This window comes from Mucilaginibacter sp., from assembly GCF_035492695.1.
GTDB lineage: Bacteria > Bacteroidota > Bacteroidia > Sphingobacteriales > Sphingobacteriaceae > Mucilaginibacter.
The window spans coordinates 458,622-516,292 of sequence record NZ_DATJJC010000033.1 but is presented as its reverse complement, the minus strand read 5'-3'; the positions used below and the strand labels follow the sequence as shown (position 1 = coordinate 516,292).

The following is a 57,671-nucleotide window of genomic DNA, read 5'->3' as shown; positions in this document are numbered from 1 at the left end:
CAATACCATAAAAACGGGGCTGGACTACTTTGTTAGTCCGAAAACTACGGTGGGTATAGTGTTGGGCGCAACGGCTATTCAACGTTCGGGAAACAACAAAGGCATCGCAACCTGGCTGGATGCAGCCGGTGCTGCCGACTCCGCTATTGCGACTACTAATAAGAACAACAGCCGGTTCCGGAATGGTTCGATCAATCTGAATGCAAGGCATAATATATCGGATAAACAAGATATTGCGGCGGATTTTGACTGGCTGCATTACGGCATACGGACAACCGAAGATTTTGACAACCAATTTTTGGCAGACGGTGGTTACGATGAAAGATCGCGGGGAAATATACCGACCACTATCAATATAACTTCGGGGAAAGTGGACTATACCCTGAATACGGGCAAAAATGGCACATTTTCGGCAGGCGCAAAAACATCGCACAGCGCTACAGATAACAGCGCCTTTTATCAAAACTACGACGGCAGCCAATGGGTAGATGATAATACCAAGAACAATCATTTTATTTATAGCGAGAATATTCATGCGCTATACAGCAGTTTCGACGGGCGTTTCGGCGCAGTGAGTGTGGAGGCGGGAATACGGTACGAGCATACAGACTACCACGCACATCAGCTGGGCAATGCCATACAAGCCGACTCGGCATTTTCGCGCAATTACGGCGGGCTTTTCCCGAGCGGCAATATCAGCATACAGTCCGATTCATCACATACGTTTACGTTTACAGCCGGCAGGCGTATCGACAGGCCGCCATTCCAAAGCCTGAATCCCTTTTATTTTATCATTAATAAATACACCTATCAAACAGGAAACCCGTTCCTGCTGCCGCAATACAGCTGGAATTTGGAGCTTAGCCATCAATACAAGGACCTGCTTACCACCAGTGTTTCTTATAGCCGGATAACGAATTATTTTTCGCAGCTATTTCTTGCCGATCCGGCAAGGGGCGTCCTTTTGTACTCGCAGGGCAACGTGGGCCATACCAATAACTTTGGCATAACCGAAGCCTTATCGGTTTCGCCTTTCAAATGGTGGTCGCTCAATTTGCAGGCGGTTTACAATCACAAGCAATTGAACGGCTTTAACGGCAATAATTACAGCAGCTATATCGATCAGCTAAATCTGAGTACCACCAATCAGTTCACCATAGCAAAATATACCGCAGAACTATCCGGGTTTTATACCACGCACGCACGTAATGATATACAGGAATACCTGTATCCGACGGGGCAGCTTTCGGTTGGGGTTTCGAAACCCATATTAAATAAAAAAGCAACCATTAAACTAACTGCGCGGGATATACTATATACCAATGCAATGGAAGGGTTAACACAGTTCCCGGGAGCGACGGAGTATTTTAAGCTTAAGCGCGATTCGCGGGTAGTAACCTTGTCGTTCACCTACCGGTTTGGCAAGGCTTATAAAACGGGCAAACGCTCGGAAGGAAGTGCTGCGGATGAGGCGGACAGGGTAGGAAATGGTTGACAGGAGTTGAGATCAGGTATTAATACCAATTGACTAATGAATTAACGAAACTAATCATGATAAAAAATTTCTTTAAGACCGCATGGCGAAACCTGGTAAGGCACAGGCGAATGACAATGATCAATATTGCCGGGCTGGGCATTGGCATGGCTGCCACCGTATTAATTGTGCTTTGGGTGCAAAACGAACTGAGTTTTGACAAGCAGCAGCCCGATGCGGCCAATATTTACAGGGTTAAGGCATACCTGACCATAAACAAGACAGAAACCTGGGTTTGGGAACATGTCCAGTATATCCTGGCTGATCATGCAGTTAAAGATATTCCAGAGGTAGAGAATGCAACACGTTTAAAGCCAAATAATTATGCAGCGATAAATATGCGCTACAGGGACCAGGTCATCAGCGAAAAAAAATCAGCTTATGTAGATGACCAATGGTTTAAAATGTTTCATTACGATTTTATTGAAGGCTCGCCCGAAACATTTAACAAAAATCCTTTTAGCCTGATACTCACACAAACGACGGCAAAGAAGTATTTCGGCAATGAGGAGCCGATGGGTAAAATACTGAAGATAGATACGGTGAATTACCAGGTTGAGGGTGTTGTAAAAGATGCGCCCGCTAATTCAAGCTTTCAATATAACATGCTCATGCCAATAGCAGCTCAGCTTACCGACACCAACCAAAGAAAAAATGCCTTGGTATGGAACAATTACAATTACCTCGTTTTTCTGAAACTTAAACCAGGTGCCAAACCAGCAAATGTATCGGCTAAATTACTCCAGATATTGCGTACAAACCGGAAAGATGACAATGGCAAATCGAAGTATGGCCTTATCAATATAAGGGATATGCATTTCGAGAACGATCTGCAGTCCTCATCTTTTGCGCATGGCAACCGTACCATCGTCAATGTATTTATTGTTTTGGCAAGTTTTTTACTTATCACGGCGTGTATCAATTATGTCAACCTGACCACGGCCCGTGCGAGTATCCGCTCAAAAGAAGTCAGTATCAGGAAGATCGTCGGCGCCGGCAGGCTGCATTTATTCGGGCAATTTATGTCCGAATCGCTGCTGGTAAGCCTTATTGCATTAGTGTTTGCGCTGCTACTGGTTCAGGTAAGCCTCCCGTGGTTCAGAACGTTCACAGACCGGCAGTTCGACCAGCCGTTCTCTTCACCTGTTATCATACTGATAATTGGGGCAACTTTACTTATATCTTTCCTGTTAAATGGCCTATATCCTGCTTTTTTACTCTCTTCATTCCAACCCCTGAAAGTTTTCAGGGGGAAAAGTGTGCTTAATTTTAAAGATTCAGGCTTGAGGAAAGTGCTGGTAGTTGTGCAGTTCACTATATCCGTCATCCTTATCATCGGTACCATAGTTATCTATAGCCAATTACGTTACATGCAGAAAACAGATATCGGCTATAACCGGGCGCAGGTATTTACATTTAATTTTCCTTATTGGAAAATTAAAGGCTTTGATTTTAAGAAAAGTGATGCTTTGCTGAAAACAGTTAAGGAAGAATTAAAATCACAAAGTTCAGTCAGCGAAATATCGCTGGCAAGCAGCGGGCTGGTCGATTTTGGTAATCAAAGCTCGGGTTCCTTCGACTGGGCGGGCCGGCCAAAGGATTTTGAACCATCATTTGCGCCGTTGCGGGTCGACCCGGATTTTCAGCATATGATGCAGGTTAAGGTTATTGAAGGCAGGTGGTTTAACACCAGTAAAGCAGATGAACATAACGTATTGCTCAACGAAACAGCCGTAAAACTGCTTCATCTGCCCAAGCCTTTGATAGGCCAGCGATTTATGCACCAGGGCGATACCGGGGTTATTGTAGGCGTTGTAAAAGATTTTCATTACAAGAGCCTGCATGAAAAAATAGGCCCTATGGTGATATCAAATACAGGCGGTACCGGATTTTATGTAAAAACAGCGCCCCGCAACGCTGCCGGGGCCATCGCGGCTACCCAAAAGGTGTGGCGCCGTTTCTTTCCCGACGCTCCGTTCGAATATGATTTCCTTGATGATTCATACAATAACCTGTATAAAACCGAACAGCAATCATCGTTGCTGATAACTTTATTTGCCAGTATTGCCATCGTGGTCTCCGCATTAGGCCTATTGGGTTTAGCTGCTTTTGCCGCCGAACAAAAGGTTAAGGAAATAGGCATACGCAAAGTATTGGGCGCCAGTATGCAACATATTGTCAGCCTGTTGTCGATGGATTTTATTAAGATGGTACTTGTTGCCAGTGTGATCGCCTTCCCCATAGCCTGGTGGGCCATGAACAAGTGGCTGCAGGGGTTTGCTTATAAGATCAGCCTGTCGTGGTGGATATTTATCAGCGCTGCCGGTACAGCGCTGGTTATTGCTTTGATAACAGTAAGTTACCAGGCTATTAAGGCCGCTCTGGCAAACCCGGTAAAGAGTTTACGGTCTGAGTGAGCTATTTAAATTTAAGCAGCATTTAAACCTTTAAAAAACAGTGGCATTATGTTAAAGATCAATTTTAAGCTCGCATTCAGGAACATGTTCCGCAATAAACTGTACACCACCATCAATATCATTGGTTTGGGTGTAGCCAGCGCTTTTTGCATACTGGTTTATTTGTATGTAAAAAACGAACGGTCGTTCGACCGCTTCCATCACGACCAGGCGCAACTGTTCAGGCTGGAGGAGTCCGACCTGTTTGCATCGGTTCAGCGCGAGCAGCCTAAAAAGAGCTTTTTCTCGTTTATGATGAAGGACGCCGAGCAGAAAAATATGGTAGTAACTCCGCCTATCTTAGCGGAAGACCTGAAGCGCAATTTTCCGGAAGTTGAAAATGCCATACGGTTGGGCGGATTGGGTGATGAGATCGTACGCGCAGGTAATCAAAGTTTCAAGGAAAAGGACAATATCACTTATGCCGACGCTGATTTTTTTAAAGTATTTAATTTTCCATTGATATACGGGAATGCCTCCACGGTACTATCCGAACAAAATAAGGTGGTGATCAGCAAAAGGCTGGCGAAAAAGTATTTCGGAAATGAAAACCCGGTGGGGAAAGTGATCTCGTTCCCAAATGACAACAATATGCTCTTTACGGTGGGTGGCGTATCTGAAAATTTCCCGGCAAACTCAAGCCTCCAGTACGATATGGTGATCCCTATCCATGCAGACCCCGATTATAAGGAGAGGTTGAAAAATGGCATTAATTCATTTAGTCACCCTTTGATATTAAAACTGAAGGCAGGTACCGATGTGGCTAAGTTCAATGCAAAATTGAATGTCTTTGCAAAAACCTACTTTAAATCATTGGTTGAATCCATGCAGAAGAATAACGCAAATAAGGTTGAGGATATGCAACTGTACCTGCGGCCATTTGCTGATGCCCATTACAATCAAAGTGGTCCCTGGGGACATTATACCGACCTGAAAAACATCTACCAGCTGATATGCCTCACTTTCGTTATTTTGTTTATCGCATGTTTAAATTATATCCTGTTAACGCTTACAAGTACTATGTCGCGTTCGCAGGATGTTGGCGTGAGAAAAACTATCGGTGCAGGCAGGCTCCAGATCATACTGCAATATTATACCGAAACCCAATTACTGGCATTTATTTCAGTATTGGTTGGACTGTTGATCGCCTCGCTTTGTCTGCCGTTTTTTAGCTCTATTACCGGGTCGCAATTACAGTTGGCCTATTTCTCATTCGGGCAAATAGCGCTCCTGTTATTTGTACTGGCTGTTTCATTGGGGCTCGTGGCCGGTATTTATCCGGCATTAGCCATGTCCGGACTTAAGCCGCTTAATATTATGCGCAGCTTCTCCGCTTACAAGCTTAATCCTGTTTTATCAAAAGGCTTGGTAGTTGTACAGTTCACCATTTGTGTCATCCTCATCATTTCGTCTTTGGTAATCAATAAACAGATGCGGTTTATCAATAAGACCGACATGGGTTTCGATAAGGACCAGGTTGTTGTTTTGGGCTCGCCTTATAGCTGGTCGGATAAGGAAAAATTGAATGTAATGAAGCAGCGGATGTACAACTATGCTGCCACACAGCCTGCTATACAGGATATTACCAGCGCTTCGTTTGTTTTTGCCGGGTATAACAGTAACAATTACATTATCAACGGGCAAAAAACCATGTTACAGGAACTTAATGTTGATTTCAATTATTTTTCCTTTATGAAGATCCCCATTGTAAAGGGCAGGGCATTTTCGAGGGCGATTGCAAGCGATAGTGCAAAAATCATCCTTCCGCCCAATCCTGATCTGAAAGGCAGTACAGCCAGGCATGCAATTGTGGTTAACGAAACTTTATATAGTATGCTGGGCAAACCCGAACTTGGTGTGATCAACAACCAGATGGGTGGAATTATCATCGGTGTTTGCAAGGATTATCACGTTGACGACCTGACCAAAAAAATACAGCCTGCCTATCATACGGTCAACAAAAACATAGCAGGGCAAATATGGATCAGAATAAGTGCCGGAAAAAACATCCCCCAAACCTTACAGGACATCAAAACCTATTGGGATAAGATAACCAATAATTCGCCTTTCGAATATACTTTTATGGACCAGGAGGTGGCAAAAAGCTATAATGCCTATATGCGCTGGATGGCTACCATTACTACCTCGTGCATCCTGGCTATTATCCTGGCCTGCCTTGGATTGTTCGGACTGTCAGGTTTAACCACCATTAACCGTACAAAAGAGATCGGCATACGTAAAGTACTCGGCGCATCATTGTCCAATTTGTTCCTGTTGTTAAACAAGGGAACCATCATGCTTGCTATTGGTTCATTTATTATTGCGGTGCCTATAGCTTTTTACCTGGTACACCAATGGCTTGACAATTTTGTTTACCGCATTAAACCGGACTGGTTATTATTTTCCATCGCCGGAGTAATTGCCATGCTTACGGCCATAATTGCCGTAAGTTACCATACTATACGGGCGGCGCTGGCAAACCCGGTGAAGAGTTTGAGAAGTGAATAAGCCCACCTAAGTCTTCCCCCGAAGGGAGGACTTAAAAAGGGGTTTTAGTAAATATATTATTCAGCAACATCAAAAGTCTCCTTTACCGGGCAAGATTTAGAGGGGGGCTGAACTATTTGAAACAATGAACTATTAAGTTATGATAAAAAACTATTTAAAAATAGCCTGGCGCAACCTGGTAAGGCAGCGTCTTTTCAGCCTCATTAATATTACGGGCCTGGCAGTCGGGCTGGCTGTTTGCATGCTTATTATGCTGTATGTGGCGCACGAACATAGTTACGACCGTTTTCACAAAAATGGCGACCGTATTTATACACTCCATGCCAGCATAAAAATTGGCGGACAGGCTTTGAACATGACTTATATGAGTTTTGGTACCGGCCCTATAGTTAAACAAAACCAGCCCAAAGTGCAGGATTATATGCGCACAATGGATAATATCAAACAGGTTATAGTTTATGACCCGGCCAAACCAGACGTGAAATTTGCCGAGACTAAAATGATGTTTGCCGATGCAGGTTTTTTTGATTTCTTCTCATTTAAACTATCGTACGGCAACCCATCGACAGTTTTGACCAGGCCGTTCTCCGTTGTGCTTTCAAAAGACATGGCAAAAAAATATTTCGGCGATACCAATCCGGTAGGGAAAACACTTACGATAAAAAGCGACAGCGCTTATACTTACCAGGTAACCGGCGTAGCTGAAAACGCACCGTCAAACTCATCGATCGACTTTAATTTTATAGCCTCCAACGCCAGCTTATCATCCATGAAGGATATGAGCAGCCGCATAGGCGAGCAACAGCGGATAAGCCCCGGATCTTTTAATATTTACCTGTTATTGAAAGACAGGGCTGATACAGCGCAGGTGAAACGCGTAATGCAATCGATTGTTAAGGCAGATAAGAATGCTTTCGACGACGAGCGGTTTTCGCTGCAGCCGCTTGCAATAACGCATCTTGAAAACAATTATAATGATACGGGTAGCACAAAATATCTTAAAATATTCCCCATAGTAGCCGTACTGGTATTATTGCTGGCGCTGGTCAATTACATGAGTCTTTCGACAGCCAGGGCCACGCTGCGGGCCAAAGAGGTTGGCGTAAGGAAAGTAACGGGGGCAAGCCGCAAAAACATCGCCAGGCAGTTTTATGTCGAATCAGCGCTCTTTACGTCTTTATCTTTCCTGTTAGGCTATGTATTATGTTATGCTTTTAAGCCGCTGTTTTTAAATGCGCTGAAACTGAAAATCGACAATGCCTTTCTATACAGCCCTTTGGTATTATTGCTGATGGGCGCTCTGCTCGTATTGACCATTTTGATAGCCGGGAGCTATCCTTCGCTGGTGCTATCATCATTTAAACCTGTTATCACTTTGAAGGGTAAGATGAGCAAACAATCGGGCGGGGTAACTGTGAGAAAGATATTTACTACGGTGCAATTTGCCATATCGGTAGGCCTTATCATTTGTGGTATTGTCATCGACCGCCAGTTGTATTATCTGCGTCATGCCGAAACAGGCATCAATAAGGAAAATGTGGTTATGATACCTGTAAACAGCACCTTCGGCGGGCACTATCATGCATTTAACCAGGAGGTGAAAAATCTTGCCGGCGTAACTGCCGTAGCAACATCGCATTACGGCATGTTCCAGGGATATGATATGTATATGGTTAACGGCAAAAATCAAAAACAATCGTCAATGCTGCCGGCGTTAACCGTTGATGAAAATTTCATAAGCGTGCTGGGCCTTAAATGGAAATATCCCCCGTTGCTGAATGCACAAATAGCAGGTCGTAATAAAGTAGTAATAAACGAGGAGGCATTATCAAAACTGCAGCTGGACGCGAACCCGGTTGGAAGTTTTATAAAAGCAGGTACAGAAAATATAGAAATAATGGGTGTAGTAAAGGATTTTAACTTTAGTACGTTGCAGGAACCCATAAAACCATTGGGCTTATTCATGGCTCAGGATACAGCACGTTATTGGACAAAGTATGGCTGTAATCTTTTTGCCAGGATAGGGCCGGGCACAAATCTTCCTACGCTGATCGATGCTATAAAAAGCATTTATCAAAAGTATGACAAGGACACACCATTTAGTTATACTTTTCTGGATGATGCTTTCAACTCACAATACCAGGCCGAAGATCGCCTGGCGTCCATATTCAGCATATTTACTATAATAACCATCATACTTGCGGGTATGGGGCTATTTGGCCTGGCGGCATTTACCATTGAGCAGCGAACGAAAGAGATAGGTGTGCGTAAAGTATTGGGCGCAAGTCTGGCCTCTATATCGACCCTGTTATCCAAAGACTTTTTGAAATTGGTGCTGCTTTCTATCGCCGTCGCATCGCCGGTTGCCTGGTGGTCTATGCACAATTGGCTGCAGGGCTTTGCCTATCGCATCAATATCCAATGGTGGATGTTCGCCGGGGCAGGGATACTCGCCGTAACGGTGGCTATCATAACAGTAAGCTACCACGCCATAAAAGCGGCAGTTGCAAACCCGGTGGATAGTTTGAGGAGCGAGTAGGCCCCCTCTAAATCTCCCCCCGTAGGGGGAGACTTTTAAACGTAGCATCAAAAGCCACTCTCTAACCGAGATGGGTTTGGGGGCTCCACTGTATCGAAACCGGACAGTGCGTGTTGCATTTACGAACATATTCGTATGTTGTGGACAAATTCAAGTGACTGATTATTAATGTATTGTTGTTTTGGTATATGGTTTAATGCTTTTCTTATAAATACAATTTTATGCTGAAGAACTATTTCAAAATTGCCTGGCGAAATATCGTTCGTCATAAAGGATATGCGGCCATCAATGTTTCGGGCCTTACTGTCGGCATAGCAGCATGCCTGCTTATTTTCGTTGTTATCCAGTTCGAAACAAGTTTCGAAACCTTCAGGCCAAATTATAAGAACATTTATCATGTAGTTACTCAGCAAAAGCGCGAGGAAGGCTTTGCGTATAACCCGGGAGTACCCATCCCATCCACAGAGGCTTTGCGCCTTGATTTTCCGCAGGCTAAAGTAGCGGCCATTAATACCGCCTATGGGAGCCAGATCACGGTATTGAGTGGTGGTGCACAGGGCGGGGCCGGGGATAAGAAATTTACCGAGAATATGGGTGTGATGTTTATGGAACCCCAGTTCTTCGACATTTTTAAAGCCGACTGGCTGGCCGGCAGCCCGGCGGTATTATCACAGCCCGAAATGGCTGTGATAGATAAAAGCAGCGCGGAAAAGTATTTCGGCGATTGGAAAAATGCAGTAGGCAAACTGCTTAAAATGGATAACCTGATCAATTTAAAAGTTGCAGGCGTAATAGAAGATGCCAGGCCAAATACCGACTTGCCGCTCAAAATATTGATATCCTTCCGTACGGTAAAAAAATACCCTGATAATTACTACTTCAATAGCGATTGGCACTCGATAAGCAGCAATCACCAGGTTTTTATGAGTTTGCCGCAGAGTGAATCAGTCGCCCGGGTCAATGCCCAACTGGCGGGCTTTATCAAAAAGCATTCGGGCGATAAGGGCCAGGTAAGCTCTGTAGAGTTTTTACAACCCCTTGCTGATATGCATTTTGATACCCGTTTCGGGAACACCCTTGGCGACCACATGACCACCCGTGCGTCGCTGCGTACCATGTCTTTTATAGCGGTGCTGATCATCATTATGGCTTCTATTAATTTTATCAACCTGTCCACAGCGCAATCTGTAGGCCGGTCAAAAGAAGTTGGTATCCGCAAAGTGCTGGGCAGCAGCCGCAAGCAATTGGTTGCACAGGTAATGGGCGAAACAGCCATTATCATCTTCGGAGCAGTCGTCTTATCGGTGGTATTGGCCAAACTGGCGCTTCCTTATTTAAAGAACGTAGCTAACGTGCCCGATTCGATCAGCCTGTTAAGTACCGGAAGTATATTGTTCCTGGTAATTGTTGCGATAACCGTGATACTGCTGGCGGGAATTTATCCCGCATTGGTGGTATCGGGCTTTAAGCCGGTACTGGCGCTAAAAAATAAAATAACCGCTGCCTCCATTGGTGGCATACCATTACGAAGGGCGCTGGTAGTGGGGCAGTTTGCCATTTCGCAATTGCTGATCATTGGCACCATGATCGCCATTAAACAAATGAACTTTGTTAATGAGGCCGACCTGGGTTTTAACAAAGAGGCGGTATTAATCATACCAGGCTATACGGATAGCATTAGCCTGGGTAAAATGGAATCGTATAAACAGCAACTCCTGCAAAACCCGGTGGTACGCTCTGCAAGTTTTGTATCCGACGCGCCATCGTCTGACAATAACTGGGGCACTAATTTTTATTTTGACAATTCGACTAAAGAAAATGGGATCACTACCTTTTTAAAAGTTGGCGATGCTGATTATTTTAAAACGTTCGGTCTTCATTTTGTAGCCGGCACGGGTTATGAACAAAGCGACACCGCCCGGCAGGTGGTGGTAAATGAAACCTTTGTGGCCAAGCTGAACATTAAACCACAGGACGCTATTGGTAAAACCGTTCGCCTGGGCGGCAATAAATCGCCATGGCTACGGATAACCGGTGTGGTGAAGGATTTTAAAACCAATTCGCTGAGGGAAGCTGTAAAACCGATAGTAATATCCCCGGCTAAGAAATTTGAATCGGAAGTGGCCATCAAGATACAGACGAAGAACCTGGTTCAAACAGTAGCCGCGTTACAAAAACAATGGGAAAACACTTATCCCGAATATGCTTATAATGGCTATTTCCTGGATGCGAACATTGCCCATTTTTATACCCAGGAGAACCAAATGGCCCTTATCTATAAAGTATGCGCCTGTATAGCGATCTTCATTGCATGCCTTGGCCTGTACGGCCTGGTATCGTTTATGGTGGTACAGCGGACTAAAGAGGTTGGGGTACGCAAAGTGCTTGGGGCGTCGGTAGCCAGTATCGTTTACCTGTTCTCCAAAGAATTTATGGTGCTGATAGGCTTATCGTTTGTGATAGCCGTGCCTGTTGCCTGGTATATGATGACCGGCTGGCTGCAAAACTTTGTTTACCGGATACATATCAGCCTGGATGTATTTTTATTAGCTGTTGCAGCGTCGTTATTGCTGGCATGGCTCACGGTGGGCTACAAGGCTGTGAAAGCAGCTTTGGTAAACCCGGTGAAGAGCCTGAGAAGCGAATAGTTAAGCCTCACCCTGTCCTCTCCAAAGGAGAGGGTTTGGAACGAGAGTTTTTAAAATAATGATTTCAAGTCCATCTCCTTTGGAGAGGGATTTAGGGTGAGGCAATAGAAAATGACCAATAAACTTTAAGCCATGATAAAGAATTACCTTAAAACCACGTTCCGCAGCCTGTTAAAGAACAGGTCGTACAGTTTCCTGAACATTACAGGCTTAGCGGTGGGCATAGCCTGTGCTTCGCTCATATTTTTATGGGTGCAGGATGAGCTTACCTTCAACCACAATTTTGAAAAAAGGGCCAATATTTATAAGATATACGAGAACCAAACCTATGAGGGCAAGGTGTCTACTTTTCATGCAACGCCGGGGCTAATGGCTAAAGCCATAGCAACCGAGATACCGGGCATTAAAAATGCAGCAAGGATGAGCGGTACCAGCCCGTCACTTTTTTCATTGGGCGATAAGTATATTAACGAACAGGGTGATTATGCGGATAAGGAAATATTGTCTATCCTGAATATTCCGTTTGTCAGGGGTAATCCGGAAAGCGCTATGCAGGAATTACATTCAGTTGTGATCAATGAAACTATGGCCAAAAAATTCTTTGGTAATGCCGACCCGGTGGGCAAAACCTTAAAGATGAATAACGATAAGGATTATACCGTTACCGGTGTTTTCCAGGACTTGCCTAAAAATTCGACCTTACAGTTCCACTGGCTGGTGCCCATGGCCAATATCGATCATACCCAACCCTGGATGACCATGTGGGGAGCCAACTGGGCGCGGACGTATGTCGAACTCGAACCATCGGCCAGCCTGGCCAGCGTAAACGGAAAATTAAAGAACTATATCAGTACGAAAACAAAAAACGACAATAAAACAGTTTGTTTCCTGTTTGCCATGAACGACTGGAACCTGCGCGATAATTTTGTGGACGGTAAGATGAGCGGCGGCAGGATACAGTACGTAACCCTCTTCTCGTTCATCGCGTGGATCATATTACTGATAGCCTGTATCAACTTCATGAACCTTTCTACAGCCCGTTCCGAACAGCGTGCCAAGGAAGTAGGCGTGCGTAAAGTAATGGGTGCCGGTAAGGGCAAGCTGATCGGGCAGTTCATTAGCGAGTCAGTCGTTATGTCAGCCATTTCTGTTTTACTGGCTATAGGTCTTGTTTATTTGGCCATGCCATCGTTTAACACGCTTGTCCAAAAAGAGCTTGCCGTTGATATCCTGGCGCCTTCACACCTGGTTTACCTGGTGGCTATTGCCCTGGTTACCGGTTTGCTGGCGGGCAGCTATCCGGCTTTCTATCTTTCATCCTTTAATCCGATCACTGTTTTGAAGAATATAAAGATCAAAACCAGCGCGGCTTCAGGACTGATCAGGCAAAGTTTGGTGGTGATACAGTTTACGGCCTCTATAGTGCTCATTATTGGCACAGTTATCATTTACCAGCAAATACAGCACGTAAAGCACCGGGAGCTGGGATACAGCAAAAACAACCTAATTTACATGAATATGCAGGGTAAGATGGTTGAACATTTCGGCGCGATCCGTAATGATCTGAACAGGACAGGTGTAGTAGAGAATGCGGCATTGAGCGACGATCCGGTACTGGAAGTAGGCAGCAACACGGACGGCTACAGTTGGGAGGGGAAAGACGCCACTAAAAACCCGCTGATAAGCTGGGAAAAAGTGAGCCCGCAGTTTATTTCGACGATGGGTATGAAACTGGCTGCCGGCAGGGACTTTTATGCCGAGGCAAAATTGGACAGCAATAATGTCATCATCAACGAAGCATTTGCCAAACAGATGGGTAAAGAGGGACGGATAGGCGGTGTTCTGCGGGATGGTAATAAATCTTATCAAATAACCGGCATTGTCAAAGACTTTCTGTACAATGATATGTATGCTTCCACCGCGCCGGTGTTATTATTTTGCAAGGAAGCAGACAACCGGGTGATGAATATCCGTATGAAAGCCGGCGTGGACCCGCAGGATGCTTTGGTTAAGATAGGGCAGGTGATGAAAACGAATAATCCGGGTTACCCGTTTGAGTACAAGTTTGTTGATGACGACTTCGACCAATTATTTAAAACGGAGAGCCTAACCGGCTCACTGGCAGGTGTTTTTGCCGGATTGGCCATATTTATCTCATGCCTGGGATTGTTCGGTTTGGCAGCCTACACTGCCGAGCGCAGGATAAAAGAGATCGGTATACGAAAGGTGCTTGGCGCTTCAGTGACCGGGCTTGTCGGGCTGCTTTCAAAAGATTTCCTGAAACTGGTATGCATAGCCTGTATTATCGCATTCCCGGCAGCTTACCTGGCAACACACCATTGGTTGCAAAGCTACCAGTACCGCATAGATATTAACTGGATAGTTTTTGCTGCGGCAGGCATGGCAGCCATGCTGATCGCACTAACTACAGTAAGTTTCCAGGCTATAAAAGCAGCGCTGATGAACCCGGTGAAGAGTTTGAGGTCTGAATAAAGGCCAAGCTCTACGGCAACAATGATTATTGCAATTAGACTGACACCAAAATAAGTGCTATATAAAATGAAACAGGTGAAATAATTTGAATTCATATACTTTTCATACTAACCTTTACGACCTCGCCTTTGTCGGGATCATATTCACCGGGTTAACTTTTGCCCTGTTGCTGTGGTTCACGAAAAGCACCGACAGGGGCGCAAACCGGTTTCTGAGCCTGGCCCTGGTAACGATGGTTTTGCAGGTACTATGGGTGTTGTGCATTGACATGGGGCCGGCCAATTATTTTATACACCGAAGCTGGCAACCCTGGCAGTTTTCTTTGGCGTTGGGTCCGCTCATCTTTTTTTATGTGCGTAAAAAAGTCAATCCGGAATATAAATCCGGTTGGAAGGACTTGCTGCATTTTAGTCCGCTGTTGCCGGCACTGGGAGCGATCGCGCTGGAAATCCGGGAAGGCACTTATGATACGTTGATCTTTCGCCAGTTGAACGCGGTGTTTCTGTTACTAGCATTTATTTCGGTTATAATCTACCTGCGCCTGTCTCATAAACAGGTAGAGCGTTTTTACAACGGGCTAAAATTTAACGATGGTGAACGTAACCGGGCTGAACTCCTTTGGCTGCATCGCTTACTGGTGGGTTTCGGGCTTATATGGTTAATATGGATACCTTTTACAGCGGTTGATTATTTCGGTTATCATAATCAGTTGGATAGGGGGGCATATTATCCGCTTTATATGCTTTTGTCAGCCATGCTGATACGGGTCGGGGTTGTGGCGTTTTTAAGACCGGGGATCGAAGCAACTGCCGGGGTATCGTCCTTTTCAAAACCGTCGCCGTCAACAGAACTAAAACAAAAAGGTATTTGGCTGAAAAAAACTATGGAAGCCAACCTGTTTCACCAGGATGCGGAATTAAGTCTAAGTTCGTTAGGCGAAAAACTCGACATACATCCCCACGAATTATCGCGCATTATTAATATTGCGCTGAAAAAAAATTTCAACGATTTTATTAATGAGTACCGGATAAGGGAAGTTGTGCAAAAAATGCAGGACCCCGAGTACGACCGGATAACCCTGCTGGGTATCGCATTTGAATCGGGTTTTAATTCAAAATCTACCTTCAACCGTACTTTTAAACAAATGACGGGAAAAAGCCCGGCTGAGTATAAAAAAGAGCGCCCAACTTATCATTTGAGACCTTATTCACGTTCAGCAACGATAATTTCGTACAAAGAAGCCGCCCCGGTGTGGTCTTCTGAGAAATTAAATCGCAATCATATGTTCAAAAATTATTTTAAGACTGCCTGGCGCAGTTTAAAAAGAAATAAAAGCTACGCTGCCATTAACATTGCAGGGTTGGCCATTGGTATTTCTTCGTGCCTGCTTATTTTCCTGATCGTTCAGTTTGAAACCAGCTTTGATAATTTTCATTCGAAAAAGGATCATATATACCGGGTGCTGACAGTTTTCCATAATCCTGATGGAGTATTCCCAACCAGTGGCACGCCGTTGCCTCTTTCTGAAGGCTTAAGGATAGATTTTCCGCAGCTGAAGTCGGTAGGCGCTATTATGCAGAATGATGGCAGCCATTATTCTGTTGGGAATAGTAGCAAAGGACAACCAGTAAAAAAATTCAAAGAAGACCTGGCTTACTTTGCCGAGCCTCAGTTCTTTGACATATTTGACTTTAAATGGCTGGCAGGCGACAAAAAGAAAGCTTTGGCGGAACCTAATACAGTGGTGCTCACGCGGGATGAGGCCAATAAATTCTTCGGCGACTGGCACGATGCTATGGGAAAGATAGTGAGGTATGAAAACAGGAAGGACCTGAAGGTTACGGGCATTTTGGAGGATGTGCCGGCTAATACCGATTTCCCGATGAAACTGGTGATCTCGTGGCTTACCAGTGCAGGAAAAGGAGGGCAACACGAGGGTAATTCGCACGACTGGGTTAGCACTTTCGGCGACAATAATTGCTATATCATATTGCCTGATAATGTAAGTGTAAGCCAGTTTGATGCTAATTTACAGGCTTTTGTAAAAAAGCATAAGCCGGCAGACTATGTGAAGGACGGAATGGCACTGCAGGCGCTTGCCGATATGCACTACAATACCCAGGTTAATGTATATAGCGGACATGCGTTTAGCAGGCAGTTGATCGATGTTATCAGTCTTATTGGATTATTTCTGCTTATCATAGCATGTGTAAACTTTATTAACCTGGCTACTGCACAGGCAGTTAACCGTTCAAAAGAAGTAGGCATCAGGAAAGTATTAGGCAGCCGGCGTAAACAACTGGTTTTTCAGTTTATTACTGAAACACTTATCATCACGGTATTTGCTGTGGTATTGGCAGCAGGTATAGCGCAGCTGGTATTACCAATGCTGAATAGTCTTCTCGAAATTAAGCTGAGCGCAGGCTTTTTGTTAGATCCAACGCTTTTACTATTCCTGCTTTGTGTTATTATCGCCGTCACGCTGTTATCGGGTTTTTATCCGGCCATGGTACTTTCAGGATTTAACCCTATCGAGGCTCTTAAAAATAAGATCAGGGCAGGCCGTTCTACCGGCATCTCGCTCAGAAGGGTATTGGTGGTATTTCAATTTGGCATTGCGCAGGTACTGGTAATAGGCACGCTTGTACTTATTTACCAGATGAATTATTTTAACAATAAATCATTGGGATTTAATAAGGACGCTGTTATTACTGTCGACTTCCCTGGCGACAGCGTCAGTCGCAGCAAGATAAACACCCTGAAAGATCAGCTTCTCGCTCAACCCGGCATTAAAGACGTCAGCTTTAGTTTTGCCAGCCCATCCGATAATAATGGATGGGGCAGTGATTTTAAATTCAATAATGCGCCTAAACAAACTGATTTTAGCGCAAGTTTAAAATGGGCCGATCCGGAGTATTTTAAATTATACGGTCTGCAGTTTGCCGCAGGGGGCCCTTACTTAAAAAGCGACACGATAAACAGCTATGTAATTAATGAAACGTTAATGCATAAATTGGGCATACGCGACCCTAAGGAGGCGATAGGCAAATACATCAAGCTTTGGGATGATAAAACAAAATATGCCCGCATAGTAGGAGTAGTTAAGGATTATAACATTGGTTCACTCAGAAACGCAATTCCCCCGGTTTTGATGGCTCCCTGGAAAGATGTTTATCAAAAATTGAACATCAAAATACAACCACAGAACGTGAGCCAAACGCTGGCTTCAGTCGAAAAGCTGTGGAACACGACATTCCCCGAGGGCATGTATGAATACCAGTTCCTGGATGATAAAATAGCCAATTTTTACAAGAGCGAACGGCAATTATCAGACCTTTACAAAATATTTGCAGGCATTGCTATTTTCATATCCTGCCTGGGCCTGTATGGGCTGGTATCCTTTATGGCAGTGCAGCGCACTAAGGAGGTTGGCATACGTAAAACATTGGGCGCTTCCGTTAGTCACATCGTTTACCTTTTCTCCAAAGAGTTTACCGTTCTTATCCTCATCGCATTTCCAATAGCAGGGGGCCTGGGCTATTATTTTATGCATAAGTGGCTGCAGGATTTCACTTATAAAATAACCATAGGACCCGGAATATTTATTATAGCCATCTTAAGCTCGGTTGTGATAGCCTGGGCTGCAGTAGGCTTTAAAGCGGTTAAAGCCGCTTTAGCCAACCCGGTGCGGAGTTTAAGGTCGGAGTGAGCCGTACCCAAACCCTCCCCGGAAGGGAGGGCCTTACAAAATCTATCAGAAACAATAATCAAATCTCCCCCCTTCAGGGGGAGATTTAGCGGGGGCAAGACTGTATCATAACCGTACGCATCCTGTTACATAAGCGAACACTAAATAAAATCAATTCACTTGTAACTAATTGATAAATAATATATTATCAATTTGGTATGCTATTGATTGCTTAATGCCAAAATGAATTACTAATATTAAATCAATAATTCACTAATTAAGTAATTCAAAAATTAAAGATATGCTATCACTACAACACGTAACCAAATATTACCAGGTTGGCGGCAACAAGAATCTTATACTAAATGATATCAGCCTTGATGTCGACCAGGGCGAGTTTATTTCTATCATGGGCCCGTCGGGCTCTGGCAAATCTACCTTATTGAATATAATAGGGATGCTTGACGAACCTTCGCAGGGGTACCATTACTTTATGGGGCAAGCGGTGCATCAGCTTAAAGAGAAACAACGGTCGGCGCTTTATAAACAATACATCGGCTTTGTTTTCCAGGCTTACCACTTAATAGACGAGCTTACCGTTTACGAAAACATAGAAACCCCGCTGATATACCAGGACGTAAAAGGTTCCGAACGCAAGGCAATGGTGGCCGATATGCTGGACAGGTTCCAGATAGTTGGCAAGAAAGATCTGTTCCCTGCGCAATTATCGGGCGGACAGCAGCAACTTGTGGGTATAGCGCGCGCGCTGATAGCCAGCCCGAAACTGATATTAGCCGACGAACCTACCGGTAACCTTAATTCGAAACAAGGGGAGGAGATAATGGAACTGTTCAGGAAACTAAATAAGGAGGACGGCGTGACCATTATACAGGTAACCCATTCCGAAAAGAATGCAGAATACGGCACGAGGATAATCGACCTGCTGGACGGCAAGGTCGAGTCGTCGCGCAAGTTCTGAGATAAAAAATAAATATTATACCATCATGTTTTTTAGAAAAATAGCTTTAATACTTTTATTACTAACCTTAATTGTTTCTGCTAAAGCACAGCAGGCAGACACCGTTTATACACTGCAGCAATGCATAGACCTTGCGATAAAAAATAACCTGGATGTTAAAAAGAGTAGTACCCAGTTAGAAAGAGCAAAGGTAAATTCGAGGCAGGCACGTGAAAACCTGTTGCCTAACCTGAACGGGAACATATACGAAAGTATCAGCAACGGTCGCAGCCAGGACCCGACAACTTACAATTATGTAACCCAAAGGATCACTTATGGCCAGTATAATCTTAGCACTAACGTAACGTTATTCAATGGTTTGAATTTGATCAATACCATCAAACAGAACTCGTTGCTATACCAGGCCGGAAAGATGGATTTTCAACAGATAAAGGATATTACTACTATAAATATTACGGCTTTATACCTGCAGGAACTAAGCAGCGAAGATCAGCTGAACCAGGCGAATCTTCAGTTTGATGCGTCAAAAGTTAATGTAGACCGCGTAACTGCCTTGAATAATGCAGGTTCGATCACACCAACAGACTATCTCAATATAAAGGGAACGCACGATAACGATGCGCTTACAGTAGTTAACGCAAAAAACGGTGTAATTACTGCAAAGCTGAATTTATTGGAAGCAATGAACGTTCCGTTTAGCACCACAGTTAAATTTGCCAGGCTTACGGCCGATCAAATGCCTGCAAATTATGATCAGGGACCAGATCAGATATATTCCTCAGCTTTAAGTAACCTTGCTGTGGTTAAAGCGGCAGACCTGCGGGTGAAAGCAGCAGAAAAAGAGGTTTCGGCAGCAAAAGGCAAGTACTACCCCAACATATCTTTAGGGGCCGGTATAGGCACAAATTTTTCAAATACAAATCCGGCAAGCTTTACCAGCCAGTTTCGGAATAATTATAGTTATGGGCCAAGCCTGCAGGTGCAAATACCAATCCTAAACTGGTTTCAAACAAGGAATAATGTTGCCAAGGCAAAAATCGACCTGGAAGATGCAAAAAATGCGAGTGATGGCACCCAGGTTCAGTTGAAACAACAGATAGCGCAGGCCTATTCAAATATGACAACTGCGTACGACCGCTATCATGTCCTTCTACAACAGGTGGAAACTTATAAAGAGTCGTACCGTGTTACACAGGCCAAATTTGAAAACGGTGTTGTTACCGCAGATATTTTCGTGTTGTCAAAACAGAATTTAGATGCGGCTAATATTAACCTTATTAGTGCACGTTATGATTATATTACCCGTATCAAAATACTCGACTATTACCAGGGCAAGCTATCATCGTTCCAATAAATTGAATAAGTATTTGCAATTGCCAAATATTTTCTGAAATTTATACCAGGCAAACATAATATCCGGTAAATACTCCAGGTTCCGTAAACTGGGTTTTTGCCGGATATTTCCATTTAGATATAACTGGTTCCAGATACTTTTCTGCGTAAATGGCGTAAACTCAATCATCTTTCCACCTCAAAGTCTGGGCCTGTTTGCCATTCCTTCAATAACCTGTATATCAAATAATTGCACAATTAAAAGTTGTTTTAGTATCATTATTTGTTAAAATATATGCTGATATTTTGCAGGTTTAGTATTACACTTATTGTATATATCACACTAAATTTAGGGGCCAATTAAAACTGATGTTAAAACGAATATCCTTTTCTGTACTGATATTATTTCTGCTGAGCGCAGGCATTGCTGCCGCACAGGCGCCCGCTGACAGCGCAAAACAGCTAATACGGCTCGACCAGATCGGCTTTTACCCGAATGGCCCTAAGATTGCCATTGTTTTAGGCGACAGTCACGACGATTTTATTATAAGGAACACAGCCGGAAAACAGGCCTTTAAAGGCAAGCTAAAAAGATCGGATGAACCCGCATTTAACGGAAAATACACGTCGGTTGCCGATTTTTCGGCATTTAATAAACCGGGAAAATATGTATTGGAAGTAAAGGGTTTAGGTGATTCTTACTCTTTCGAGATCAAAAGTTCAGTTTATCGCGAACTTGCCAACGGCCTGGTTAAAGCTTATTACTTCCAGCGTGTTTCGGTGCCATTACCGGAAAAATATGCCGGTAAATGGGCTAGGACAGAGGGGCATCCGGATGATAAGGTACTGGTACATGCTTCGGCTGCCAGTGCTGAACGACCTGAGGGAACGGTAATTTCGTCGCCCCGCGGCTGGTACGATGCCGGCGATTATAATAAATATATTGTGAACAGCGGCATTTCTACGTATACCTTGTTGGCCTTATACGAGGATTTCCCCGCTTATATGAAGGCTGTGAGGATGAACATTCCGGAAAGCGGTAATGGCGTGCCCGATATACTCAATGAATCGTTGTGGAACATCCGCTGGATGCTGACCATGCAGGACCCGAACGACGGCGGTGTTTATCATAAACTGACCAATCCGCAGTTTGATAAGATGATAATGCCCGACCAGGCTACAAATACGCGGTATGTTGTGCAGAAAAGCACGGCAGCAGCGCTTGACTTTGCGGCGGTGATGGCACAATCGGCGAGGATATTTAAACAGTTTCCGAAACAATTGCCCGGCCTGGCCGACTCGTGCCTGGCTGCTGCAAAACAAGCCTGGGAATGGGCGCAAAAAAATCCGGATGCTATTTACAGCCAGAATGTTATTAATCAAAAATTTGAGCCTAAAATAGTAACCGGGGAATACGGCGACCGGTATGTAAGCGATGAATTTATTTGGGCGGCATCTGAATTATTCGTTACCACGCATGATGATCAGTATATAAAAAAAACAAACATTCTGCCGGACGATAAAATGCCTTTGCCGAGTTGGAGCCAGGTGCGGTTGCTGGGATACTATTCGATACTGCGAAACAGTAATGGTCTAAAAAACAGTTTCCCGGAAAAGGAGAGGCTGAAGAAGAATATGATAACCTTCGCAGACAACCTGGTAAAAGGGAAGGATAGCACTGCTTACCACACCGTGATGCAAAAGAAAAGGGCTAACTTTATATGGGGCAGTAATTCGGTGGCAGCGAATGAGGGCATCGCACTTTTAGAAGGTTATAAACTAACACATGACAAAAAATACCTGGATGCGGCGCTATCGAACCTCGATTACTTATTGGGGCGTAACGGAACAGGTTATTCCTTTGTAACCGGTTTTGGAAGCAAAACACCCATGCACCCGCATCACCGGCCTTCAATTGCCGATGGCATTACGGAGCCTGTTCCCGGCTTATTGGTGGCAGGGGCCAACCCGCGTATGCAGGACCATGTCAAAGTACCCTCAACTGTGCCCGACGAGGCCTACATTGATAACGACCAGGCTTACGCGGTAAATGAGATAGCCATAAACTGGAATGCGCCCATGGCTTACCTTGCAAATGCTATCGAGGCGCTCCAAAATGAATTGGCCAACTAAACATTTTCTTCCATCGCCAGCTAAGGGACGGCGTTTGCAGAATAAATGTTAAATCAACATTTTATTTTCCGGTTACATGATTTATATTTGTGAAAGCCTGTTTGGCGTTCTCATTATAGATCTTTAGCTGTAGTATGAAAAAAGTGTTGCTGGCTTCCATCGCCTTAAGTTTGCTTGTGTTTTCGTGTTCAAAAAAAAGTGGCGGTGATGTACAGATCAATCCACCCGTATATAAGGCGCCCGTTGTAGCCACCGGTTTTGCCAAAGGCGCCGATATAAGCTGGGTAACACAAATGGAATCATCGGGGGTTAAGTTTTACGATAAGTCTGGCGCGCAAAAGGATCTGTTCGTGTTACTTAAAAGCCTGGGGTTTAATTCCATCAGGTTAAGGGCATGGGTAAACCCATCGGATGGCTGGTGCAATACGGCAGATGTAGTAGCCAAAGCAAAGCGGGCGCAAAGTGCCGGAATGAAGATCATGATCGATTTTCATTACAGCGACAGCTGGGCCGATCCGGGTAAGCAGCCTAAGCCGGCAGCATGGGCTGGCCTCGATTTTGCTACCCTGGCGACAACGCTGCACGATTATACGGTGACTACCATGAACACGCTAAAAACCAATGGCATTACACCGGATTGGGTGCAGGTGGGCAACGAAGTTGACGACGGGATGCTTTGGGAGGATGGAAGAGCGTCGGCACACATGGCCAATTTTGCGGCGCTGGTTGAAGCCGGGTACCAGGCTGTCAAATCGGTAAGTAGCACTACTAAAGTTATCATCCACGTATCCAATGGCTTTAACAACGACCTGTTCAGGTATCTTTTCGACGGCCTGAAGAATAATGGCGCTCATTGGGATATTATTGGCATGTCGTTATATCCTTCAACCACCAATTATACAACGCTTGATGCGCAATGCCAAAGTAACATCAACGATATGGTGACGCGTTATGGTACGCCGGTAATGTTATGCGAGGTGGGGATGCAGGCCAATCAGCCGACCGCATCGCGGGACTTTTTGACAGATATCATCACCAAAGTAAACGGTATCCCAGGCAATAACGGATTGGGCGTATTTTACTGGGAGCCGGAAGCCTATAACTGGCAGGGATATGGCCTTGGGGCATTTGACAATACCGGCAAGCCAACTATCGCGCTTGATGCTTTCGGAAATTAGATAATGGCGGTTACCACGAACAGCAGCGTGATGCAGAATGCAAACGAGATAAAATACATCATGCTCATACCGATAAGCTTGGTGGTTGTACGAAACCAGCCGTGTTTATAAACTACCTTTAACGAATGGTGAGCATACCAGATGCTTTTTCATCATGGGCTATTTTCAAGCATGTTCAATAGCGTGCTTCAGCGCGGCATTGTGTTTATACCTGAACACAAAAGGGAATATGCAGGCAATAACCAGCGCATACGCGGCAAAAGTAAGCCAGATGCCCTGCCAGTTTTTGCTATGGTCGGGCAATAAAAAAAACTTATCGATAATTAGTCCGCTCGAAAAGCTTCCGAACAAAGCCCCGAAACCATTGACCATCATCATAAATAACCCTTGAGCGCTTCCGCGTATCTCAGGCGTTGTTTGCGTTTCGACAAACAGTGAGCCAGAGATGTTAAAGAAATCAAAAGCCATACCGTAAACGATGCAGGATAAAATGATCATCCATAAACCATCGGCAGGGTTTCCAAATGCAAACAGGCCAAAACGCAGCACCCATGCCAGCATACTGAACAGCATGACATATTTGATACCGAATTTTCGCAGAAAGAATGGAATTGCGAGGATGAACAGCGTTTCTGAAACCTGGGAAATCGACATGATAATCGCCGGGTATTTTACAGTAAGCAATTCTTTATAGGCCGGTATATATTTAAAATCACCTAAGAAAACATCTCCAAAAGCGTTGGTCAATTGGAGTGCTGCCCCTAACAATAATGAAAATATAAAAAAAACGGCAAATTTTCGTGTTTTGAAAAGCGTGAAGGCTCTGAGTCCCAAATTGTCTATAAATGATTTCTTATTGGTCTTAGTGTATAAAGGCGGGCATTTTGGCAAACTAAAGGCATAAAGTCCAAGCATGATTGCCACAATTCCAGCTATAACGAACTGATTTGACGAACTTTCATTTTTAGTGAGGCTTACCGTCCACAACGCAGCTATAAAGCCAACAGTACCCCATGTCCGGATTGGCGGGTACTCTTTTACTACATCTATTTTTTCTTTTTTTAAAGCAGAATAAGCGACGGTTATAGATAATGATATAGTAGGCATGTAAAACAGCATATTAAGTAACATTACCCAAAAGAAGATATTCGGGTTTTTTACCATAGGCAAGCTGAATAGGACAAGTGCACCTAAAGTATGCATGATGCCATATAATTTTTCAGCATTGATATACCTATCGACAATTATGCCTGTTAAAGCGGGCATAAAAATTGAAGCAATGCCCATTGTCGAAAATATAGCTGTAAATTGAGTAGCACTCCCAAGTTTATTATCAAACCAATAATGTCCTATAGTTAAAAGCCACGCACCCCACACAAAATATTGCATAAAGTTCATCAGCGTTAAGCGAAGCTTAATATTCATCCGTTGTGCCTTGCGTTAAAAGTTAATGGGTGTTAAAGTAGAAAAATGATATGAGATTTGAGATATGAGATATGAGAAACCATGCGAAAATAAAAGAAGCAGACAATTATTTGTCTCAAATCTCATATCTCACGTCTCAAATCTAATTAAGACGCTTTCCGGCGATTGAGCTCGTCGCGTATTTTTGCTGCTTTTTCGTAAGCCTCTTCAGACAGCGCTTCCTGCAGCTTGCTTTTCAGCTCATCGTTGCTGAGCGAGGTGTAACCGGTTGGCGAAGACGCTACCGATTTTTCTTCGGTTGCAGCGTCGGCCATGTTTTCAAGGTACACAAAATCATTACCTTCAATTACAATACCTGCGCTTGAGAGGATAAACTCGTACGTGTAAATGGGACAATCGAACCGGACAGCCATGGCTATAGCGTCAGACGTGCGGGCATCTATCTCAATGGATTTTTTACCGTCGGAACAAATGAGTTTGGAATAAAAAATACCGTCGACAAGGTTGTAGATCGTAACTTCTTGTATGGTAATATCAAAAGCCTGGGCAAAATTTTTGAAAAGATCATGTGTGAGCGGCCTGCTCGGGGTCATTTTTTCGATCTCGATGGCTATGGCCTGGGCCTCAAAACTTCCGATGATGATGGGCAGCCTGCGGCGCCCGCTAACTTCACCCAAAACCAAGGCATATGCGCCGGACTGTGTTTGGCTGTAGGAGAGGCCCACTATATCCAGTTTAATTTTTTTCATGTTGTTGCCCATCACTGCAAAACCTTTATGCTGAAGCTTTATATTCTTTTACTGCTGCTATTAATTTGGGTACCACTTCAAACGCATCGCCCACAATTCCGTAATCAGCCACCTTGAAAAACGGTGCTTCGGGATCTTTGTTTATAACCACGATAACTTTTGATGAGCTTACACCTGCAAGGTGTTGTATAGCCCCCGAAATTCCGACCGCAATATACAAATTTGGACTGATAGCTATGCCGGTTTGTCCAACATGTTCGCTGTGAGGGCGCCAATCGGCATCAGAAACCGGTTTTGAGCAGGCAGTAGCCGCACCAAGCAAACCGGCCAGCTCTTCTATCATCCCCCAGTTCTCCGGGCCCTTTAATCCGCGGCCGCCGGATACAACGATCTCGGCATCAGGCAGCGAAACCTTATCTGTCGCTTGTACAATTTCTTTTACGATAGCCTTAAAATCAGACTGCTTAACGTTGGCATTAAAGTCTTCAACCTTGCCTGCGGCTTGTTTTTCAACCACTTGATAAGAGTTGGGCACCAGGGCCACCACTTTATTGGCCGAAGTGAGCTGCACCGTGGCAAATGCTTTGCCCGAGAATGCGGTTTTCCTGACCGTAAATTTATCACCTGATATTTCCGGCAGGGCCACAGCGCCGTCGGCAACACCGGCCTGTAATTTAACACCGATGCGCGGCGAAAGTCCGCGGCCCGAAAATGAATTGGATAAAACCACGATGCTTGCTCCTTCTTTCGCGGCAGCATCCGCAATAACAGAAGCGTAAGCCTGGTTAACGAACTGCTTAAGCTGGTCGTTGGAGACATTTAAAATTTTATCTGCGCCGTACTTTGCTAAAGTGCTTAATTCATCGGCACCGACGTTGCCGATAGAGATAGCCGTAAGACTGGTATTGGTTTGGTCGGCTATTGCACGGGCGTAGGATACAGCTTCAAAAGTTGATTTTTTGAATTTGCCGCCGGCATTTTCCGCATATATTAAAACTGCCATAAGTATTTCTTAAGAATAGGTCAATAAATTAAATAACGTGCGCTTCGGTATGCAATAAACCGATCAGGCTGGCACTGTCATCCACAGAGATCAATTTTACCTGGCCACGCGGGGCAGGGGTTTCATAGCTTAATATTTCCGAAGTGGTCTTCACCTCCACAGGTTCAACTACGGTCAACGGTTTTGTACGCGCCGACATGATGCCGCGCATGTTTGGTATCTTCGGCTCGGCAACGCCCTCGGCCGCACCGGCTACAAAAGGGAAGGGGATGGTCAGCACCTCTTTACCACCTTCAATCTCGCGCTCTACGGTGCCTTTGTCACCATCAATATCCAATTTTTTGATAATGGAAACGGATGGTATATCCAGCAATTCGCCCAGCATCCCGGCAACCTTCGAGCCATTATAGTCGATGGATTCGCGACCGGTCAACACCAGGTCGAAAGCATTTTGTTTTACATATTGGGCAATTTGATAGGTCACAAACCATGCATCGTGCGGTTTGGCATTGATACGCACAGCATCATCGGCACCAATGGCCAGGGCTTTACGGATGGTGGCCTCGGTATTTGCTTCGCCAACATTGATAACGGTAATGGTTCCTTTACCGCCTTCGGTAAGTTCGATAGCGCGTGAAAGCGCTATCTCATCGTAAGGGTTCAGGATAAATTGCACCCCGTTTGTATTAAATTGCGTGTTGTTATCAGTAAAAGTTATTTTTGTCGTCGTATCAGGGACATTACTGATGCATACCAGTATTTTCATGCAGTTATGTTTTTAATTGGTAATGAATTATCGGGCGTACCGTTTTACAATAAAAACGCCCCAATAGTTTCATAAAATCGGGTGTGCAAAGTTAGATAAAAAAGAGAGAGTTTAAAATGCAGGAAAGCCGTTTAGAGAAGTTGCTTGAGTTTCTGAAAAATGAACCTGACGACGAGTTTTTACAATACGCCCTGGCGACCGAATATCTGCGGCTGAACGATACCGTAAAGGCGCTGGAATATTACGAAAAACTGGTGAACGAACACCCGGGCTATGTGGGCACTTATTATCACCTGGGTAAATTGTATGAGGCGCTGAACCGTAAGGACGATGCCATAAAGATATACGAGCGCGGTATGGAAGCTGCACAAAAAAAACGCGACAACCATGCCTTTGCCGAATTAAAGGTAGTTTACCAGGAAGCGACGGGTTTTGATGATGATTATTGAGTTCATAGTTCAGAGTAGATAATTATAAAATGAATTGATATAGCCATGAACCATTTACTATGAACTAATGAAGAAACGCCAGCTCTTATTTCTTCGCGATGTGTTGATATACACTTTTACGGCGTTCGGCGGGCCGCAGGCGCATATCGCTATTTTGCTGCGAGAGTTTGTTGAAAAGAGGCGTTACATTACCGAACAGGAATTATTGGAGTTAAACGCGCTTGCCCAAATTTTGCCCGGTCCGTCGTCAACGCAAACACTGGTTGGCATCGCATGGAAGGTTGGGGGGCTTCGCCTGGCCATTATTACCTTTTTGATATGGGTGTTTCCATCGGCAACTATTATGTGCCTGGCAGCCATCAGTTATAAAATGTGGCTCACGCACAGCAAATTTGCCGAGGTGCTCCGTTTTGTGCAGCCAATGGCGGTAGGTATTGTTGCTTACGCCACCTACACGTTCGCTATTAAATTTTTAAAAACAAATGTTTCTATTGTCCTGGCTATCGGGTCGCTGATAGCTACGCTGATCCTTAGAAACGCGTACGCCTTCCCGATATTGATCCTGCTGGGGGGCATCATTTCATCCGCGCTGGAAACACAGCCGCAGGAAGACGAGATACGTGTAAAGCTTTTTGCTAATGTGAACCCCAAAAAGGTGAGCTATTTTATCGGCATCTTGCTGGTTTTTGCAGCATTGGGCGCCGTTATAAACCAGGCATCGCCATTGAGCCTGCCGATACGCTTATTCGAAAACTTTTACCGTAACGGTATACTGATATTTGGCGGCGGGCAGGTGCTGGTACCGCTGATGTTCACCGAATTTGTGGAGGTGAAGCACTACCTCACCAATTCCGAATTCCTTTCAGGTTTTGCGCTGCAGCAGGCTTTGCCAGGCCCTACATTTTCGTTCACCTCGTTCATCGGCAGCATGACCCTGGGCAATAAAGGGTTTAGCGTCGGCGGACAGATCATTGGCAGTATTGTTGCCGTTATCGGAATTAACCTGCCAGGGTTTATCCTCATCCTGTTTATCGTACCGTTTTGGGAAGATCTTAAAAAGATAACCCGTATCCGCAATTCATTAAGCGGCATCAGCGCTGCTGCCGTCGGGTTTATGGCTACGGCACTTATTATGCTTACTATACCTTTCGGCCTGCATTGGGAACCCTTTGTTATTATGGCCGGCACCTTCCTGCTGCTTACTTTCACCAAAATTAAAACCCCGGTAGTTATTGTGATAGGGGTGGTATTGGGGTTGATATTTTAGCCCCCGGCACTGGAGTATACAGGATTTAGTTACTACCCTGAAAGTGATTTAGATATGTGAGATTTGAGGATTAAAATTCGGATCTTTTAAGAAAATTCCAATAGAATGTTGCAATAATTTGGATATCTGAACCTCATTCACCATAGGAACTGTTTTTTGTCCTCGGGTTAATATGATGGTGTGAAAAGTCAATTCATTCGGGTAGGGTTTTATTCCCTTAACAGCAGACCTATCCGTATCTGTAAATTTTAATCCATCCTTAACTTTTATTTTCCATCCATGTGAAGCTAAATCTCTTAATATGCCCATAATTTTAAACCAGTCATGTTTGTCGATAAACGGAGCCAATTCGTTACTATTTCTGCTTATTAAATAATCAGTGATCAGTGTATGTGTATTCACAATAGCCCTATCGTTCAAAGCTTGGCCATTGAAATGCCATATTGCCTGTAAGCTTTGAAAATAAGTGCAACCGAGCATGTTTTTATAAGTTTCAATAAGTTTTTTAGTCTCTTGTGGGGTTAAATTCATGTGCTCATTATTTGGCATCAAAGATGTTTGAAATGATTCATTTGGTAATTCCTTTTGGTCATTAACAAACTCACGCATGAGCAAATAATTGGCATAATTCATTGTCCCGTGATTGCAATAGTACATACATAACAATCGGAGAAAGCCGTTGAAAGTCATACTCAAATCTAATTAAATTCAAGTGCAAACTGCCTCTATAAATTAGCTATATTCGGATATGGAATTTATAGCAAATGGAATAGTCAAAGAAAACGGATTGAAGCAATATGTTGTCACCGATGAGTTGACAGTATTGGAAAACTATGAAAAAATGTTCGGCCAAAAAGGCATGAATATTATATTGGCTGCATTTAGAAATTATGGAGATGGCAATTTTTATCAGATAGCAAGGTATTACCAGTACATAGGCCTGCTTCAGTACAGACTAAACCCTAAAAGCTTAACACTTACATTTTTTGAAATACAGGATATGGATAATTTTTTGGATGCATTCAGCAAACTGCAAATACAAGATTGGAAACAAGGCGATTTGAAGAAAGTAGGCGATACTATACAGGAAATAATAGATGATAAGAATAAAGAATTAGCTACGATTAGTATTAAAAAGCTTTTTTAATGCTTCGGCTGCCTCATCAAACGAATAAAACATTAATTCTGATGAAGTAAATTCACCATTGGTCGGTTTTGGCTTATTATGATATTCAGCGAGGGTTGCTCTTCAAAAATGCAATATCTTTTAGTCAATGAAGTATCCGCCTCGTGGTCTTTAAAAAAAGGGTATGGTGGGAGCGATTGTACCCTTTTTGACATTTAGTGTAAATTTGCATGTTGAACATCTCTTTCACAAGCGGAAAAGAGGGTTGGGGTTAGGAGAGTAATGGTTATTGATTAATTTTTAATCAGCGTTCACCGATGCCTTATTAACAAATCACCAATAACAGGCTTAGTGTATCCAAAATCAATAACTAAATTTAAAAACGTATTGGTTTTTTGGCTGCCGGCAATAACTTTTTCTAAAAAGATTGAAGACTTTCTTCACCAAAGTGCCTCAATGTGGCCTTATGTTGACTTTTTTTGACTTTTCTTGATTTAGGGGTGAAAAGCATGGTAAAAATCGACTATTTCATGAACATCTAATGGACTGATAAACAATAATTTACCGGATAGGTGTTCACGAAAAGTGCAAAAATGGGGCACTTTTTGGAGTTTTTACAAAGTTAACCATCTGATTTATAGGAAATTGCCTCCAGATATCCCTGGCAAGCGGCGGCGGCGTGAACACTTAGTGTACGGATTTTATATACTTAAAACGGTTCGTCGTCCATATCATCCATCCTTGAAGGACGAATGATAAAGTTGCTTGGCTTTTCAAAATCCTGTGAAGGATTTAAGCCGGCGAAAGCATTACCTCCCTGCGGCGCGAAATTGTCCATGCCCTGGTCAAGATCAACGAATTTAACATACTTGCCAACAAATTTAAGGCGGACGGTGCCTGTCTCGCCGTTACGGTGTTTGGCTATGATAACCTCGCCGACACCCTGCGTAGGCATGCCATTCTCGTCCTCTGTCATCCCGTAATATTCAGGACGGTACAGGAACAGCACCATATCCGCATCCTGCTCGATAGAGCCGGATTCACGCAAGTCGGATAGCATTGGTCTTTTGGAAGCCCCCGGGCGGTTTTCAACGGCACGGCTTAACTGTGAAAGTGCGATCACCGGAACATTAAGTTCCTTAGCCACCGATTTAAGTGCGCGCGATATGCTGCCGATCTCCTGCTCACGGTTGCCGCCCCCTTTTCCATCGCTGCTTTTACCCTGCATTAATTGCAGGTAGTCGATGATGATCAGCTGGATATCGTGCTGCGATTTTAAGCGCCGGCATTTGGCCCTGAATTCGAATATATTCAGCGCAGGGGTATCGTCAATGATCAGGGGCGCCTGCTCGAGCCTGCCAATCTTGGAGTGTATTTGCTGCCATTCCCATTCTTCCAGGCTGCCCTTGCGTATTTTTTCCTGTTCTATCTGCGTTTCGCCGGAAATCAAACGGTTTACCAGCTGCACCGACGACATTTCGAGCGAGAATACCACAACCGGCTTACTGAAGTCAACTGCCGCATTACGGGCACAACTTAACACGAAAGCCGTTTTACCCATTGCCGGGCGCGCGGCTATGATCACCAGGTCGGAGCGCTGCCAGCCCGATGTCATCCTGTCCAGGTCGGTAAATCCGGACGCGACACCTGTCAAACCATCTTTTTTATCCTTCAGGGCCTCCATTTCCTTCAATGTTTCGTGCATGATGTCGTCCATCTTGCGCGAGTCGCGGCGCAGATTGTTTTGGGCTATATCAAACAGGTTCTTTTCAGCCTTGTCTAATAAGTCGAGCACATCCGTGGTATCTTCATAGGCGTTATTAATCACTTCGGTCGAGATACGGATCAGTTCGCGCTGGATAAACTTCTGGATGATTATGCGCGAGTGGTACTCGATATTTGCCGCGGAAGCTACACGGTTGGTCAGTTCGGTAATGTAATAGGCGCCGCCTATCATTTCCAGTTCGCCTTGCTGGCGCAATTGTGCGGTTACGGTCAATATATCAACCGGCGACGTGCGCTCAAACAAATGGCGTATGGCCGCAAATATCTTCTGATGATTATCCTTGTAAAAAACCTCGGGTTTAAGGATATCGATAACGGATGAAAGTGCATCCTTCTCCAGCATTAAAGCACCTAAAACGGCTTCCTCCAGGTCGACCGCCTGCGGAGGTAATTTGCCAAGCCCGCTATAAGGTGTGGGGTTGGTTATCCGGCTTCGGCGCTCGTTGGTTGTCGGCTTGTTATAGGGGGTCTCGTTATCAGAAATCATAAGGGAACAAAAATATACAAAAAATGTTCGGATTACCTAACATCAAAATATTTATTCAAATCATAAACGCCAAAAACAGTACAAATTTCAAACAATGGTATTAACACTTTGTGTGGATAAGATGTGAATTGTAAAGGCAAGCAACTGAAAAACAGCAATGTGGATAAACATTTAAAATGTTTATTATTTTGAAAAGCAGGTACACTAAGTCCCCATAATCATCAAATCAGTAAGTGCTGAAAATCAATTAATATGGTTATTTTTGGCGAACTTTTACTTCAAAATTCATGTCTTTCAATACCCGTCCGCCCCGCGAAAATAACCAGATGATATTCGGTATACGTGCTGTTATAGAAGCGATAAGGTCGGGGAAGGAGATCGAGTCGTTATACATCCAGCGGGGCATTGGCGGCGGGTTGCTGAACGAATTGCGGGAGTTGCTGCACCAATACAGCATTGTCGCCCAGCAGGTGCCCATTGAGAAGCTGAACCGCATCACCGCTAAAAACCACCAGGGCGTTATTGCAGTGATATCGCCCATCATTTACCAGAAGATCGAAAACATCATCCCCGAAATATTTGAAAAAGCGGAGACGCCGCTTATACTGGTGCTGGACGGTATTACCGACGTCCGTAATATGGGCGCTATTGCCCGTACGGCGGAGTGTGCGGGTGTGCATGCTATCGTTATCCCGGCAAAAGGTTCGGCACAGATCAACGCCGATGGTATCAAAACGTCGGCAGGGGCGCTGTATAAAATACCGGTGTGCCGCCACGATAACTTTATGCAAACCATGCGCTTTTTACAGGAGTCGGGCTTGCAGTTGGTGGCCTGCACTGAAAAAACAAAGGAATACATCTATGCGCCCGATTATACCGTACCAACAGCCATCATCATGGGCTCCGAAGAGGACGGTATCCGCAACGAGATCATCCGCATGGCAGATCATCTGGCTAAGATCCCAATGTTTGGTGAAATTGAGTCGCTCAATGTCTCTGTATCGACCGGGGTAATCCTGTATGAGGCAATAAGGCAGAGGAGTAGTGATTTGTGATTAGTTAACTTGTGATTTAGTAAAAAAATCAGAGCCACTAATTAACTAATCACTAGTCTCCAATCACTAAATATACTTCGTTCCGAACTTCGTCTTCACATCCGCTACCACCTGTTTTACGTTTTGTTCCTGGTCGCGGGGGCAAATAAGAAGTGTGTTGTTTGATTCTACCACGATAAAATCATGCAGGCCCTGTAAAACCACCAGTTTATCTGCCGGCACGTTCACCATACAGTTGGATGAATCGTACATGATCACTTTTTCGGAAGGGATAACCGCATTGCCAACATAATCCTTGTCTGCAAGCTGGTAGATAGATGCCCAGGTACCCAGATCAGACCAACCGAACTCTGATGGCAATACATAAACGTTGTCTGCCTTTTCCATAATGCCATAGTCTATCGAGATATTGGTGCATTGCTGATAGGCTTTGTGCACATGCGCCTTTTCGCTATCGGTATTGTATACCGAACGGGCTTCGGCAAATATTTCGTTCATCTCGGGCTGGTAGCGGACGAAAGCTTTTACAATGGACTTAGCCGACCAAACGAAAATACCGGCATTCCATAAAAAGTCGCCGCTTTGAATAAAGGTTTTGGCCAGTTCAAGATTAGGCTTTTCGGTAAATGTCTTAACCTTATGAAATTCGTCGTTTATGGCATTGTCTGTAAACTGGATATAGCCATAGCCGGTGTCCGGTCTCGAGGGTTTTATACCGAGTGTGATCAGGCATTCTTTCTCAGAAGCCACCTTCAGCGATTTCTCGATGGCAGTTATGAAAGCTGACTCGTCCAATATCAGGTGATCCGAAGGCGCTACAACAATGGCAGCTTCCGGGTTCATACTTTCAATTTTGAAACAGCCGTAGGCAATGCAGGGCGCCGTATTGCGCATCACCGGCTCGGTGAGTATCTGGCCGTCCTGCATATCGGGCAGCTGAGTTTTTACCAGCCCGGCATAATTTTCATTAGTTACAACGTAAATATTTTCTTTCGGGCAAACCTTCAGGAACCTTTCGTAGGTGTTTTGAATCAGCGTTTTGCCAGTACCGAGTATGTCTAAGAATTGTTTTGGATAGGAGGTTCTGCTAATAGGCCAAAAACGGCTTCCGATACCGCCTGCCATGATAATAGCATAATAGTTTTTATTCATCTGAATTTAAAGAATTTTATAGCTTAAAGGCCGTGACAAAATTGGACATTATTCTGTAAAGTATTTGTTAAATAAAATCACATTAAACGCCCGAAATTTTATCAAAGTTATAAATCCTGTAAATAAACAAATTGTTTTCATTTAAAAATCATTTTTATATAAAATTTAAAACAAAACGCAACGTTTATTTAGAAAATTTTGTTATTTTGAACTTTTAAATACAATAATATAATTACCTATAATGATTGAAACGAAACGGTCGCTTTTTGACAACCTGCAGAATTTTTTTGGGTTCGATAACTTCAAAGGAGAGCAGGAAGCGATCATCACGAATATCCTCGCCGGAAACGATACTTTTGTGATTATGCCGACGGGCGGGGGAAAATCCATGTGCTACCAGTTACCGGCATTAATGAGCGATGGCACCGCCATCGTTATCTCGCCGCTGATAGCGCTGATGAAAAACCAGGTTGACCAATTGCGAGCCTTCGGAGGTTCGGACAGTATAGCACATTTTCTAAATTCATCGCTTACAAAGGCTGATATAGCCCGTGTTAAGGAGGATGTATTGGGCGGAAAAACAAAACTGCTTTATGTAGCGCCCGAATCATTAACCAAACAGGAAAATGTCGACTTTCTGCGTTTGAACCACGTTTCTTTTGTTGCTGTAGACGAAGCGCACTGCATATCGGAATGGGGGCACGATTTTAGGCCCGAATACCGTAAAATACGCCAGGTGATCAGCAATATCGGCGATGACATCCCAATTATTGCCTTAACCGCCACGGCAACCCCTAAGGTACAGCAGGACATCCAGAAAAACCTGCAAATGAACAATGCAACGGTTTTCAAATCGTCGTTCAATCGCTCCAACCTGTTTTACGAGGTGCGGGCCAAAAGGAACGTGATCAAAGAGATCGTCAAATTTGTTAAACAGAACCAGGGAAAATCGGGTATAATATACTGCCTTAGCCGTAAAAAGGTGGAAGAAGTCGCCGAGGCCTTAAATCTCAATGGTGTAAAAGCATTGCCATACCATGCCGGCCTTGAATCTAAAGTCAGGGCCGACACACAGGATAAGTTCCTGATGGAAGATGTGGATGTTATCGTGGCGACGATCGCCTTTGGTATGGGTATTGATAAACCGGACGTCCGTTATGTGATACACCACGACATGCCGAAAAGCATGGAAGGTTATTACCAGGAAACGGGCCGCTCGGGGCGCGACGGTGGCGAGGGTGTTTGTGTGGCGTTCTATTCGGAAAAAGATATTGACAAGCTGCAGAAATTCATGAAGGATAAACCTGTATCTGAGCGCGAGATAGGCACACAGATATTGAAGGAAGTCATTGATTACGCAGAATCGTCAGTATGCCGCCGCAAGCAATTGCTGCATTATTTTGGTGAGAATTTTAACGAAGCAGGCTGCAACAATATGTGTGATAATTGCTGCGCACATAAGGAGCATTTTGACGGGGAAGAGCAGCTGCATAAAGCTTTGAGCCTGATCAAAAAGATGGGTGAAAAATTTGACGACGACCATGTTGTCAGTGTATTGATGGGTGTTGACAACCCGCAGGTTCATAATTATGGGCATCATTTGATAGATGAGTTCGGTTCGGGTAAGGACGATGGCGAAAACCTGTGGAAATCGTTAATGAGGCAGGCGCTGCTTAATAATTATTTATCAAAAGATATCGACCAGTATGGCCTGCTGAGACTAACCAAGGCAGGTGTCAACTTTTTGGATAATCCGCATAGCATCCGGTTTGTGATGAACCGGCCCATGGGCGCCACGGATGACGATGAATCGGAAGAAGGCCCGAAGCAGGGCGGAGGTGCGCTGGATACTGAATTGTTGCAAATGCTGAAGGATTTGCGCAAGAAGATGGCCAAGCAAAAAGGATTGCCGCCGTTCGTGATATTCCAGGATCCGTCGCTGGAGGAAATGTGTACGCATTACCCGATAACAACCGAGGAACTGAAACAAATATCGGGTGTAGGTGCAGGCAAGGCCATGAAATTTGGTGCACCTTTTATCGACCTGATCAAGAAATATGTGGAGGATAACGAGATAGACCGCCCGGTGGATATGGTGATCAAGAGCGCCGCCAACAAATCGGCGCTAAAGGTTTATATCATTCAGAATATCGACCGCCATCTGAGCCTGGAGGACATAGCCGCTTCAAAAGGGTTAACTTATGAAGAAATATTGCGTGAGGTAGAGACTATTGTTAATTCGGGTACAAAACTCAATCTTAATTACTTTATTGACGAAGTGATCGACGAAGACAAACAGGATGAAGTATTTGATTATTTCAAAACCGCTGAAATAGATTCGATAGACAATGCCCTTGCAGAGCTGGGCGCCGACGACTATACCCGCGAGGAAGTACAATTGATGCGCATTAAGTTTATGTCGGAAATGGGGAATTGAGCTTTTAGGTGAAAGTTGAAAGGATAAAGGCAAAAGGTTTGTCTTACTTATATAAATTTATAGCCGGTTTTGATGCCGGCTTTTTTGTATAGAATTAATCATGAATGTTATTTATTTCTACGCCAAAGATGAGCAGTATGGAGAGTTTTCAAACTTTTCCCATTTTGGTGTTGAAATGGATGGAGCATGGTGGCCGACAGTGGAACATTATTTCCAGGCGCAAAAATTCGCGGATAAGAATTATCAGGAACAAATAAGAAAATCATCTTCCGCAAAAGATGCAGCAAATTTAGGGCGTTCAAGAAAGATGCCTATCCGGCCAGATTGGGACGATATCAAAAATGAGATAATGTTTAAAGCCGTTCTGAAAAAGTTTCAAACACATACCGGTATTCGAAATATCCTTATCGAAACAGGCACCGACGAAATTATCGAGAACTCTCCAAATGATTACTACTGGGGAGGTGGGACCGATGGTACAGGGGAAAACAATCTGGGGAAAATATTAATGGACGTGAGAAAGCTTTTTCAAAACGTTTAGTTCCGACCTTTATCCTTTATCCTTTCACCTCATTTCGCAATTATCTTAAACTCCGTCCTCCGGTTTTTACTGCGGCCATCATCCGTGTCGTTTGGTTCGATTGGTTGCGTTTCGCCATAGCCTTTGTAGGTTAGCCTCTCAGGTTGAATACCATTAGCAATCAAATATTGATAAACTGCTTTGGCGCGGTTTTCTGAAAGCACCTGGTTAGACTGCACAGTACCCACGTTATCCGTGTGGCCCGATACTTCGATATGTACGGTCTTGTTCAGGTTAAGGAAATCCACGAGTTTTTGTAATTCAGGCTTCGATTCATCCTTAATGTCAAATTTATTGGTATCGAAAAAGATGTTCTTCAGGATCACCTTATTGCCAACCTCTATAGGCTGCAGGTATGCGGTAATATGAAAAGGCTCTGTATTGACATGACCTGCAAGCGAGAAATTGGCCGAATAAAACAGGTAACCATCCCTGGCGATATTTAACCCATAATCCTTACCTGTTGTAATGGTCGCCAGGAAATCGCCCTGATCGGCCGAACTGTAATCCTGGTAAACCGGCAGGTTTTTTACAAGGTCAACAATCTCAACGGCCGATTCAAGCGGCTGTTTAGTCACCGCATCATATACGTTTCCTTTCACATAAGTAACCTCATGCGGCCGCAATGCAGGCGGCAGTTCAAAAGTATAGATATCAAAACCTCCCTGGCCGTTCAATTTGTTTGAGGCAAAGAATGCGTAAGTACCATTGGCCGTTAAGGTTAACCCATTCTCATCGCCGTTTGAATTGATAGGGTAGCCCAGGTTTATTGGTTTTTGCCATTTGCCATCCTGTCCAAGGTGACTTACAAACAGGTCCATGCCACCTAGTCCCGGCCATCCGTTAGAGCAGAAGTAAAAAGTACTGTCATCGGGGTGAATAAATGGCGACTGTTCATCATAAGGCGTGTTAATATTCGGGCCCATATTCTCCGGTTGCGACCAGCCTTTTTCGCTCAGGGTTGATTTGTAAAGATCGTAGCCCCCATAACCACCCTTGCGGTTGCTAACGAAATATAAAGTACGGCCATCTGCGCTGATCGATGGCTGCGATTCCCAGCCATTTGTGTTTACCGGCGGGCTTATATCAAAAGGTTTATTCCAGTCATTGCCTTTTTTGGTGGCAATGTATATGTCACATCGTCCAAGGCCATCCGGGCGGTTACAGCCGGTAAAAAACAGCACTTTACCATTTTGTGAGATGGATTGGGCACCTTCGTTATATCGGGGCGTATTGATCTGGTCGCTCAGGTAGGTAGCGGTTTGCCATTTGCCGCTAACCTTATCGCTTTTATAAAAGTCCTCGTTGTTGTTGATCTTACGGGTGAATATCAGCGTATTCTCGTCGGCTGTTACCGTTGGCAGGTATTCGTCATCAGTTGTATTGATCTCGTCTCCTACATTAATGGGTTTGAATGGTACCGGGTGCTGTATGGCATCGATACTGAAGGCGCAGTCATTCAACAACTTTTTCGCAATTGCCGCCGTCTGAGGGGTTGTGTTATCGTATGATAGATATTTTTCGAGATGTATTTTAGCCTGCGCATATTGGGCGTTATGAACTTCGCAATCGCCAAGCTTATAATAAATGCCCCGGCTAAATTCCGGATCGAGAGCGATGGCTTTGATGAATTGGTCTGCTGCCTCGGCATAACGCCACCTGCCCCGTAAGACATCGGCCAAGAGAACGTGGGCCTCTATGAATTTTGCATCCTCACTAATGGCTTTTTGCAGATGTTCAATGGCCTCATCGTACATATGGTCGTCGAGACTTTGATTAGCCAATGAGAAATATTGAATTGCTTGTTTATCAGTAGTGGAGTATTGCCGCTGAGCATAAACGAGCGAAGCAAACAGGAGAAGAAACACCGAAAGGAATATAACTTTCATTCGACGTAATACGGTATTTAAAGCCCGAAGTTACGGCATTTAGGGGATATTCAAATATTTATGCGTTTGCAGCGATATCTCCCATTTGGGGTTATTCATCACATAATCAACAATAAGCGGGGTCATTTCCTTCGCTTTCGACCATTCGGGCTGAAGATATAATTTACATTGCGGAGACACCATTGCGGCATGCTCTTCGGCCCAGGCAAAATCCGACTTGTTAAACACGATCACTTTCAACTCATCAGCATGTTGTGCTATGCCTTCGGACGGCTTTTTGAATTTCTTAGGCGAAAGGCATACCCAATCCCAATGGCCCGACATGGGGTAGGCGCCGGACGTTTCAATAAAAGTTTTGATGCCGTTTTCGCGCAGCCTGGCGGTCAAATAATCCAGGTTATATAGCAACGGCTCGCCGCCGGTAACCACAACTGCCCGTGAAGGGTGTTTTAAAGCGTTCTGTACGATTTGGTCTGCCGGGGTAAGCGGATGGAGTTCGGCATCCCAGCTTTCCTTTACATCGCACCAATGGCAGCCCACATCGCAGCCCCCGAGCCGGATAAAATAAGCCGCCTTACCGGTATTAAATCCTTCGCCCTGTATCGTGTAAAATTCTTCCATCAAAGGAAGCAATGTGCCGTCGTCCGGAACCTGGTGTGCCATATTTGAGGGTGCAAATATAGTGATTAGAGATTTGTGATTGGTTAACCGGGTGTCAGCTTATTAACATAACCGGCTCCGATCACAAATCAATAACCACCTAAAAATTAATTGAATTTTTCAATTAATTTTTTTACCATTACTTAAAAATTCGCCTATGCGAAAAGCGTACGTCTTAATATTGTTTTTAGCGGTGGTTTGCCTCTCGTCCTGTGTCGACGTGGAGGAGCATTACGATTTTAAGGCGGATGGCTCATGTAAAGTAGCATACACTTTTGATATGGGCAAGGCTATGTCGGTATTGATGAACCTGATGCCCGACTCTATTAAAGCAACCCCTCAATTTTCGATGATAAAGGACACTACGCTGAATTTTTACAGCGCTATGCCCGACAGTACCCAGCAAAAGATGACGCTGGAACAGACGAACCTGGCAAAAAGCAGTAACCTGTCGGTAAGAATGAACTTGCCAAAAAGCGAAATGAAAGTAAGTATTTCGCACCAGGCAAAGGATGCTGCCGACCTGCAATATTACTTAAGAAACATATCCAAAATTGAGTCGGAAAGCAACCTTAATTCGGTCTCGAAGAATAAAAGCGAGGTAAAGGGCTTTGATGCGCAGCAACTTATCAGCGGGCAGGATTATTATGCTTATGAGGTTACCCCGCATAAATTTTACCGTATCATCGATAAGGCTAAGTTCAATGCCTTCCTGAAAAAGGCGCAATCCACGCTCTCAATGGCGAAAGCCATGCTGATAGATATGCCTTATAAAGTGGTGCTTAATTTTGCCAAACCTGTAAAAAAGGTAAACAATCCCAAAGCATTGGTGTCGGCCGACCGTAAACGGGTTATCCTGCAAACCAACATGGACGAGATCATCAAAGATCCTTCAGTAATGAATTTGAAGATCGATTTTTGAAAGCATGGAGTGGTATAAAATACCTGATCTGAAATACACCGGGCAAACATTTATAAAAAGGGTAAAAGCAGGCGGAAAAACCATCTGCCTTGTTGGTTACGATAATAAAGTTTTTGCATTAGGAGCAAAGTGCCCGCACGCCGGAGGCGACCTTACACAGGGCTGGTGCAAAGACGGGAAACTCGTCTGCCCGATACACAGATACTCCTATAGCCTGGAAACCGGGAAAGGGAGCGAAGGCCAGAACGATTATATAGACAGTTATCCAGTTGAAATAAAGGAGGATTCTGTTTATATTGGCATCAGTTCATTCTGGGAGAAATTCAGACAAGCATTTAAATAATGGGCAACATCGAGATAAACGACCTGGCGAGGGATTTTTATAAAGCCGTTAGTTTCAGGAATGAGAAAGCGCCGGACCTGAGCCAGCTTCAGATACTTTTTTATGGTGATGGCATCCTGGTGAACAACAGTTTTCAGCACCCGATAGGGTTTACGGCTGAATCGTTCGTATCGGCCCTGGAATCGGACATTGCCGAAGGCAATATGGATCAATTTATTCAGCATGAACTGCATGCCAGGACAGAGGTTTTCGGCAAACTGGCCCAGCGGATAAGTGTTTACGAATATAACTTAGGCGAAGAAACATCGGGCCGCTTGCCCAGGGGCGTTAACTACATGCAGTTTATACAGGTGGATGGCAACTGGCGTATCCTATCCGTAGCCTGGTGCGATGAGAATGAAGATAATCTTATCCCGCAGGAATACCTGAGATAATTCTCACCGAATCTTCCCCGGCAGGGAGGACTTTTTGAGTTGGTTTTACTGATACACCTCTTTATTAGCCGAAGCCAACGTATTCTTTAACAAACCAACTATTGTCATCAAACCCACGCCACCGGGGACCGGGGTTATCCAGGATGATTTTGGTGCGACGTTTTCAAAATCGACATCGCCATATAATTTAAAGCCTGACTTTGTCGTTTCTGAGGTCTCACGGTTCATACCCACGTCGATCACCACTACACCATCTTTAACCATATCAGCTGTGATAAAATTCCTTTTTCCGATGGCGACGATCAGTATGTCTGCATCTAAAGTGAACTTTTTAATATCAGGGGTGCGGCTGTGGCAAATGGTAACCGTGCAATTGCCCGGCTTGGTATTTCTCGCCATCAAAATGCTCATGGGTGAACCCACGATATTACTGCGACCAACCACTACACAATGCTTGCCGGTGGTATCAATGCCATATTCCTTCAGCATCAGCGTAATGCCATAAGGTGTAGCCGGTATAAACGATGGTAAATTACGCTGCATGCGGCCAAGATTGATAGGGTGGAAACCATCTACATCCTTACGGTAGTCTATCTTTTCGGTTACCTTTTCCGGGTCGATATGCTTTGGTAATGGTAATTGAACGATAATGCCGTCAATATCCTCGTCGGCATTTAGTTCAGCCACTTTAGCCAGTAATTCTTCTTCGCTAACCGTATCCTCGTATCGTACCAGGCTCGATTTAAAACCAACCTTTTCGCAATTCTTCATCTTGCTGGCCACATAGGTCTCGCTGCCACCATCATGACCGACCAAAACGGCTACCAAATGGGGTTTACGGCCCGTGCGCTCTAATATTTTAGCCGCTTCTTCGGCAATTTCAAGCTTTAGTTTTTCTGATACGTATTTTCCGTCGAGTAATTGCATGTCTATAAGAGTCAAAAACCAGGAATCAAGAGTCAAGATCTTCCTGGTTCCTGGCTCTTATTTCTTGGCTCTAATTATCAATCTAATTTCAGCACCGCCATAAACGCTGACTGCGGTATTTCCACATTACCTACCTGGCGCATGCGTTTTTTACCTGCCTTTTGCTTCTCTAATAATTTACGCTTACGCGAAATATCACCACCATAACATTTTGCGGTTACGTCTTTACGCATAGCCTTAACCGTTTCACGGGCAATGATCTTGGCGCCTATCGATGCCTGTATAATGATCTCGAACTGCTGGCGTGGTAACAGTTCCTTCAGCTTTTCACATATCTTTTTACCGAAATCATAGGCATTGCTACGGTGTATCAGGGATGATAGCGCGTCAACCGGTTCGCTGTTAAGGCGTATATCCAGGCGCACCAGGTCCGACTGGCGGTAACCGATCTGGTGATAATCGAAAGAGGCGTAGCCTTTGGATATGGTTTTCAGTTTATCGTAAAAATCAAATACGATCTCGCCCATCGGCATCTCAAATATCAGTTCAACACGGTCAGATGTCAGGTAGGATTGATTCGTGATCATGCCACGCTTATTGATACACAGCGACATTACCGGGCCAACAAATTCAGATTTAGTAATGATGGTTGCCTTAATATAAGGTTCCTCTACGAAGTCTATCTTGCTTGGATCTGGTAAATCGGATGGATTATTTACCTGTAACTCCTCGCCACGGGTCGTAAAAGCTTTGTAGGATACGTTGGGCACTGTGGTGATCACCGTCATATCAAACTCGCGCTCTAACCGTTCCTGGATGATCTCCATGTGCAGCATACCAAGGAAACCACAACGGAAGCCAAATCCTAAAGCCGCTGATGACTCCGGTTCGAAAACCAGCGAAGCATCATTCAACTGCAGCTTGGCCATTGATTCGCGCAGCTCTTCATAATCATCGGTATCAACCGGGTATATACCCGCAAATACCATAGGTTTCACTTCTTCGAAACCCTGTATGCCTTCGGCACAAGGGCGGTCGACATGTGTTATCGTATCACCAACCTTTACCTCGCGCGCTTCCTTGATACCTGATATGATATAGCCTACGTCGCCGGTTTTGATGACATCTTTAGGTAATTGATTCAGTTTAAGCGTACCTACCTCATCAGCAAGATATTGTTTTTCCGTAGCTACAAACTTTACCTTTTCGCCTTTGCGTATCTCGCCGTTAACTACTTTGAAATAAGCAATAATACCGCGGAATGAATTGAATACCGAGTCGAATATCAAAGCCTGCAGCGGAGCCTTGGGGTCGCCGACAGGGGCGGGGACACGTTCTATTATTGCCCGCAGAATATCATGAACGCCCAAACCCGTTTTGCCGGAAGCCGCCAATATCTCCTCGCGTTTGCAGCCTATCAGGTCGACTATCTGGTCCTTCACCTCTTCGGGCATAGCACCGGGCAGGTCCATTTTGTTCAGTACCGGGATAATTTCCAGGTCGTTCTCTAAAGCCAGGTATAAGTTGGAAATGGTTTGGGCCTGTATGCCCTGCGCAGCATCAACAATAAGCAATGCACCCTCACAGGCAGCTATCGATCTTGAAACCTCGTAAGAAAAATCCACGTGCCCCGGTGTATCTATCAGGTTCAATACATATTTCTGCCCGTCAAGCTCGTAATCCATCTGGATAGCATGACTCTTGATAGTAATCCCTCGCTCACGCTCCAGGTCCATGTCATCCAAAAGCTGCGCCTGTGCGTCGCGGTGTGAGATAGTATTGGTATATTCAAGCAAACGATCGGCTAAAGTACTTTTACCGTGATCGATATGCGCTATGATACAAAAATTACGAATGTGCTCCATTTCAGCGCAAAAGTAGCTTTTTAAGGCGAGATTAAGAAAGGCCTGCACGCTGTGGTATATCTGTTTTACAAATGATGATTCCACTGTATTATTTCGAGTGTAATTGCAGTGAAGTTAAAACAGAAGTGCATACATACACCATACCACAGTGTGTTTTCCTTAGTGCGAACACGCCCGAGGAGCAAAGCGAACGGTATAAGCCAGAAAAGTGAAATTATAGACCGGTGCATGATGGCAAAGACAAATGAACTGATAATAATGGCCTGTTTGGTATCAGTTACCAGCATAAGCTTTCCCAGCAAAAACCCGCGATAGCCCAATTCTTCAAACAAAGCCGGCATTACAGCGACGAAAAGGATTGCCAATGCGATACTATACCTGTGAAATGCATAAAATTCGTAATAGGAAAAGTCGGTAGAAAATAGTTTTCTATTGAGCCATCCGACGATAAAGTGCACTAAAAGCGAACCGACTACAGCTATGCAACAATATCCCAATAATCTTAAGGCTGAAAAGTTGTTCCAGACAAGCACATTTTTGAGCTTCGACCAGTTAATGGCAAAAAAGACAATCGCAATTACTGCGAGGAAGCTATCAAAAACTACTGACCATGTAAATGTTTTGAAATAGTCAACAAAGCTAAATACACAGCAAGCAACAGCATGTATACCGAAAAATAAAGCAGCTTGCTTTATAGCTTTCCATTTCTCTTCGGTCGAACCTTCAGAAATTATTGTTTGAGCCTGGCCGCAATGATTACAAAAACGGCTGTTTTCATGTATAGGCTGATCGCAATTACCACAATGGGGCAATTGTACTTCGTCCGCATCGTTGGTAAGGATCAGATCAGCCAATATTGAGTTCTTTTTTTAGTTTTTCGGCCTCTATGGCTGATTTAATACCTTTTATAAAGCATCCGACAATGAAAATTTTAAAAATGATACCGCTTACTATCGTAACCGGGTTCTCAATGGCATTGAGTATGAATATTAGGGCGTATAATGATGTGCCTGTAATTACTCCGGCTAATGGCATGCGGGTGCACCAGAAACCTATGGCAGCAAAAAGAATTGCTAATATTGAATTTATAAGCAGAAGGGTGCTACCTAATCCGGTTTTATCCAATGCGTAAACGATGAGGCCGCCTACCATTGTGGCACCGGCAACATAGTATAGTGCATAGCTTGCCTTTTTTACCATTTTGTTAGCTTCCTCCAGGTTTAGTTCCTTGTAACTTTTGTCCATTAAAAATTTCTTTTGCTCCTCTTCGGTTCCGGCAAGAGGATATCCGCAATCTGCGCAAAACTGATCGTTAGTAGTAACAGTTGAAGTACAGGATTTGCAAAAAGTAAAGTTGTTGCTGGGTGTTAATTGTGCGTCCATTGTTTAGGGTTTAGAGAAGCAAGATAATAATCAGGATTGATTTTATCAATAAGCCTGCGTATCTATCTAAATAAATTACCAGGAATACTTTAAATAAGCTTTTCCTGATTTATATCGAAGTAGAAGATTGTTAAAACAGCTCACTCGATATCGTATGCTTTTTAACATAATCGATAATGAACTTTGCCAATTGCTCCTGCTCGGCTATAGAGAAAACTGAACCGTCATATATCCAATAGCCTTCGTCATCAAACAGTATCCTGCCCAGGTAGTCGGGTGTTTCATCAAAAGTATTGTATAGGTTATAAGCAGTAACCTTGCTGCCGATGCCCGAGTCGACCACGATGCGAATGATCTCGCCGGGGCCATTATTAGCTTTCAGCCAAACTTTTGCTTCTGTTATCAAGCCCGTGTTTTTTACCATAACAAAACAAAAATGAAAATAATTTGGGAATAATACTAAAAATATTAGCAATTTTGTTATCCCGGATTTTACCAGATGCAGGCCACCAGACAAGATACGATCAATAAGCTGCGAAAAGATATTTTGCTGTGGGAGGGCTTTAAGCCGCCCGCATTAGATGCTTTAGGCAGTTTTGGTCTGGGCAGCATAGAGGGTGCCTTTCCGAATGGTGTTTTCCCGGTTGGCGCTATACACGAAATGCTTTGCCCCACGCCTGAACACCTTGCAGCAAGTACAGGTTTTATGGCCGGTGTGGTATCGGCACTGGCTTCAAAAGGAGGAGTGTGCCTGTGGATTAGCAGATATCACAGGCTGTTTCCGCCATCGCTGATGTTTTTTAATATGCCTCCGCACCACATAATTTTTGTAGATGTAAACCGCGAAAAGGATATTCTTTGGGTGATGGAAGAGGCTTTGAAATGCGAGGGCCTGACAGCCGTGATAGCAGAACTGCAAACTATCACCTTTGCACAGTCGAGGCGATTGCAATTAGCTGTCGAGCGCAGTAAAGTAACCGGGTTTATCCTGCATAACAACCCTCAAAAAGCAGGAGCTTCAACCTGCGTTGCACGCTGGCAGGTTACTTCGCTCTCAAGCGAAATAGAAGGGGGCCTACCGGGTATAGGATTCCCGCGCTGGCAGGTTGAATTGTTAAAAGTACGAAACGGAAAGCCGGGCAACTGGACAGTTTCGTGGGATGGCAACGGCTTTAATATAGCTGAAGAGGAGCCGGACATTATTCAACTGCCCGGACGTAAAGCAGGCTGATGATGCAAAGGCGTTTTGTTTCCATTTGGTTCCGTCATTTACTAGCGGACTGGTTCACCCTCCGCCGGCCCGAACTAAAAACTGTACCTTTTATTATTGTTGAACCCTCGGGCGGACGCATTCTTGTTATCGCTGCCAATCACCTGGCCGAAAAGCACGGCATTAATCCCGGTATGGCCGCTGCCGATGCCAAAGCCATTGTACCGTCGTTAATGGTGATAGATCATTTGCCCGGTCAAAATGCTAAGTTGCTGAAGGCCCTTGGCGAGTGGTGCATACGTTATACGCCTTTGGTAGCCATTGATCTGCCCGAAGGATTGATACTCGATATATCGGGCTGTGCGCATTTGTGGGGCGGCGAGCGGCCCTACCTGGGTACTATCATCAGGGTATTGCGCAGCAAAGGATACGATGCCCGTGGAGCGATGGCGGATACCGCAGGCGCAGCCTGGGCCGTAGCACGTTTCGGGCAAAAAAATCCGATAGTAGAGCCGGGTAAGCAAACTGAAGCATTGTTATCGTTACCACCGGCAGCTTTACGTTTAGATGAACTGATAATTGAACGGCTTACCAAGCTGGGATTTTATAATATACAAGCTTTTATGGGTATGGGCCGTTCCGTATTGCGCCGTCGTTTCGGACCGGAACTATTACTCAGACTCAACCAGGCATTAGGCATGGAGGATGAGCACCTGGAGTTATTGGAGCCTGTAATACCTTATCATGAACGCTTGCCCTGCCTTGAACCGATCCGCACTGCAACGGGTATCGAAATAGCGATCAGGGAGTTACTGGAAGCCCTTTGTCATAGGCTGCAAAAGGACGGAATGGGATTACGAACAGCAATTTTAAAATGTTACCGGGTAGACGGGCAAGTGCTGGAAATAAGCATCGGAACCGGGCTTGCATCACATCATACCGGCCACCTGTTTAAACTGTTCGAATTAAAAATACCAACCATCGAACCGCGTTTGGGGATCGAACTTTTTACTCTTGATGCACCAAAAGTGGAGGAGGTTGAACCGGAGCAGGAAGCGCTATGGACGGTGGATGACGATTGCAGCCTCGAAGACCATCGTTTAGCTGAACTGCTTGATAAACTGAGTAATAAAATAGGAGTTAATAGTATAAAACGCTACCTGCCGCAGGAACATCACTGGCCGGAGAGGTCGATCAAAATAGCTGTGTCATTAAAAGAAAAACCCACTACAGTATGGCGCGCCGCGCAGCCAAGACCGTCACTGATGCTGCCGCGACCGGAACCTATCGAGGTGATGGTAAAGACACCGGATTATCCTCCTAAGTTTTTCATTTACAAGGGCGAAAAGCACGATATTATTAAATCGGACGGCCCTGAACGCATTGAGCATGAATGGTGGATTGAGGATGGCGAGCACCGCGATTATTATTATGTAGAGGACAACAAGGGGCAGCGTTACTGGCTGTTCAGGCTGGGGCACTATGATAATGATAAAAGCCGGCAGTGGTTTTTACACGGTTTTTTTGCCTGAACGTTATGGAGTATTCAGAATTACAGGTAACCAGCAATTTTAGCTTTCTGCGGGGCGGTTCGCATCCCGAAGAATTGGTACGCGAAGCTATCCGGCTTGGGTATAAAGCTATCGCCATAACTGATAGAAATACCGTAGCGGGTGTGGTGCGGGCGTTTAAAACGGCAAAGGCATCAAAAGGTACACAGGATGAGAACGAAAAGATTCAATTTATACCGGCTTGTCGCCTCGATCTGCTGGATGGCACTTCATTATTGGCTTACCCTACCGTTATTGCCGCCTGGGGGCGACTGTGTGCCCTGCTTTCCAAAGGCAACCTGCGGGCTGAAAAAGGAGAGTGCCACCTGTACAAGCAGGACGTATTTGAGCACGCCGAAGGTATCAAATTCATAGCGGTGCCACCATTATCACTTAATTCGCGCTTTGATTTCGATGATGATTTTAAAAATGATATCCGGGAATACCGGGAAGTATTTGGAAAAGATTTGTACGTAGCGGCTTGCCGTGCTTACGCCGGCGACGATGCTAAGTGGCTTTACCGTCTTTCGCAATTAAAGGCGCCTATGGTGGCTACTAACAATGTTTATTATCATCTGCCCGAAAGACGCCGGCTACAGGATGTTTTAACCTGCGTTCGCGAAAAGTGCACCATCAGTAATGCCGGGTTTAAACTGCACCCTAATGCCGAGCGCCATTTGAAAACGATTGATGAGATGGACCGGCTTTTTATGGATTATCCGGAGGCCATCAGCCGGATAGATGAAATAACCGATGCATGCAAGTTCTCATTAGATACGCTGAAATATCTTGAACCTGAATGGAAAAGCCCTGATGGCCGAACCGCAGATGAACACCTTGCCGAACATACGTGGGCTGGCGCAAAAAAGAGGATCGGGGACAGGATGAAACCAAAGCATAGGAACCAGATCCAATTTGAACTGGATTTTTTCAAAAGGCGTAAGCTGGCCCCATATTTTCTGCGAATATTCGAGTACACGCAAAAAGCCGAAGAACTGGGGATTCTTCACCAGGGGCGAGGCTCTGCGGCTAATTGCGCGGTTTGTTTTTGCCTGGGTATAACACCGGTCGACCCTACCGAGCAAAAAATGCTTTTCTCACGCTTTATGTCAGATGCCCGGGATGAATGGCCCGATGTAGATGTGGACTTTGAACATGAGCGCCGCGAAGAGATCATCCAATGGATATATGAAACCTATGGGCGCGAATATGCTGGAATTGTTGCTACCGTAACACAGGAGCGGCATAAAGGCGCCATCCGGGATGTGGGCAAGGCGATGGGCTTATCAGAAGATACCATTAAACGCCTGGCCGGTGCAATATGGAGTTTTTCGGAGGAGGCTTTTGATCGTCAACGAATAATAGAGCAGGGCTTAAATCCTGACGATCCGCATTTGTACAGGGTGCTTGAACTGACGGAGCAACTGATGGGCTTTCCGCGACAATTGGGGCAGCATACCGGGGGCTTTGTGATCATGCGGTGCAAGCTTTCGGACATCTGCCCGGTAATGAATGCCCGGATGGAAAATCGTACCCAACTGGAATGGAACAAAGACGACCTGGAAGACCTGGGTATTTTAAAAGTAGATGTGCTCGGCTTAGGCATGCTTACCTGCATACGTAAAGCCTTTGTGTTGGCAAAACAGCATTACGGTCTGAATCTCACTTTGGCTAATGTTCCGCATGACGATGAAAAGGTTTATGATATGATCTGTGAAGCTGATACCTTAGGCGTATTCCAGATCGAAAGCCGCGCGCAAATGTCCATGCTTCCACGGTTAAAACCCAGGAATTTTTATGACCTGGCGATAGAAGTGGCCATAGTACGGCCCGGGCCGATACAGGGGGATATGGTGCACCCTTATTTACGCAGGCGCGATGGCATTGATCCCATCGAATATCCATCCCCGGAAATAGAAGAAATATTAGAAAGAACCAAAGGGGTTCCCTTGTTCCAGGAACAGGCAATGCAAATAGCTATTGAAGCTGCCGGTTATACACCTGCTGAAGCGGACGTGTTGCGCCGTAATATGGCAACGTTTAAAGCAAAAGGTGAAATTAGCCAGCATCGAAAGAAGCTGGTAGATGGTATGGTCAACAATGGCTACAAGGAGGAATTTGCAACCCGTGTTTTTAAACAACTGGAAGGTTTTGGCAGCTATGGTTTCCCCGAGAGCCATGCCATTAGCTTTGCTTACCTGGTTTATATTTCCTGCTGGCTCAAATGCCATTATCCTGATGTGTTTGCTGCGGCTTTGCTCAATAGCCAGCCTATGGGTTTTTACCAGCCCGCGCAAATAGTTATTGATGCGCAGAAGCATGGGGTAATTGTCCGTCCCGTTGATATCAATTATTCGATATGGGATAATACCTTAGAGGAAAAAGATGGTGAGTATTGCGCTGTTCGCTTAGGATTCAGGCAGGTAAAGGGATTGAAGGAAGCCGAAATGGAAATGCTGATAGCCGGGAGAAGGGAGCGATATGAAAGCCTGCACCAGCTTAGTGATTCGGGCATACCGCAGGCAGCTATAGAAAAGCTCGCCGATGCTGATGCTTTCCGTTCGATTCAACTTAACCGCCGGGAAGCATTGTGGGAAGTACCGGCACTAAATGATAAACCCGTTGGATTGTTCAACGGACAGCCATCCGAAAGTGCTTTCGAAGGGCAGATCAGTCTGCCGTTTATGTCGCAGGCCGAACATGTGGTACATGACTATGCCTCGACAGGGCTATCATTGAAGGCGCACCCGGTAAGTTTTGTACGCGAAAAGCTGGAAATGCTGCATGTTATGGAAACATGTAGACTGTCCGAATTAAAGAACGGCGACCCTGTTAAAGTAGCGGGCCTTATTACGGTGCGGCAACGCCCCGGAACGGCAAAAGGCGTTTTATTTATTACCATTGAAGATGAGACCGGCTTTTCTAACCTGGTTGTGTGGGCAGACAAGTTTGATCAGTACCGAAAAGAAATATTGCAAACACGCTTATTGATGGTTGAGGGTAAAGTGCAGATAGAAGGCAAGGTCATCCACGTAGTGGTTAACAAATGTTTTAACCTATCCGGGCTATTACAAAAACTGACTCCCGAATTCAAGGATGCACCAATAATTACATTAGCCAGGGGCGACGAAACTACGGCCCCGGTACCGAATGAGCGCAATACGATTCCGCCCAGCGAAAATTCGGTGAACAAGGTATTTCACAAAGGGCGAAACTTCATGTAAGGAGCTATTCGCCCCGTTTTAACCCGTACTTCTCTATTTTACTGTACAGGTGGCTCCTCTGTATGTCAATATCATCAGCTGTTTTTGATACGTTCCAGTTATTTTTTTCCAGCTTGAATTTGATATATTCACGTTCAGCGTAATCCTTATATTCCTGGAAGTTAGCAAACTGGTCAAAGTCCGTTTGCTGGGCAGGAGCAGAGCCATTTAATGATGCCGTAACCGGCCCCGCAGGATTGGCAAATGAACGTACATCGTTTTCGGTGATAGTTTTATCGCTCAGGATGATCAAACGTTCCACCATGTTCCTTAACTCGCGGATGTTACCTGTCCATGGCAATGCCTTTAATGCGTCTAGGGCGCCGTCGGAGGCTCTCTTAGTCGGCATGCCATATTCGTTGCAAATCTCTTCAAGAAAGTTTTGGGTAAGCAGGGGAATATCGTCTTTACGGTCGACAAGAGGCGGAACGTGGATCAATATAACACTTAAACGATGGTAAAGGTCCATACGAAAATTACCTGCCTCTATCTCTTTTAACAGGTCTTTATTGGTAGCCGCTATCACCCTTACATCTACTTCAATTTCCTTTTCGCCGCCTACACGTGTTATCTTACTTTCCTGCAAAGCGCGAAGTACCTTTGCCTGTGCCGAATGGCTCATGTCGCCGATCTCATCGAGGAAAAGTGTACCACCGTGTGCTGATTCGAACTTTCCGATACGTTGTTTTACTGCCGAAGTAAACGACCCTTTTTCATGGCCAAACAATTCACTTTCGATCAGTTCTGATGGAATTGCCGCGCAGTTCACCTCGATAAGCGGGGCGTTCGCCCGGTTGGATTTCTCGTGCAGCCAGCGCGCCACCAATTCCTTACCACTGCCATTGGCGCCGGTTACCAGCACACGGGCCTCGGTAGGGGCCACGCGCTCAATGGTTTCCTTTATTTTCATGATGGCCTGCGATTCGCCCAGTATAGGTCGTACCTTGGAGACCTTACGTTTCAGTACTTTGGCTTCGCTAACCAGGCTTCCCCTGTCCAATGCGTTGCGCACAGTGATGAGCAAACGGTTTAGGTCGGGTGGTTTGGATATAAAGTCAAATGCTCCTTTTTTGCTGGCTTCAACCGCCGTCTCTACAGTGCCGTGGCCGGATATCATTATAAATGGCAGGTCTGGTTTTAAAGCCAGCCCTTCGGTTAGCACTTCCATGCCATCCATCCGGTTCATTTTGATGTCGCAGAGTACCAGGTCGTAGTCCCCGGTTTCGATCATCGAGATACCATCGACACCGTTATCTACATCGTCAACTTCGTAATTCTCATATTCAAGTATCTCGCGAAGGGTGCTGCGAATAGCCCGTTCATCATCAATTATTAAAATTTTAGCCATGCTTAAGTATAAAGGTGGTAGAAATATTAACGCGCTAAGTTATAAGAAATGTATAGAAAAATAAACACTTTGGATTATACAAAAAATAACCCCATCCTGTTTTGGCAGAATAGGGTTATTTTTTCAGCAGCAAAGCTATAAGCCGGGTTCTGTGAACTTCTATCATTTATCTGGCCCTGCCATTGCTGACAGGTTCAAGCAACCTACCCATCCCGGCTATCCCGATAAATCGGAATTAGAAGCGAGCAGCTTCCGGTCCGGGACCTATTTGGTCTTTCAACTCCTGAGGTTTACCGCGATCCCGGTCGCCCGGGAAAGCCGTGAGCTCTTACCTCACGTTTTCACCCTTGCCCGAAGGCGGTTTATTTTCTGTGGCACTTTCTGTCGCCGGCTGAACGGCGCCTTCCCGTTAGGAAGCAGGATGCTCTGTGTTGCCCGGACTTTCCTCCCCCGGCCAGGAGCCGGGAGCGATAGAACGATTTGCAATACAAAGGTAGTTTTTTTAGTCCGCATTCCGATAGCCATCGGAACCTCATAAGTCAGAAAGTCCGGAAATTACGGTTTACTTGCATGCAGCTAAGTTAGCTGTCACCTGTTCCTCGGTGACCGTTCCGATCTTGTTGCCGAATGAATTACCAACATAAGTTAGCACCTGGGCTATTTGCATTGGGGCAAGGTCATTTGCAGGCATCACATCTTCAAAGGTTTTTCCGTTGATCACTATTGTGTCTTTTAGTCCGGAGCGAACGTAGCAGGCTAAAGATGTCTTATTATTTTTAAGATAAGTTGAATCGTTTAACGGGGGAACAAGCGCTAATAATCCCTGGCCGTTGATGCCGTGGCAGTTTTGGCAATGGGTTTGGTAAACTTCGGCGCCAATGGAATAATATCGTTTAAACTCAAGCGTGTGATCGTTCTCGCACGATACAGCGATAACTACGCCGAAGACTACTGCAATAAAGGCGGTTATCCTGTAAATCATTGTACGATAGCTTCGTCAGGTTCAGCCTTTAGCGCTTTAATGTCTTCTATCAACTGGTCAACCTGTTTGGGATCTGTGCCATCATAAGCTCCGCGGATACGCTTTTGCTTATCAACCAGTACAAAATAACCGGCATGAACATAACCGCCCGCAGCGGTGCTGTCCTTTTTTACCGCAACCAGGTAGTTCTTTTCGGCTATATCGTAAGTTTCCTCTTTTTTGCCTTGCACAAACCACCATGTATTGCCTGTTACACCTAATTTATCTGCATATTTCTTTAATACCGGTACGCTGTCGTGCTTCGGATCGATAGTGTGTGATAGAATCTTAAAGTTTCCATCGCCTTTATACGTATCGTATATCTTTAGCATATTGCGGGCCATGATGGGGCATATAGAAGGACATGTGGTGAAGAAAAAGTCGGCTACGTAGATATCGCCGTCAAGACTTTTATTGGTAATACTATCGCCATACTGGTTTACAAAACCGAATTTTGGGATGGTTTGATAAATTGTATCTACCTCTGTTTTCCCGTCAACTACTTTGGAAACTGCCCTGCGGCTGCCGAAAATAGGCAGGGCCATCTTATTACCGGAATCCGACTTGCAGGCGCCCCACATCGCTATCACCAAAAATCCTAAAACCAGCTTCTTCATTTTATTTATGGGTTGAAAAGTATTTATCTGCGTCACTGATCGCGGTATTAACCAGGGAATCTACTGCCATAACCTGCTTTTTCTGGTCAGTGTAATATTTCATTACCTCGTCATGCGATTTGCCGCTCATATCTGTTTGAAACTTATTCATCCAGCTTCCCATAGTATCGTCAGCAGCGGTCAGCTTCATTCCTATAGATCTCAGGCTTGCTTTTTCGGCAGTATCTTTTGACGGTAACTTTATCAGGCTATCAACGCGAGATTTATCTTTTATCAGCGCCTCATCCTTCATCATTACCTTGTCATGTACCTTTAAAATATCGTTCAGCAACGCCTTTTCATCTTTGGTGTTGTCTTTACACGAAAAAAATAACAGTGCGATGAGCAATAATGCGGGAAGATGTTTCATGGTCGGTGGGTTTTGCGCGTCAAAAATACCTTTTTTTAGCCTTAATCGCTAATCCGGCAGGTATGCAATAATCAATCTTAATGTGTTCGCAGATAAAATATATAGTCGGTAACCGGAAGTTTCTCAATGCCAGATAGTTTCAACTGCTGGCCTATCTGCGCGCGGTGGTGAGTGCCATGATTGATCACGTGTGCTAAAATATCACTCAGTTTATTCTCAAAGCTTTCTCCCTGCATATTTTGGTAGTTAATAGTGTTATCAAAGTCGGACGTAGTATATGTGTGCAGGAGATCCAGCCAGGCTTTATTGTTTTCCTCCACAATGTCAGCCATATCGCCGGCATTCCAGTCGGCGGGCCACAAAACCCGGCCGGTGGCTGATTGTCCCTTGCACCGTGTGATCCATATTTGCTGTGCTGATAGCAGGTGCGCCATTAGTCCAACGGAATCATTTGGGCTGCCTGCTTTGATAATTGTTTCAATGATCAGCAAATTCTCGTGCTTGTTGTAGTTAAAGAGGCGGGTAAAATATTCTTTCATGCTTCAAAACTAATTAACAGCGACGTTGCAAACATTATGTGTTATCTCATTTGTACGCAATATTTTTGTGATGCCATTAAACTTTTAAGCAATAAATTTTAACATAAACATAATACAAGCGTCACGTTAACAACATATGCTTATTGGATTTTTGTAACGTAAAAGTAAGTGTTATGAGATTCACCGTTAATTTTTCAAAGCTTATCCGGCATTTCCGTGAATGGCTGCTCATGAAGAACATGCGATCATCATTTATTCACTAAATTCTTTGCCCGCTGCTCTTCTTTTATCCAATTATATTGTACAATTTGGGGTTTGCATATTGTCATACTTTAGTTGCTTACAGCAACCACAGGTGATGCTGCTCTATGGATAAATTTAATAAAAGTCTTTTTGGTGCCGATTTCAAGTGGGGCGTGTCGACAGCGGCGTTCCAGATCGAGGGCGGACATGACGCCGATGGAAAAGGTGAGTCGATATGGGATGCGTTCACTGCAAAAAAGGGGAAAGTATTGAATGGCCATCATGCGAAAACTGCCTGTGATTTTTACAACAATTACGAGGCAGACATTGACCTGCTAAAACAACTCAACATTCCCAATTTTCGTTTTTCTATTTCGTGGACGCGCATTTTACCAGCCGGAACCGGCGATGTGAACCAGGCCGGAATAGCTTATTATAACCGGGTGATAGACTATTGTATCAAACAAGGTATTGAGCCCTGGGTAACTATTTATCATTGGGACCTTCCCAAAATACTGGAAGAAAGGGGCGGGTGGACAAACCGCGACATCATTGAGTGGTTCACCAATTATACCCGGATATGCGCAGAACATTTTGGCGACCGGGTAAAGTATTGGATGGTAATGAACGAACCATCGGTATTTTCGGGGGCAGGGTATTTTTTTGGCATACATGCCCCGGGTCGAACGGGTATCAGGAACTTTTTGCCGGCGATACATCATATTGTCTTGAGTATGGTTGCGGGTGCAAAAAAATTGCGCGAGCTGTTACCCGGGGCCATCATTGGGTCAACCTTCTCATGTTCGCATATTGAACCCTATTCGGACAGCAGCCGGAATATAGCCGCAGCTCATCGTGCGGATGCTTTGGTGAACCGTTTGTTTATTGAACCGATATTGGGCCTGGGGTATCCGATAGGTGATATTCCTGTACTAAAAGGGCTTGAAAAATTCTATAAACCGGGCGACGAACAAAATATGGTTTTTGATTTCGATTTTATCGGTCTGCAGAATTACACACGCGAAATTGTAAAATATTCATTTTTCACACCTTACGTTAATGCCAGTTTGGTGAAAGCCGAAAAACGCGGTGTGGAAATAACTGCTATGAAATGGGAAGTATATCCACCGGCGATATACTATATCCTCAAAAAGTTTAACGCTTATCCACAGATCAAAAAGATCATCATAACGGAAAACGGAGCTGCTTTTCCGGACACGATTATGGACGGCGCGGTAAACGATCAAAAAAGAACCGAATATATCCGGGATAATCTGGA

The 57,671-nt window shown here is 44.6% G+C and carries 43 protein-coding genes and 1 other RNA gene (2 of these 44 cut by a window edge); 24 read left to right on the top strand and 20 right to left on the bottom strand.

Annotated features, from left to right (window positions below; genetic code table 11):
- The 11 genes from VL525_RS22550 to VL525_RS22500 all read left to right on the top strand — a co-directional run.
- Window positions 1-1,495 carry the 3' portion of an outer membrane beta-barrel protein gene (locus VL525_RS22550; RefSeq protein ID WP_325389986.1) on the top strand. 923 nt of this gene lie to the left of the window's left edge, so only the last 1,495 of its 2,418 coding nucleotides appear in the window; the start codon falls outside the window, past its left edge; the stop codon is at window positions 1,493-1,495.
- A gap of 56 nt (window positions 1,496-1,551) precedes the next feature.
- Window positions 1,552-3,951 (top strand): ABC transporter permease, encoded by a 2,400-nt coding sequence (locus VL525_RS22545; RefSeq protein WP_325389984.1) that lies wholly within the window; start codon window positions 1,552-1,554, stop codon window positions 3,949-3,951.
- 48 nt (window positions 3,952-3,999) lie between these two features.
- The gene (locus tag VL525_RS22540; protein ID WP_325389982.1) at window positions 4,000-6,498 is read left to right on the top strand and encodes an ABC transporter permease; all 2,499 of its coding nucleotides are present in this window, start codon (window positions 4,000-4,002) and stop codon (window positions 6,496-6,498) included.
- Window positions 6,499-6,637: 139 nt separating this feature from the next.
- A complete protein-coding gene (locus tag VL525_RS22535; RefSeq protein ID WP_325389980.1) occupies window positions 6,638-9,037 on the top strand; it encodes an ABC transporter permease in 2,400 nt (799 codons plus the stop codon).
- 221 nt (window positions 9,038-9,258) lie between these two features.
- Entirely contained in the window at window positions 9,259-11,685 is a 2,427-nt protein-coding gene (locus VL525_RS22530) for an ABC transporter permease (RefSeq protein WP_325389978.1), read from the top strand.
- 132 nt (window positions 11,686-11,817) lie between these two features.
- Window positions 11,818-14,178, top strand: a complete 2,361-nt coding sequence (locus VL525_RS22525; protein WP_325389976.1) for an ABC transporter permease — start codon at window positions 11,818-11,820, stop codon at window positions 14,176-14,178.
- Window positions 14,179-14,263: 85 nt separating this feature from the next.
- Window positions 14,264-17,887, top strand: a complete 3,624-nt coding sequence (locus VL525_RS22520) for an ABC transporter permease (protein WP_325389974.1) — start codon at window positions 14,264-14,266, stop codon at window positions 17,885-17,887.
- Window positions 17,888-18,167: 280 nt separating this feature from the next.
- Window positions 18,168-18,845, top strand: coding sequence for an ABC transporter ATP-binding protein (locus tag VL525_RS22515; RefSeq protein WP_325389972.1), 678 nt, complete (start codon window positions 18,168-18,170; stop codon window positions 18,843-18,845).
- A gap of 25 nt (window positions 18,846-18,870) precedes the next feature.
- Window positions 18,871-20,199, top strand: a complete 1,329-nt coding sequence (locus VL525_RS22510; RefSeq protein ID WP_325389970.1) for a TolC family protein — start codon at window positions 18,871-18,873, stop codon at window positions 20,197-20,199.
- A 347-nt stretch (window positions 20,200-20,546) separates the two neighbouring features.
- Window positions 20,547-22,310 (top strand): glycoside hydrolase family 9 protein, encoded by a 1,764-nt coding sequence (locus tag VL525_RS22505; protein ID WP_325389968.1) that lies wholly within the window; start codon window positions 20,547-20,549, stop codon window positions 22,308-22,310.
- Window positions 22,311-22,444: 134 nt separating this feature from the next.
- Window positions 22,445-23,488, top strand: a complete 1,044-nt coding sequence (locus VL525_RS22500) for a glycoside hydrolase family 53 protein (RefSeq protein ID WP_325389966.1) — start codon at window positions 22,445-22,447, stop codon at window positions 23,486-23,488.
- A 165-nt stretch (window positions 23,489-23,653) separates the two neighbouring features.
- On the opposite strand, the gene VL525_RS22495 is transcribed toward VL525_RS22500, so the two are convergent.
- From VL525_RS22495 to VL525_RS22480, 4 genes are all read right to left on the bottom strand, one after another.
- The gene (locus VL525_RS22495) at window positions 23,654-24,913 is read right to left on the bottom strand and encodes a nucleoside permease (RefSeq protein WP_325389964.1); all 1,260 of its coding nucleotides are present in this window, start codon (window positions 24,911-24,913) and stop codon (window positions 23,654-23,656) included.
- A gap of 146 nt (window positions 24,914-25,059) precedes the next feature.
- Entirely contained in the window at window positions 25,060-25,662 is a 603-nt protein-coding gene (locus VL525_RS22490) for a bifunctional nuclease family protein (RefSeq protein ID WP_325389962.1), read from the bottom strand.
- A gap of 25 nt (window positions 25,663-25,687) precedes the next feature.
- Window positions 25,688-26,665 carry an electron transfer flavoprotein subunit alpha/FixB family protein gene (locus VL525_RS22485; RefSeq protein ID WP_325389960.1) on the bottom strand — a complete coding sequence of 326 codons (978 nt, stop codon included), beginning with the start codon at window positions 26,663-26,665 and terminating at the stop codon, window positions 25,688-25,690.
- 28 nt (window positions 26,666-26,693) lie between these two features.
- Window positions 26,694-27,431, bottom strand: a complete 738-nt coding sequence (locus tag VL525_RS22480) for an electron transfer flavoprotein subunit beta/FixA family protein (RefSeq protein WP_325389958.1) — start codon at window positions 27,429-27,431, stop codon at window positions 26,694-26,696.
- Between the two features lie 116 nt (window positions 27,432-27,547).
- On the opposite strand from VL525_RS22480, the gene VL525_RS22475 reads away from it, so the two are divergent.
- Entirely contained in the window at window positions 27,548-27,880 is a 333-nt protein-coding gene (locus VL525_RS22475) for a tetratricopeptide repeat protein (protein ID WP_325389956.1), read from the top strand.
- A 67-nt stretch (window positions 27,881-27,947) separates the two neighbouring features.
- A complete protein-coding gene (gene chrA, locus VL525_RS22470; protein WP_325389954.1) occupies window positions 27,948-29,147 on the top strand; it encodes a chromate efflux transporter in 1,200 nt (399 codons plus the stop codon).
- A gap of 48 nt (window positions 29,148-29,195) precedes the next feature.
- Here the strand turns inward: chrA and VL525_RS22465 are convergent, their stop codons facing one another.
- Window positions 29,196-29,780 (bottom strand): hypothetical protein, encoded by a 585-nt coding sequence (locus tag VL525_RS22465; RefSeq protein WP_325389952.1) that lies wholly within the window; start codon window positions 29,778-29,780, stop codon window positions 29,196-29,198.
- A gap of 115 nt (window positions 29,781-29,895) precedes the next feature.
- On the opposite strand from VL525_RS22465, the gene VL525_RS22460 reads away from it, so the two are divergent.
- A complete protein-coding gene (locus tag VL525_RS22460; RefSeq protein ID WP_325389950.1) occupies window positions 29,896-30,294 on the top strand; it encodes a hypothetical protein in 399 nt (132 codons plus the stop codon).
- Window positions 30,295-30,982: 688 nt separating this feature from the next.
- On the opposite strand, the gene dnaB is transcribed toward VL525_RS22460, so the two are convergent.
- Entirely contained in the window at window positions 30,983-32,545 is a 1,563-nt protein-coding gene (gene dnaB / locus VL525_RS22455; RefSeq protein WP_325389948.1) for a replicative DNA helicase, read from the bottom strand.
- 287 nt (window positions 32,546-32,832) lie between these two features.
- On the opposite strand from dnaB, the gene rlmB reads away from it, so the two are divergent.
- Window positions 32,833-33,600 (top strand): 23S rRNA (guanosine(2251)-2'-O)-methyltransferase RlmB, encoded by a 768-nt coding sequence (rlmB, locus tag VL525_RS22450; protein WP_325389946.1) that lies wholly within the window; start codon window positions 32,833-32,835, stop codon window positions 33,598-33,600.
- Window positions 33,601-33,666: 66 nt separating this feature from the next.
- On the opposite strand, the gene VL525_RS22445 is transcribed toward rlmB, so the two are convergent.
- Window positions 33,667-34,752, bottom strand: a complete 1,086-nt coding sequence (locus tag VL525_RS22445; RefSeq protein WP_325389944.1) for a mannose-1-phosphate guanylyltransferase — start codon at window positions 34,750-34,752, stop codon at window positions 33,667-33,669.
- Window positions 34,753-34,993: 241 nt separating this feature from the next.
- On the opposite strand from VL525_RS22445, the gene recQ reads away from it, so the two are divergent.
- Both recQ and VL525_RS22435 read left to right on the top strand, forming a co-directional pair.
- Complete coding sequence (gene recQ / locus VL525_RS22440; protein ID WP_414684819.1) at window positions 34,994-37,189, top strand: DNA helicase RecQ; 2,196 nt, start codon at window positions 34,994-34,996, stop codon at window positions 37,187-37,189.
- Window positions 37,190-37,289: 100 nt separating this feature from the next.
- The gene (locus VL525_RS22435) at window positions 37,290-37,730 is read left to right on the top strand and encodes an NADAR family protein (RefSeq protein ID WP_325389942.1); all 441 of its coding nucleotides are present in this window, start codon (window positions 37,290-37,292) and stop codon (window positions 37,728-37,730) included.
- Between the two features lie 29 nt (window positions 37,731-37,759).
- On the opposite strand, the gene VL525_RS22430 is transcribed toward VL525_RS22435, so the two are convergent.
- Entirely contained in the window at window positions 37,760-39,658 is a 1,899-nt protein-coding gene (locus VL525_RS22430; RefSeq protein ID WP_325389940.1) for an OmpA family protein, read from the bottom strand.
- Between the two features lie 39 nt (window positions 39,659-39,697).
- Window positions 39,698-40,321: a 7-carboxy-7-deazaguanine synthase QueE gene (locus VL525_RS22425; protein ID WP_325389938.1), complete on the bottom strand. Its 624-nt coding sequence runs from the start codon at window positions 40,319-40,321 to the stop codon at window positions 39,698-39,700.
- 154 nt (window positions 40,322-40,475) lie between these two features.
- On the opposite strand from VL525_RS22425, the gene VL525_RS22420 reads away from it, so the two are divergent.
- The 3 genes from VL525_RS22420 to VL525_RS22410 are packed head-to-tail and all read left to right on the top strand — an operon-like array spanning window position 40,476 to window position 42,017.
- A complete protein-coding gene (locus VL525_RS22420; RefSeq protein WP_325389936.1) occupies window positions 40,476-41,240 on the top strand; it encodes a hypothetical protein in 765 nt (254 codons plus the stop codon).
- Between the two features lie 4 nt (window positions 41,241-41,244).
- On the top strand, window positions 41,245-41,583 hold the full coding sequence (locus tag VL525_RS22415) for a Rieske (2Fe-2S) protein (RefSeq protein WP_325389934.1): 339 nt from the start codon (window positions 41,245-41,247) through the stop codon (window positions 41,581-41,583).
- Window positions 41,583-42,017 (top strand): hypothetical protein, encoded by a 435-nt coding sequence (locus VL525_RS22410; protein WP_325389932.1) that lies wholly within the window; start codon window positions 41,583-41,585, stop codon window positions 42,015-42,017. Before VL525_RS22415 ends, VL525_RS22410 begins: the two co-directional genes overlap by 1 nt.
- Window positions 42,018-42,062: 45 nt before the next feature.
- Here VL525_RS22410 and VL525_RS22405 read toward each other — a convergent pair whose 3' ends face one another.
- From VL525_RS22405 to VL525_RS22385, 5 genes are all read right to left on the bottom strand, one after another.
- Window positions 42,063-42,944: a bifunctional 5,10-methylenetetrahydrofolate dehydrogenase/5,10-methenyltetrahydrofolate cyclohydrolase gene (locus VL525_RS22405; RefSeq protein ID WP_325389930.1), complete on the bottom strand. Its 882-nt coding sequence runs from the start codon at window positions 42,942-42,944 to the stop codon at window positions 42,063-42,065.
- 77 nt (window positions 42,945-43,021) lie between these two features.
- Window positions 43,022-44,809 (bottom strand): translation elongation factor 4, encoded by a 1,788-nt coding sequence (gene lepA / locus VL525_RS22400; protein WP_325390081.1) that lies wholly within the window; start codon window positions 44,807-44,809, stop codon window positions 43,022-43,024.
- A 65-nt stretch (window positions 44,810-44,874) separates the two neighbouring features.
- On the bottom strand, window positions 44,875-45,663 hold the full coding sequence (locus VL525_RS22395) for a CPBP family intramembrane glutamic endopeptidase (RefSeq protein ID WP_325389928.1): 789 nt from the start codon (window positions 45,661-45,663) through the stop codon (window positions 44,875-44,877).
- Window positions 45,656-46,192, bottom strand: a complete 537-nt coding sequence (locus VL525_RS22390; protein WP_325389926.1) for a hypothetical protein — start codon at window positions 46,190-46,192, stop codon at window positions 45,656-45,658. The genes VL525_RS22395 and VL525_RS22390 overlap by 8 nt, the downstream gene beginning before the upstream one ends.
- Window positions 46,193-46,322: 130 nt before the next feature.
- The gene (locus VL525_RS22385) at window positions 46,323-46,598 is read right to left on the bottom strand and encodes a hypothetical protein (RefSeq protein WP_325389924.1); all 276 of its coding nucleotides are present in this window, start codon (window positions 46,596-46,598) and stop codon (window positions 46,323-46,325) included.
- Between the two features lie 93 nt (window positions 46,599-46,691).
- On the opposite strand from VL525_RS22385, the gene VL525_RS22380 reads away from it, so the two are divergent.
- Genes VL525_RS22380 through VL525_RS22370 form a run of 3 tightly spaced genes read left to right on the top strand, consistent with a single transcriptional unit; the run spans window position 46,692 to window position 52,176 of the window.
- On the top strand, window positions 46,692-47,423 hold the full coding sequence (locus VL525_RS22380; RefSeq protein ID WP_325389922.1) for an Error-prone repair protein ImuA: 732 nt from the start codon (window positions 46,692-46,694) through the stop codon (window positions 47,421-47,423).
- The gene (locus VL525_RS22375; RefSeq protein ID WP_325389920.1) at window positions 47,423-48,934 is read left to right on the top strand and encodes a DNA polymerase Y family protein; all 1,512 of its coding nucleotides are present in this window, start codon (window positions 47,423-47,425) and stop codon (window positions 48,932-48,934) included. The genes VL525_RS22380 and VL525_RS22375 overlap by 1 nt, the downstream gene beginning before the upstream one ends.
- 5 nt (window positions 48,935-48,939) lie before the next feature.
- A complete protein-coding gene (locus VL525_RS22370; RefSeq protein ID WP_325389918.1) occupies window positions 48,940-52,176 on the top strand; it encodes an error-prone DNA polymerase in 3,237 nt (1,078 codons plus the stop codon).
- A 4-nt stretch (window positions 52,177-52,180) separates the two neighbouring features.
- Here VL525_RS22370 and VL525_RS22365 read toward each other — a convergent pair whose 3' ends face one another.
- The 6 genes from VL525_RS22365 to VL525_RS22340 form a co-directional block, all read right to left on the bottom strand.
- Window positions 52,181-53,563 (bottom strand): sigma-54 dependent transcriptional regulator, encoded by a 1,383-nt coding sequence (locus tag VL525_RS22365; RefSeq protein ID WP_325389916.1) that lies wholly within the window; start codon window positions 53,561-53,563, stop codon window positions 52,181-52,183.
- 122 nt (window positions 53,564-53,685) lie between these two features.
- An RNA gene (gene rnpB / locus VL525_RS22360) (RNase P RNA component class A) lies at window positions 53,686-54,050 on the bottom strand.
- Between the two features lie 75 nt (window positions 54,051-54,125).
- A complete protein-coding gene (locus tag VL525_RS22355; RefSeq protein WP_325389914.1) occupies window positions 54,126-54,545 on the bottom strand; it encodes a cytochrome c in 420 nt (139 codons plus the stop codon).
- Complete coding sequence (locus VL525_RS22350; RefSeq protein WP_325389912.1) at window positions 54,542-55,201, bottom strand: SCO family protein; 660 nt, start codon at window positions 55,199-55,201, stop codon at window positions 54,542-54,544. Before VL525_RS22350 ends, VL525_RS22355 begins: the two co-directional genes overlap by 4 nt.
- Window position 55,202: 1 nt before the next feature.
- Window positions 55,203-55,610: a hypothetical protein gene (locus VL525_RS22345; protein WP_325389910.1), complete on the bottom strand. Its 408-nt coding sequence runs from the start codon at window positions 55,608-55,610 to the stop codon at window positions 55,203-55,205.
- 77 nt (window positions 55,611-55,687) lie between these two features.
- Complete coding sequence (locus tag VL525_RS22340) at window positions 55,688-56,149, bottom strand: DinB family protein (protein WP_325389908.1); 462 nt, start codon at window positions 56,147-56,149, stop codon at window positions 55,688-55,690.
- 368 nt (window positions 56,150-56,517) lie between these two features.
- Between VL525_RS22340 and VL525_RS22335 the strand changes: the two genes are divergently transcribed.
- Window positions 56,518-57,671, top strand: the 5' portion of a protein-coding gene (locus tag VL525_RS22335; protein ID WP_325389906.1) for a GH1 family beta-glucosidase. It continues 190 nt past the right edge of the window; the window shows 1,154 of its 1,344 coding nt (coding positions 1-1,154); it begins with the start codon at window positions 56,518-56,520; the stop codon falls past the right edge of the window.

Coding starts and splice junctions, on each gene's coding strand:
- VL525_RS22495 (WP_325389964.1), bottom strand. CDS start 24,913: ATGAATATTAAGCTTCGCTTAACGCTGATGAACTTTATGCAATATTTT.
- VL525_RS22410 (WP_325389932.1), top strand. CDS start 41,583: ATGGGCAACATCGAGATAAACGACCTGGCGAGGGATTTTTATAAAGCC.
- VL525_RS22525 (WP_325389976.1), top strand. CDS start 11,818: ATGATAAAGAATTACCTTAAAACCACGTTCCGCAGCCTGTTAAAGAAC.
- VL525_RS22480 (WP_325389958.1), bottom strand. CDS start 27,431: ATGAAAATACTGGTATGCATCAGTAATGTCCCTGATACGACGACAAAA.
- VL525_RS22415 (WP_325389934.1), top strand. CDS start 41,245: ATGGAGTGGTATAAAATACCTGATCTGAAATACACCGGGCAAACATTT.
- rlmB (WP_325389946.1), top strand. CDS start 32,833: ATGTCTTTCAATACCCGTCCGCCCCGCGAAAATAACCAGATGATATTC.
- VL525_RS22430 (WP_325389940.1), bottom strand. CDS start 39,658: ATGAAAGTTATATTCCTTTCGGTGTTTCTTCTCCTGTTTGCTTCGCTC.
- lepA (WP_325390081.1), bottom strand. CDS start 44,809: ATGGAGCACATTCGTAATTTTTGTATCATAGCGCATATCGATCACGGT.
- dnaB (WP_325389948.1), bottom strand. CDS start 32,545: ATGATTTCTGATAACGAGACCCCCTATAACAAGCCGACAACCAACGAG.
- VL525_RS22425 (WP_325389938.1), bottom strand. CDS start 40,321: ATGGCACACCAGGTTCCGGACGACGGCACATTGCTTCCTTTGATGGAA.
- chrA (WP_325389954.1), top strand. CDS start 27,948: ATGAAGAAACGCCAGCTCTTATTTCTTCGCGATGTGTTGATATACACT.
- VL525_RS22540 (WP_325389982.1), top strand. CDS start 4,000: ATGTTAAAGATCAATTTTAAGCTCGCATTCAGGAACATGTTCCGCAAT.
- VL525_RS22365 (WP_325389916.1), bottom strand. CDS start 53,563: ATGGCTAAAATTTTAATAATTGATGATGAACGGGCTATTCGCAGCACC.
- VL525_RS22490 (WP_325389962.1), bottom strand. CDS start 25,662: ATGAAAAAAATTAAACTGGATATAGTGGGCCTCTCCTACAGCCAAACA.
- VL525_RS22390 (WP_325389926.1), bottom strand. CDS start 46,192: ATGGACGCACAATTAACACCCAGCAACAACTTTACTTTTTGCAAATCC.
- VL525_RS22405 (WP_325389930.1), bottom strand. CDS start 42,944: ATGCAATTACTCGACGGAAAATACGTATCAGAAAAACTAAAGCTTGAA.
- VL525_RS22435 (WP_325389942.1), top strand. CDS start 37,290: ATGAATGTTATTTATTTCTACGCCAAAGATGAGCAGTATGGAGAGTTT.
- VL525_RS22510 (WP_325389970.1), top strand. CDS start 18,871: ATGTTTTTTAGAAAAATAGCTTTAATACTTTTATTACTAACCTTAATT.
- VL525_RS22370 (WP_325389918.1), top strand. CDS start 48,940: ATGGAGTATTCAGAATTACAGGTAACCAGCAATTTTAGCTTTCTGCGG.
- VL525_RS22530 (WP_325389978.1), top strand. CDS start 9,259: ATGCTGAAGAACTATTTCAAAATTGCCTGGCGAAATATCGTTCGTCAT.
- VL525_RS22515 (WP_325389972.1), top strand. CDS start 18,168: ATGCTATCACTACAACACGTAACCAAATATTACCAGGTTGGCGGCAAC.
- VL525_RS22350 (WP_325389912.1), bottom strand. CDS start 55,201: ATGAAGAAGCTGGTTTTAGGATTTTTGGTGATAGCGATGTGGGGCGCC.
- VL525_RS22505 (WP_325389968.1), top strand. CDS start 20,547: ATGTTAAAACGAATATCCTTTTCTGTACTGATATTATTTCTGCTGAGC.
- VL525_RS22485 (WP_325389960.1), bottom strand. CDS start 26,665: ATGGCAGTTTTAATATATGCGGAAAATGCCGGCGGCAAATTCAAAAAA.
- VL525_RS22535 (WP_325389980.1), top strand. CDS start 6,638: ATGATAAAAAACTATTTAAAAATAGCCTGGCGCAACCTGGTAAGGCAG.
- VL525_RS22420 (WP_325389936.1), top strand. CDS start 40,476: ATGCGAAAAGCGTACGTCTTAATATTGTTTTTAGCGGTGGTTTGCCTC.
- VL525_RS22445 (WP_325389944.1), bottom strand. CDS start 34,752: ATGAATAAAAACTATTATGCTATTATCATGGCAGGCGGTATCGGAAGC.
- VL525_RS22460 (WP_325389950.1), top strand. CDS start 29,896: ATGGAATTTATAGCAAATGGAATAGTCAAAGAAAACGGATTGAAGCAA.
- VL525_RS22375 (WP_325389920.1), top strand. CDS start 47,423: ATGATGCAAAGGCGTTTTGTTTCCATTTGGTTCCGTCATTTACTAGCG.
- VL525_RS22380 (WP_325389922.1), top strand. CDS start 46,692: ATGCAGGCCACCAGACAAGATACGATCAATAAGCTGCGAAAAGATATT.
- VL525_RS22545 (WP_325389984.1), top strand. CDS start 1,552: ATGATAAAAAATTTCTTTAAGACCGCATGGCGAAACCTGGTAAGGCAC.
- VL525_RS22355 (WP_325389914.1), bottom strand. CDS start 54,545: ATGATTTACAGGATAACCGCCTTTATTGCAGTAGTCTTCGGCGTAGTT.
- VL525_RS22465 (WP_325389952.1), bottom strand. CDS start 29,780: ATGAATTATGCCAATTATTTGCTCATGCGTGAGTTTGTTAATGACCAA.
- VL525_RS22500 (WP_325389966.1), top strand. CDS start 22,445: ATGAAAAAAGTGTTGCTGGCTTCCATCGCCTTAAGTTTGCTTGTGTTT.
- VL525_RS22340 (WP_325389908.1), bottom strand. CDS start 56,149: ATGAAAGAATATTTTACCCGCCTCTTTAACTACAACAAGCACGAGAAT.
- VL525_RS22475 (WP_325389956.1), top strand. CDS start 27,548: ATGCAGGAAAGCCGTTTAGAGAAGTTGCTTGAGTTTCTGAAAAATGAA.
- recQ (WP_414684819.1), top strand. CDS start 34,994: ATGATTGAAACGAAACGGTCGCTTTTTGACAACCTGCAGAATTTTTTT.
- VL525_RS22345 (WP_325389910.1), bottom strand. CDS start 55,610: ATGAAACATCTTCCCGCATTATTGCTCATCGCACTGTTATTTTTTTCG.